Here is a 57671-nt window from a genome sequence, read left to right on the forward strand (position 1 = left end):
TCATCTGCGCTGCCGGGATTTCCTCTCCTGTCCTTCCCTTCGATATGTGCCGCGATTATAAAAAGGTTCAGCCTCTTGGCTTCAGCGATCATTTTGTTCAACCTCGCAATTTCCTCTTCGATAGTTATACCGGATGCACCAAGACCCTTTGCAGATGAGCCGATTATAACGAAAAGCATTTTATAATCACGTGCGGTGAGATCGTTGGGATTGTCTCTCAAAGGTTCGGCGTTGTAATCGAAATCCGTTTCTTGAATAGCCTTCGACTGCCAGATGAGAAGTCTTGCCATCTTTCCACCAGGCCCCTGTCCGGCGTTCGTGAGAAGGAACGGGAGCTGTCCCTTAACCACAGGATCACCACTGATAAGTGCGAAAACCATTGTTGTTGAAAGAACAAAAATAGCAATCAAAACAACTAGGGTTTTTTTCATGCTTTACCTCCTGAAATAATATAGAAGATCGATATCGTGTGTGATTGAAATAACAATACAAATATACTAAACTGAAGGACTTGAACCCTTCAACACGTGGACAAAACAACTCCACCTTCATTTATAGCATAAAACTCCGCCTTGTTTTCTTCTCTTATTTTGTCATGGGAAACGATGAGACATGATGAAACTCGATTATCATAGCTAGAGTCTGTATCTCTCGTTATACTAAATACGTGATCCTTATCAAAACACGCGGAAAAGTTAAGCTGACTATTGTGTACCATTGATCGAGAAAGTGAAAATATCTACACGCGATAATTTTATACCTTTTGTGAGAATAAACAGCTTTGTTTTCTGTGAAATGTTTGTTTACATGCTTTCACAGCTGAAACATTGTAACCCATGATATACCAAGGAAAGGATTTGTCTCATTTCAGTTGGACACACTATCAATAAAGCTTTTTGAACGGGTTTGGATTGCGTCGGCGGTTTTCTCCCATTTGCCAGAAGAGAATCTTCTGAACTTCAGAAAAGTTCTGAATGCCATATCAGACATCATACCTATCCATGCACCTAGAAGGCCCATGTTGAAGTACTTCACCAGTAAGAATCCGACTGGAAGTCTTACGAACCACATGGCCGCAAGGGAGGATTTCATGGGAAAGGATGTATCTCCCATACCACGCAAAGCGCCGGTTACAGCGTAATCTGTTCCCATGACCACCTGAAATAGGCCTATTATTCTCACGGGAAGACGACCGGCTTCTACGATTGAAGTTTCGTTCGTGAAAATTGATATGAAGAGATCTGGAAAAATAGTTATTGTAGTTCCTATTATGGAAGAGATCAGAAGAGCTATCAACCAACCCTGCTTAACCGATCCTATCGCTTTTCTCCGCTCATTGGCTCCGTTATAAATTCCTACCATCGCTGTTATAGCCACACCCATACCCCAGGCAGGCATAAAAGAAAGCGACTCGACCTGAATGCCTATTCTGTGAGCTGCGTAAGCCTGTGGGCCCGCTATGAAAAGAATGTTTGCAAAGACCAGCACACCTGTGGAGAAGCCTAAGTTTTCTATGGAAGTAGGCAGACCGATAGAAAAGATCTCTCCGGTCATCCATCTTGAGAAACCGGACGGTCTTCTACGCATTGAGATTTTCCTGTTTCTGAAGAGCAATAGAAGTATTATCGCCGATCCTATAATCCTTGATAAAACAGTTGCGAGTGCGGCCCCGAAAGCGCCCATTTCCGGAAAACCGAACTTACCGTATATCATGGCGTAGTCCAGAAAAACGTTCAACACATTCGAAACCGCCGCAACTATCATAGGTGACCTAGTGTCACCCGCTCCCCTCAATGTAGCCCCGAGAACTATCATGATACTCATGGCAGGAAAACCAGCCATTATAGTTCCAAGATACTGGCTTCCGTTACTCTGCATGAAGGCATCGCTCGATGGAAAGAAAAGCCCTAGCAATTGTCCTGAGAAGAATGATCCCAACGAAAGTACGACACCTGCCACAACGCTTAGATAAACGGCATGCCAGGCTATTGAATTCACTCTCTCCTTGTTGCCTGCACCTATACTGTTGGATATTAGAACCATGGCCCCTGTAGAAAGGGCCACGAGAACTGCCTGAAATATGAACACCACCTGATTGGCAGTTCCAACTGCCGTCATAATTCTCCAGTCGTAGTGACCTAGAAAGGCAGTGTCCGATATTCCAAGGAGCATCTGTAATACATTTTCTCCTATCGCTGGAAGAGCCATCGTAAAAAGGGTCTTTCGAATTTCTCTGGCTTCAGCCGGCTGCAGGTATGACTTGAAAAGACTGTAGTGCATTCTTTCCTCCACGGTAAGGATCACGTACTATATTTAGTTTACCACGTACTACTTGTCTTTGAAAGTACCATGTAGCCTTTGTTTTTTGACTTGAAAACTTCAATCTGAATTTTATAAATTAATCAACACTCCAATACTACCCACGTTGTTTATGTTGTGCAATCTCCATGGAAGTTAGCAAATCATGTATAAACTTATTGAAAATCTGATCAAATTAAGTGAAATACTTTCAATCAATGCTTTTTAACAGTGAACTTATCCAGATAAAACATCTTTCTTGGTAATTATTATTATGGATATCTAATAATTATTCAATCATTATGACTGTATTGGTTGACAATTATGATTTCATGTGTTATGTTATTTATAGTGAAAGAGATAAAAATCAAACTGAAGTTGAAGAAATTCTGCACGATAAAAGCGAGTTGACATAAATGAACCCCTTGTTTAGAGATGTGGATTAAAGTGGTGCGAAAGCACCACCCTTTTTTGATTTCAGCCAGAAGCATGGAAACGATTCTATGGGAGGCATGGTAAGCGCAGGGAGAAACTCACGCAAACAATTAATCAGCGAAAATTATGGATTTGTATCAACTTTGTTCGAATTCCGATCTCAAAATGCCCATGATGACTTCGTCATGATATTTTCCATCTCGGTAAACTCTCTGCCTCAACCTTCCTTCAACTTTAAAACCACACTTGACATACGATGATATGGCACGTTCGTTGAAAGAGTAAACGTTGAGATTGACTTTGTTTATGTTCATCTGCTCAAAGATGAACCTCAAAAGTATCCTCATGGCGTCGCTCCCAAATCCTTTGTTCCAGAAAGGTTTCCCCAGGAAGATGCCAACAACCGCGACACTGTTCTTCCAGTCGACTTCGTTGATTCCGCAGCCACCCAGATATTCGCCACTCTCCAGAGATTCTATCGCAAAATTGTAAGTATCTTTAAAAGCGCTCTGACTATCGTACCACTTTTCCTCTTCTTCCAGCCTCATGGGAAATGGAATGCCAGGAACAAGCAACCTTTTCACCTCGAAATCGTTTATATACTTGTGTGCAAGAACTACATCTTCCTTTCTGTATTCTCTTAGCCTGACCTGTTTACCTTCCAGCAAAGTTTTCACCTCCTAATTTCCGAATAGTATATCAAAAAAGACGCCCTTTAGGGCGTCTTTATAATAATTACGAAATTCACATCATTCTTCTGGAGCTTTTGTAAGCATGAAAATAGCATTCAGAATCAGTCCAACCAGAGCTGCAAGTCCTATTCCCTGGAATTTTACGTTTCCAATCCCGATCGATGCACCGCCTATACCGATCACGAGCATCACGGCAATTATTGTCAAATTCTTGCCATCGACTTTAACTCTGTTTTCTATGAGAGTTCTCATTCCAACCGCTGATATCATACCGAACAGAAGTATTTCAATACCACCCATAACGGAAGTGGGTATCGACTGTATCAACACGCCGACTTTTGGAACAAATGAGAGAATTATCGCGAATACAGCCGCTATCCTCATTACCACTGGGTTGAAGACTTTCGTTATGGCAAGAACACCGGTGTTTTCGCTGTAGGTGGTGTTCGCTGGTCCTCCAAGCAGTCCCGCCACAGCTGTCGCTATACCATCACCGGCAAGAGTTCTGTGTACTCCGGGATCTTCGAAATATTTCTTACCCGCTATGGCAGAAACGGCGAAGATATCTCCAAAATGCTCTATCGTCGGAGCAAGAGCTACCGGAACCAGAACCGAAAGAGCATAAAGGGAAAACTTCGGCAGAACGAATCCGGGAACACCTATCCACCCTGCTTCTGAAACCGCTGCGAAACTGACGTTCCCAGTAACCGCTGCAACAATGTACCCGACTATAATTCCACACATAACCGGGATCAACCTCGTAAAACCTTTCATGTAGAGCCTGACAACAACGGCCGTTCCAAGAGCTACTAGCGCTATCCACCAGTTGGAGCTGGCCATGTCTATAGCCACAGGAGCAAGGTTTAGACCTATGACTGCGATTATTGTGCCGGCAACCGTTGGCGGGAAGAGCTTTTCAAATTTCTCGACACCAATGAATTTGATCAGTATCGCGATACCTACCTGGACCAAACCGGCGATCATGATCCCTCCTGTAGCATAAGCGATCATCTCCGGTGTTATCGAAACTCCTGCAGCCATCGCTTCCGGTACGGATTGGAATTTGTCCGAGACATTGGCGTGATAAAGTATGACTGCGTTTATCGGAGCTATATAGGCGAAGCTTGAGCCGAGGAATATCGGAACCTTCCATTTAGTGAGAAGGTGGAAAATCAGTGTTCCGATTCCTGCGGTGAAAAGAGCGACATTGACTGGAACACCGGTAAGGTACGGCACCAGTACAGTTGCGCCAAACATGGTGAAAGCGTGTTGAAGGCCAAGAACAAGCAACGCCCATTTGCTCAAACCTTTGCTTCTGTCTTCCTGATCTTGAATCTGTTGGTAAGATGAATTTTCTTTGCTCACAAGATCCCTCCTCCTGGATGATGGGTTTATATTAAGAGTTGTTCCGGTGTAAAAAAAACCTCACGGGAAATCCGTGAGGTCATTCATCTACTGTTTCTTTGATCGACACCGCTTCCATAAAAGTGTCGATTTCGAATACTTGCCTGTTGGGGTTGATCACCCCATCCATTATGAATCTATTATGGACATCGATGAAAATCGGTGTAAGAGCTAGATTTTCGACGATAATAGGATCTGGTTTCATCTGAGCAACTCCTTAAGAGATTTATCAAGGGAGATTCTATCAAATCCAGTGACATAAAATCAAGTGATCGATATGCATCACAAAAAATCTACTTGAAAAGGGTAACGATGCATCAAAAATGAAACTACTCGAAAGGTAAGGGTAAAGGGGATAATCTTCGCGAATGACAAGTTGAAAGAGGTTGACGCGAAGATGAAGAGAATAGACATGACTGGACTGATCGAGAAATACTCAAAGAAGTACAGAAAGTCTGGAAAGAAGGAGAAGAGTAGAATTCTTAACGAGTTTACTGAGGTAACTGAGTACAACCGGAGCTATGCATCATTAATACTTAGGAGGGGTTATTCTAAGAAGAACAAGAGAAGCAAATTCACAAAGAGGCGCGGGAGAAAGAAGAAATATGATTTGGAAGTATTGAGAAAACTTGTTGAGATATGGGAGATCCTGGACTTTCCTTGCGGCAAGAGATTCAAAGCGATTATTGAAGAGGCGATAGACAATCTGAACAAGAATGGTCATTTGTCTTTGAGGGAAGAAGTTGAGCAGAAGCTTTTGGAAATAAGTTCCTCCACAATGGATAGACTTCTTCGAAGTGAAAGGAAGAAGATGGAACTGAAGGGTAGGTCACATACAAAACCCGGTACTCTCTTGAAGAAACACATAAGGATAAAGACTCATCACGAATGGGATGACACAAAACCAGGTTTTGTTGAGGTGGATCTTGTCGGTCACGAAGGAGGTGATAGTTCGGGAGAATTCTGTTATAGCCTGAATATGGTGGATGTTGCCAGTGGTTGGAGTGTCGTTGCACCAATAAAGAACAAAGCTCAAAGATGGACCCTCGAAGCTATAATCGCATTGAGAGCTTTACTTCCTTTCCCTCTTTTGGGAATTCATTCCGACAATGGTTCGGAGTTTATTAATGCTCATTTGTATAAGTATTGCTTGGATGAAAGATTGGTCTTTACCAGAACCCGGAGTTACAACAAGAACGATAATCCCCATGTGGAACAGAAGAATTGGTCTTTGGTCAGAAGGGCCGTTGGTTATTACAGATACGACACTTTGGAGGAACTGACTATCTTGAAGGAGCTATATGCAAGCTTGAATCTCTACAACAACCATTTCCAGCCTACTCATAAGATGATCCAAAAGACCAGAGATGGTACAAGGATAGTGAAAAAGTACGACAAGTTCGCTACTCCCTACGAAAGAGTTCTTAACTCTCCCTGGATTGACTCCACAAAAAAAGATGAGCTTCGCAAGGTTCACGAAGCCCTAGATTTATATATACTCAAGAGTAATATAGCACATTTTCAAGAATCACTGGTTGATATACAGATAATGAAGTCTAAATCTAACTCAAAGGGAGGTGTTCTCAATCTCCTTCTATTCGATTTTGAATAGATTCTATTTTGATGCATTAACTCTCTCTTGAGTAGATTTAATTTTGATGCATTACGGTGATAGTACGGCAATTAAAAGAAAAGTCTCTCCATAAATTACTAAAAGAGAGACCAGATAAAGGTTTCAGAGGTTTGTTAAGTTATTTTTTAGGGACTAATTCTAAATTGAACGAAAGACAACAAGCAATTTCGGTCTTAAACCGTACCGTAGAGTTTCACGAGATCTATCAGGTGCCTTTTCTCCTCAGCGATGATCTTCTTGAGGCTCTCGCTGTTTGGTATGAAAGCTTCTAGATCGCCGTAGAAAATTATGCTCTCTTTCTCGACTTCCATGGCTGCACTTATAGCCTTGTTGAGGTTCTGTGGCACCTCTTCGGATTCGATTTTCGGGAAGATCGAAATCTCCGCATAAGACTTGAGATAGCCTACATTGTCTTCCCACTCGGCCGTTACCGGTAAGTTTTCGATGTCATTGAGCATCTCTCTGAACCTGCTGGCGTGGTCCCTTTCCTGGTCAGCCAGATGAGAGAAGAGCTCCTTAATTTTCCCAGTCGTTTTTTCTGCGAGTTTCGAGTAGTAAGAATAACCGGCCCCTTCGATCTTTAGAGCAATTGAAAGCATATCGTTTACGGTAAGCATCGTAATCCTCCTTTTTAAAGTTCTCATTGACTATTCTAGCATTTTGAAATCGTTAAAAAATGAAGAAAAGAGATCTCTCGATCTCTTTTCAGTATTTGTGGTATCGTACGTTACTCTTCTTCTTTTCCTGAGATGATCTTTATTGTGATTCCCGTCCGCATTTCTTCGCCAATCTGTATTTCCACAAAACCGGGAACCATATACACTTTCGTTCCCTGCTCTCTGAGGAATCTTGAGGCGATGGCCACAGCTTTAACAGCCTGGTTCACAGCACCAGCGCCAATGGCCTGAAGCTCCACCTGTTCATTTTTAGAGATTACTCCGGCGATGGCACCTGCTACCTTGTTGGGGTTTGATTTGGAACTGACCTTCAGGATCTCCATTAAGATTTCCTCCTTCTCCGGGTTTTTCGCTGTTATTCTACCACAGAGGCCGCCCATTTTGCAAAAGTTTTAACATTCTATTTATTATGCAGAAGGAGTCTAGAAAAGAAACATGTCTATCAAAGATCCATTATTTCAGATTTCACCCTTGATATCGAATCCAGTATTTCCTGGGGTGTGATGAGCTCTCCATCTACTTTTCCCAAATGCTCAAGCTTTACTCCCCGTTTATTCAATCTCGACACTTCGAATAGTATTTGACCGAGATTCATCTCGGCAACGATCACTGCACTGACTTTTTTGAGGAGCTGTCTCAATCTCGTGCTCGGGAAAGGCCAGATCGTGACGGGTTTGAAAAGTCCCACGTTTATCTTGTCTTCGCGAGCCATCTTAACAGCCTTAATTGCGCTTCTCGCCACAGATCCATATGCCAGAACCAGAATCTCGGCGTCTTCGGTCATGAATTCATCGTAAATAACTATCTCGTCACTGTGCAAACGGATCTTGTTATCAAGACGTCTGAGGAGTCTTGAAACATCCGATGGTGTTCCCACCGGGAAACCTGACTCATCGTGTACCAGCCCCGAAACGTGAAATTTCGACTTTCCCATTTTCACAAGGGGAGTAACCATCATCTGATCGTCGCCTTCGAAGGGATGGAAGATATCATCTTCTGCCAGCCCTGTTTCACCTGTTCTCGGTACTACCATTATTTCCGATTCGTATGGGAGATAAACGCTCTCCCTCATGTGACCTAATATCTCGTCCATCAGGAAGATCACTGGAGTTCTGTAAAGTTCCGCATAGTTGAAAGCGGTAATGATGTACTTATAAACCTCTTCGACGTTGGAAGGATAAATCGCAATAATCTGGTGGTCTCCATGAGTGCCCCATCTCGCCTGCATCACATCTCCCTGGGCCGTCTTGGTAGGCATTCCTGTGGAAGGGCCCCCACGTTGGACATTTACTATAACGGTAGGAGTTTCGGTCATCGCGGCGTAGCCGATAGCTTCCTGCATCAATGAAAACCCTGGCCCGCTGGTGGCCGTCATAGACTTTTCTCCTGAAAGCGAGGCACCTATAATGGCGGCAGCACTGGCGATTTCGTCTTCCATTTGTATGAAGGTACCGCCGACTTTTGGAAGTTCCTTCGCCATTGTTTCCGCTATCTCGGTAGCGGGTGTGATAGGATATCCGGCGAAAAACCTACAACCGGCTTTGATGGCTCCGAGTGCGCAGGCTTCATCACCCTGGAGCAAGACGAACTCACGCATTTTCAATCACCGCCTCTACTTCCTGAATGTCTATGGCAAAATCCGGACAGGAGTTCTCGCACATCGAACAGCCTATACAGGTTGTGTGATCTAGCACCTGGGGCTTACCGAGTTCTCCCTTCGTTATCGTCTTGGTCGGACAGATCCAGTAACAGATACCGCATCTTTTGCAGAAGTTGTGGTTGATATTCACTCGAAATTGCCGTTTCCCTGCCATTAAAATTCCTCCCGCTCTACTTTATGATAGAAAGAAAAACTCCGGCGGCTACCGCAGAACCTATGACGCCAGCAATATTAGGTCCCATGGCATGCATCAGTATGAAATTCGTACCGTCCTCTTCGGATGCGACCTTTTGAGCGACTCTGGCGGCCGTGGGAACGGCCGATACTCCGGCGGCTCCTATCAACGGGTTTACCTTGTTAGTCGAGAAGAGGTTCATCAGCTTGGCGAAAAGTACCCCAGAAGCCGTGGCGACTATGAAAGCTGCACATCCGAGAACCATTACCATTATACTCTCCACTGACAAGAATATCTTTCCATCAGCTTTTGCTCCGACCGAAACACACAGGAGTATTATAACCGTATCTGATATATACTTGCCGGAAGCCTCTACAAGACGTTTAGTTCTGCCGTTCTCTCTAAGCAGATTCCCCAGCATCAACATTCCAATTAAGGGAAGCGACTGTGGGACGATTATTGAAATGGCTATAGTGGATACAACTGGAAATACGATTCTTTCTAGCTTCGATACTTTTCTCAGTTGTTTTCCCATGACTATCCTGCGTTCTTTCTTCGTGGTTAGCAATTTCATAACTGGTGGTTGAATTATGGGGACCAATGCTATATATGAATAGGATGCTATAGCTATCACCGGCAGGTACTGGGACTTGAGAATACTCGCCACGTAGATGGATGTTGGTCCGTCCGCTCCACCGATTATCGAAATTGCCGCCGCATCCAGTAGTGAAAAGCCAAGAAGATTCGCTGCGATGAATGTCACAAAGATGCCTATCTGCGCCGCTGCTCCCAGGAAGAGAGTCTTGGGGTTTGCAAGAACGAATGAAAAGTCCGTTACGGCTCCGATTCCAAGAAAAATAAGAGGGGGATAGATTCCCAGAACCAGACCCTGCTGGAGGATCCACATGAAACCCGTTCCCGGCTCGAAGACGCCAGTCACCTGAGGAGGAATGTTGGCAATGATCATCCCGAAAGCTATCGGAATAAGCAACAAAGGCTCCGCGTCTTTCGCTACAGCAAGGTACAGTAGAAGCGAAGCTATCGCGAACATGACTACATTTTCCCAGCTCAGGGTCGCGAAACCGGACTGAGCGAAATACCCCGAGATCAACTCTGCCATGATAGGCTAACCTCCAGAATAATAATGAAAACCGTGACCCCGCCCGGAGGTCACGGTGGATAGTTATTATCTGTTTTTAATTACTGCCTGTGCGGCTGCCAGTCTTGCTATTGGTACGCGGTAGGGTGAACAGCTCACGTAGTTGAGACCAACTAAGTGACAGAATTCGACGGAAGAAGGTTCTCCACCGTGTTCGCCGCAGATCCCAACTTTTAAGTCAGGTCTGGTTGAACGGCCCTTCTCAGTACCCATTTTAACCAGTTGTCCCACGCCCACTCTATCGAGCTTCTGGAAGGGGTCGGTGGGAAGAATACCCTTTTCAAGGTAATGACCTACGAACTTTCCGTAGTCGTCTCTGCTGAACCCGAATGTCATCTGGGTCAAGTCATTGGTGCCGAAACTGAAGAACTCCGCTTCGCGAGCAATTTCATCGGCTGTGAGAGCTGCCCTCGGAACTTCGATCATTGTTCCGACTTTGTAAACGAGATCGACACCGGCTTCCCTTATCATTTCATCTGCTGCCTTGACGATGATAGCTTTGACATACTTGAGTTCTTCCAGCTCGATTATGAGGGGTATCATTATTTCTGGGATTACGTTCATACCCTCCTTAACGAGCTTGATTGCGGCTCCTATGATAGCTCTTGTCTGCATTTCGGCTATCTCAGGGTAAACCACCGCCAGTCTGCAGCCTCTGAATCCCATCATTGGGTTGAATTCATGAAGCTCTTCAATTGTTGCCTTCAGCTCATCGTATCCCATTCCCATTTCTTTAGCGAGGTCTCTAATATCTTCATCTTCTTTAGGAAGAAACTCATGTAGAGGTGGATCGAGAAGTCTTATGGTGACGGGATAGCCTTCCATAGCTTTAAAGATCCCGTAAAAATCATCTTCTTGCATTGGAAGCAGTTTTGAAAGAGCTTTTTTGCGTTGTTCCAAAGTGCTAGAAGTTATCATCTGCCGCATTGCAAATATCCTGTCCTCCTGGAAGAACATGTGTTCTGTCCTGGTCAGGCCGATTCCTTCCGCACCGAAACCTCTTGCAATCGAAGCGTCTTTTGGTGTATCGGCGTTGGTTCTGACTCCTAGCCTTCTGATTTCGTCGGCCCAGCCAAGTACTTCGGCCAGAGGTCCCTCAAGTCCTTGCGGTTTCACGGAATCGAGTTTTCCCATGAAGACTTCGCCTGTAGTACCGTCTATACTCAGCCAGTCTCCCTCTTTGAGTATCTTTCCGTTGACCTTCATCTCCTTGGCATGTTCGTCGACTTCGACAGCTTCGCATCCGACTATACAGGTCTTACCCATTCCCCTTGCTACAACGGCAGCGTGGGATGTCTTGCCACCGGTAGAGGTAAGAATGCCCTGCGCGGCTGCCATTCCAGCGATATCTTCTGGAGAGGTCTCCGGTCTTACGAGAATAACCATCTTTCCCTCGTCTCTAACCATTCTCTCAGCCGTCTCGGGGTCGAAGGCGATAACTCCGGAAGCCGCTCCAGGGGAAGCTGCGATCCCTTTGGCGAGTTTTTCTGCGCTTTCGAGGGTTTCTTTTGTGAAGTAAGGATGGAGAAGAGTCTCGATATGATCGGGAGTGACTCTCATCACTGCCTCTTCTTTGGTTATAAGTCCCTCTTTTGCAAGATCAACGGCGATCTTCACACTGGCGTAAGGTGTTCTCTTTCCATTTCTTGTCTGAAGTAGGTAAAGCGTTCCATGTTCAACCGTGAACTCGATATCTTGCATGTCCCTGTAGTGCTTTTCAAGTTTTTCGAAGATGTCTAGTAACTGATCATAAACAGCTGGATTGATCTCATGAAGTTTCGTCATCGGGTAAGGAGTTCTGATACCTGCAACGACGTCCTCACCTTGAGCGTTCGGCAGGTACTCACCGTATAATTTTTTTTCACCCGTGTTGGGGTCTCTGGTGAAAGCAACTCCAGTGCCACTGTCGTCTCCTGTATTTCCGAAAACCATGGTGCACACGTTCACGGCCGTTCCGAGTAGATCGCCCTCCTTCACTCCGTTGAGAGCTCTGTATTTGATGGCTCTTTCATTCATCCAGCTTCCAAAAACAGCGTTAGTGGCCATCCAAAGCTGCTCCCAGGGATCCTGAGGGAATTCTTTGCCAGCTTTTTTGTAGACCTCCAGGTATCTTTTAACCACTTCTTCCATATCCGTGGCATCCAGTTCGGTATCGAGTTTTACACCCTTCTCTTTTTTGACGCTGGAAAGAGCCTTTTCAAATTCGGAATGCTCTATCTTTAGAACCACGTCTCCGAACATCTGAAGGAACCTTCTGTAAGCATCGTAGCAGAATCTGGGATTTCCCGATTCGTTTATGAGCCCTTTGACTGTCTCGTTGTTCAGACCAAGATTAAGAATCGTGTCCATCATTCCTGGCATTGAAATGGCTGCTCCCGATCTCACAGATACTAGAAGTGGTCTTTCGGCAGAACCAAAGCCTTTGCCGGTTTCTTTCTCTAGCATTTCCATTGCAGCTTTTACCTCACCCACGAGCTCTTCGGGGTATTTTTCGCCGTGATCATAGTAGTACTTACAGACTTCGGTGGAAATCGTGAAGCCCGGAGGCACTGGGAATCCTAGTCTGACCATTTCGGCCAGGTTGGCTCCTTTGCCACCCAGAAGATTCTTCATCTTCGCATCGCCTTCGGCCTTCGTTTTGCCAAAATAGTACACATATTTCTTTGACACTTTGTTTCCTCCCTTCCTGAAAACTATTCGAGGTGATTATAACACAGCCTTTCAGAAGTGATGTTTAGAATGGAATCACTGCCATGTCAGAGATGAATTTGATTTACGAGTTGCTTTTTACTTTTCCTATGAAGTGAATTTGATCGATGAATATCATCGAAATGAGTATAAGCGACATGACACCCACACTTTTCAAATCGGGCCACACCTGAAGAAAATACCCTCCTATTAACGGGCCAACGCCAAAGATTATACCGACCATGGATTCGTGTACTCCTCCCTGTTTACCGTGGTCGTTGTCCTGTGAGTTGAGACCATAAAAGATCGCGAAAATATAGGGAACCGCATAAGTGACGCCACAAAGAAAAGTAACAGCGAAGAACACAGGAGCTGTTTGAGGCATGAAGAATGACAGAACGGTTGCGGAGAAGATTACCAGCATTATCATCAAGGTTTTACCTGGATTGCCAATCCAGAAATTAAACCTACTCATGAAAAGAAAAGAGAGAAAGACACCGACGTTAGCACCAACGGTCAAAAAGCCTATTTTCTCCAGTGGCAGACCTGAAGCCGAAATCAACTTTGGAAAGAGAGCCATCCCGCTTGTGTATATTATCCCCGCCAGCAGGAAGGCCAGCCTGTAAGATCTGCGGTACTCTTTTATTCTTGGAAAATCGGCCTGCGGCATCGGCCTTTTAAGTCTTTCGCTGTAAGGTCCGGGAAGCGATTCATTGCATCTTTTCGCGCTTATGAAAATCATTACCGAACTCGTAACAGATAGAAGGATTCCATATATGAAGACGACCTGCGGCATCTTTTGAATGAGATAGGGACCGAGTGCCATACCGACAATATTGCCGGCGCTCCAGGATAGGACGAAACGTATCACCGTCATCAAAGGGTCTATACCTTCTCTCCTCTCTCCCTTGGAGATCAAGCCCTCAAGAGATGGAAAGAAAAAGCCGAAGAAGAGGTTCATCCCGAAAGCGAAGAGAGTTATATCCGCGACCCCTTTCCAGAAAAAACCCAGATTCAGAAAAACTGCCATAGCGATCATTCCGATGGCCAGACTCTTTTTGAAGCCGATTCTGTCTCCTATCCTTCCAAGAGTGCTGGCTACAGATACATAGAAGATACTTCCACCGAAGTTGATCAACCCTATTTCTACGTATGAAAGTCCCCATTCTGCTCCCTTAACATTTATAGATGAGGACAGTAAATACAGAAGTACCGAAAAGGAAAAAGCGTAGAAATTGAAGGAATGAAAATACTTTTTCACTGATCCTTACCTCGTCAATTAAACAATAAAAAAGGGAGGCGACTGCCTCCCCCAAATTTTACTACACTTTTTATTGATTGGCTATAATTCTTAGTAGCTCCTGTTCTGCCCAGGCTAGACCTTCATCGACCGTTCTCTTCTGGTTGATGACATCGCCCACCATAGTTCCTAGTACGTTTCTCACATCATCCCAAAGAGCAACGTTTGGATCGACGGAACCGAAGGGAATCTGACTTATCGGTACGGCAACTGTCGGATTCTGCTGCTCATATGCCTTCCACTGGGGAGTATCGAGGGCAAGCTGCGTAACGGGCATATAGCCAGTCTTCACCGACCAGTAAGCCTGGATCTCCGGACTTACCAGATACTTCATGAATTTCCATGCGGCAGCCTTCTGTTCGGCGTTGATACCGGTAAACATCACTACATCTGTTCCAGCGAACGGTGGTGCCTGAACTTCCCACATTGGAACTGGTGCCCATGCCCATCCGTGCTTTCCTCTGGAACCGCTGTCAACATAAGAGGCCGATGCAATAGTTTCGATGAACATAGCGATTTTGCCGTCACCGAACGGAGCGTCGAGATAACCGCCCTGGAAAAGAGCGACCCCGTAGGTATGGGCCATGTCGTACATCAGTTGTAAAGCCTCTTTTGCTTGCGGAGAGTTGATTATAACCTTGATCGAGCCGTCGTTTAATATCTCGATGGCTTCACCTTTGTTGGCCCTGAGGAAGGTCATGAAATGATCTATGGTCGTTCTGAAACCAAATCCATATTGATCGATAGTCCCGTCTTTGTTCTTATCCTCGGTAAGCATCATTGCTGCGAAGAGTAAGTCTTCCATCGTCTTTGGAACTTCAAGACCGTACTGCTCGAATAGGTCGGTGTTGTAGTAGAGAACATATGTACTCTTGTTGAATGGCAGGGCGTAGATCGTACTTCCCCATGTCACCATTTTCTTGAAAGGCGACCAGATGGCTGCCCATTCTTCGTCGGTCAGACCGACTTCGGGATCGGCGATAAGAGTATTCAGTTCCTGCACGACACCCCTGGGGATCAATCTGGCCGTCCAATTTCCGTAAGCCTGAGAAAGGGCCGGAAGTGTGTTGCTTTCAGCACTTACAAGGAGCTTCTGCTGCAATGCACTGTAATTGCCCACATAGATGGCCTTGACTACAATTTCCGGATTGGCTTCGTTGAACGAATTAACGATCTCTGTAACGGTCGTTCCCTGTGCGCCACCCATTGCATGCCAGAACTCGATTTCCGTCTTCGCCATTACGAAGACCGCGAGAATCGCAAACATCACCACGAGAAGAACTCTTTTGCGCATATCTTTACCTCCTTATTCAAAGTGTTTCAAGCGTCGAAATAATTATAGCATTATGCCCCATTCAAAAAGAACCTCTTCCACTTTTCGCAAAGTAGCGGCGGCATCTCCAGATGTATCAACAATGGCGTCGGCAGAGTCTCTTAAACTGTCAAGATGTTGCTGGGACTGCAATATCAGTCTGGCTTTGTATTCGGTCATTCCACGTAGCGCAAGACGTCGCACAGTTTCTTCAGGTGAACATTCTATCCATAAGATTTTATCGCAAAATTCCGAGAGACCAATTTGGTGAAGCAATGCGCCATCAATTACGTAAAGCTTGGTATCGTCGATCATCTTTGCAAGTGCCACAGAACGAATCACTGGATGAACTATACGGTTCAATCTTTCCAAAAGCTTTGGACTGTTGAAGACAACATCCCCCAGCTTCTTTCTATCGACAGAGTCTCCGGTCATTATACACTCTCCGAACTCTCTGCGAATTTCCTCTTTCATCGAATCGAGAGCTTGGTGGCCAATTTCATCTAGCGATACCCGAATCGCGCCGGATTTTTCAAGGGCAGATGCAATCGTGGATTTGCCCGAACCGGCCTTGCCTACTATGCCCAGCACTATCAAATCAGTCTCTCGCCTTTCTCCATGACGTTTATGACTACTTTTGAGATCTCACTGGGTGAAAACTTCAGGGCCTCTTTCTCATCTGGAGTGAGAGTTATGATATCGGCTTCTATCTCTTCCATTTCACCGATCTTCTTCAGCAACGATTCTGATTGTACCGAGACTATGATATAGGTTGGAATGGTCTCCTCTAGAAAGTAAAGTTCGGTAACATCGAATTCTTCTATGAGTTTGAGCAAATCTTCTTTCATAGTTCAAACCTCCAGGAGGTCTTCTCCTCGTATCTATCTCTAATTTCCTCGTAACCTCTGCGACCCATAAAGGCATAAGTAAGTTTCTTTCCAAGTTCAACTCCGGGCTGATCGTAAGGGTTTATTCGAAGTAGAGTTCCCGCAATCGCTGTCTGTATTTCGTAAGAGACAATAAACTCCCCGACGTGGAAAGCATCGATCTGTGGGAAGGTGATTGTCAAGTTAGGGATTCCGTTGGATGCGAGTGCTATTGAGGTTCCTCTGAGTTCCGCGTTCAACAGCTCGGCCAGTTCCACGCCGTTCAGGTAAGAGAGAGCTTCGACATCTGAATGGATGAAAGGAACAGTGAGCTGATTTCCAAAGTCTTCAAGCTTTATAAAAGTTATCACTTTATCCTTAGGGCCTTCGTTGTAAAGTTGAACCTGCGAATGCTGATCAATCGCTCCAAGAGCTTTTATCGGAGTCTGGCCGGTGTGTACTATTCTGCCATTGAGGTCAAACTTCTTACCCAGAGACTCGGCCCAGAGTTGTCTGTACCAATCGGCGAGTGTATAAAGCCTGTTCGAGTAAGGCATCATAACCGATATATTGTAGCCCTTTTTCATGTATGCGTAATGGATTAACGCATTTACGAGAGCCGGGTTGGACTTAACATTGTCCCGAAGATATCTTTCACGGCCGAATCTGGCTCCTTCGTAGAGGCCATAGATATCTATACCTTCCGCGAGGGCAGAGAGAAGCCCGACCGGTGTTAAAACACTGAAACGTCCGCCAACATCGTCGGGAATCGTTAAAGTTCTTATTTTTTCGCGATCGGCTATCTCTCGCAGTACACCCTTTTCGCTATCGGTTGTGAAGATGAAGTGTTCGCTTGCCGGAAGACCCAATTTGTCGAGAAGGCCCCTTGCGATAAGGTAGTTGGACATGCATTCCGCTGTCATGCCGGATTTCGAGATTACGTTGAAAACCGTAGTCTTTAAGTCCAATTCACCTAGAATAGAGGAAACCATGTCGGGATCTACGTTGTCCAGTACGAATATCCTTGCCTTTTTCATACGTTTCTCCCTGCTCAGATTGTTCCAGTTGAGAGGGTTCAACGATGAGTGAAGAGCCTGGTTCCCCAACGCGGAACCACCGATGCCTATAACCACGAAATTTTCAAAGTTTTCCAGCCAGTCTTCCAGGGTCTTCACTTCGTCCAGAATGGAGTCGTTGCTCAGTATTCTCAGAAAACCAGGTTCGGGTGAATTGATCCTTTCTAGTATAGTAGAAGTGTTTTTGCCCATTTCGAGAAGTTCATCGAAAGACAAACCACTTTCAAGTGTCTCTTTGAAGGCAAAAGAAAAATCGTACTTCAGCATTACTAACCTCCATCAGTAAGAGATTAAAGTGCGCACATCGTAGCGAGCAAGTTTCTCTCTCGGTCTCAGAAAATTCAATTCGGCCAGGCATAGTATTGAGATCACTTCACCGCCGCATTTCTCGATCATTTCGGCTATTGCTTTCATCGTTCCGCCCGTCGCAAGTATATCATCCACTATCAATACTTTCGCGCCTTTGTGAATTGCATCAATATGCATCTGGAGCGTTGCTTTACCGTACTCGAGTTCGTAGTCTATTTCCAGTGTTTCGTAGGGAAGTTTACCAGGCTTCCTCACAGGAACCAGAGCTTTTCGGGTATGAAAGGCTATCGGAGCGGCAAATATGAAGCCTCTGGCTTCCGGTGCCACTATGGTGTCGAAGTCAAGTCCTTCAACCAGAGAACTCATCTGTAAAATGCATTCCCTGAAAGCATCGGGATCTTTCAGCATAGGTGTTACATCTTTAAAAACCACACCAGGTTTTGGAAAGTCAGGAATATCCCGCACAAAGACTCCAAGATCCATCGAATCTCCTCCTTAATTAGGCTCCTTGAACACCGGTAATTTTAACATTTAATGGACGATAAGTCTTGTATCTACGGAATTTCTAGCAGGTCTTTTTGTGAATTGGAAATGAAAGTAAAGCCTCTACAGACAGATGGTGCTGACCGATCTCTGAAAAGGTCTGGCGAAGATCCCTTGTTTTCCAACTGTTGTGGGCATCTTAACAGATGAAACTGCCCATTTTTCCAGGCTCATGTTATAATCCATGTGTGAAATAAATAACATTCTTGGCTTAAAGGGAGGTGCAAGGGTTGTCTGTGGTTAAATGCCCGGATTGCGAGAATCTTTTTGCCGAACTGGACCGGTATATCGATTCCGTGAAAGACAACACGGGTGTCTTAATTAACGTTCTTCACAAAGCTCAAGAAATCTTCGGCTATCTTTCTGAAGAAGTCCAGCAGCACGTTTCGGAGAAACTCAACGTTCCGCTCAGTCAAGTTTATGGTGTAGTCACTTTTTACAACTTCTTCACTATGAAACCAAAGGGAAAGCATCAAATCAGAGTCTGCCTGGGCACAGCCTGTTATGTGAAAGGCGCTGACAAAATTATGGAGAGACTACAGGATGAACTGGGAGTACCCATGAATCAACCAACTGCCGATGGAAAGTTTTCTATCCACGCAGTAAGGTGTCTGGGAGCGTGCAGTATGGCACCGGTTGTTCTCATCGGTGAAGATGACTATTACGGAAGGGTCACTCCGGATGAAGTGTCTAAGATTCTTGACAAATACAGGAGGGCTGAATAATGGCAAAGATAAAGAGTCTTGAAGAACTCATGAAAATCAAGGAAAATGCGATGAAAGGACTTAAAATGCGAGATTCTGGCAAAAAGGGCAAGATAATCGTTGCCATGGGAACCTGTGGAATTGCGGCAGGTGCTAAAGACACTTTGAGAGCCATTGTTGATTCTCTTGACGAAAAGGGCATTGAAGATGTGGCCGTAGTTCAATCGGGTTGCTTCGGTCTGTGCGATGTAGAGCCTACCATCGAAGTTCATCTGGAAGGGGCCGATCCGATAATCTATGGACACGTAACCCCTGCGCAGGCGAAGAGAATAATCGATCAGCACATTGTCGAGGGGAAAGTAGTTGGAGATCTCATTGTCAAAAAGGGAGAACTATAACGAAGAGGTGATTAGCGGTGCCCGCTGTTGAAAATACGGTGCTTATCTGTGCCGGTGGAGCCTGTATATCGGCAGGTGAGAAAAGTGTCAAAGAAGTTTTCGAGGATACATTAAAAAAGTATTCTCTGGAGACGGTTGTAAGGGTTGTAGAAACTGGCTGTATGGGGGCGTGCGATCTTGGACCGATCCTGGTAATTTATCCCGAGGGGGTTTTCTATCAGAAGGTCAACGCCGAAAATGCAGCCCAAATAGTTGAAGAGCATATACTGAAAGGGAGAGTTGTGGAAAAGCTTCTCTATAAAGGCGATACGGGCGAACTCAAGACAAAACCCCAGGAAGAACTTCCCTTCTTTACCGAACAGGTTAAGATAGCTACAAGAAATCTCGGTGTGATAGACCCTCTATCCATCGATGAGTACATCGCAAGGGACGGTTACTTCGCCCTTCATAAAGTTCTTTTCGAAATGGGACCTGATAAAGTAATTGAAACGTTAAAGAAGAGCGAATTGAAAGGCAGGGGCGGTGCCGGTTTTCCGACGTGGATGAAATGGGATTTCGCCAAAAAGGCCCAGGGTAATCCAAAGTACATAATCTGTAACGCCGATGAAGGAGACCCTGGAGCTTTCATGGATAGAGCCGTCCTGGAGGGTGATCCTCACACGATAGTGGAAGCAATGACTATAGCTGCTTATACAGTCGGTGCACAGAAAGGTTTCGTTTATGTTCGTGCCGAGTATCCCCTGGCGATTGAGAGACTGTCTTTCGCGATGGAAAAAGCCAGAGAGTACGGTTTCCTCGGTGACAAAATACTGGGTACAGATTTCTCTTTCGACCTCGAAATAAGGATTGGCGCAGGAGCCTTCGTCTGTGGTGAGGAGACCGCGCTTATCAATTCGATTGAGGGCAAAAGGGGAATTCCCAGGGTGAAGCCGCCCTTCCCCGCTAACAAGGGTCTGTGGGGTAAGCCGACCCTCCTGAACAACGTAGAGACTTATGCCAACATTCCTCCGATAATTATAAACGGTGGCGAATGGTTCAGCCAGTACGGCGTGGAAGGATCAAAAGGCACAAAAGTCTTCGCTTTGGCCGGAAACGTGAAAAACACCGGCCTTGTAGAAGTACCCATGGGAATTACCGTGAGAAAGCTCATCTATGATATAGGCGGAGGAATTCCCCGAGGAAAGAGACTTAAGGCTGTTCAAACCGGTGGGCCTAGTGGTGGGTGTATCCCGCTGGAACATCTGGACACCCCGATTACCTACGATAACCTTAAAAAGCTCGGAACAATAGTTGGTTCTGGCGGAATGATCGTCATGGACGAAGACAGCTGTATGGTTGACGTGGCCAAATACTTTCTTGAATTCACCGTTGAAGAGTCGTGTGGACAGTGCACACCCTGCCGTGACGGCACCAGGAGAATGCTCGAGATCCTCGAGAGAATTACCGAAGGCGAAGGAACCATGGAAGATCTCGAGCTTCTCAAAGAACTGGGTGAAAATATAATGGCGACATCTCTCTGTGGACTTGGCCAGACGGCACCTCAACCGGTTCTTTCTACGATGAGGTACTTCTGGCACGAATACGAAGCGCACGTTTTGGAAAAGAAATGCCCCGCAAAGAGATGCAAGCCTCTCATGAGAGTCGTAATAGATAAGGATAAGTGTGTCGGCTGCACGGCCTGCGCCAGAGTCTGTCCCGTGAACGCAATTTCCGGCGCAGTCAGAAAGCCCCACGAGATAGATCCCGAAATCTGCACTCGCTGCGGTAGTTGTCTTGCGGTATGCAGATTTAACGCAATCAGCAAAGTCTCTCCGTGAGATATTTGAGAACCCCCTTCCGAGGGGGTTCTTCTGCATTGTCAATTTGGGTTGAAGGGAGGAATTAACATGTCTGTTGACAGTATCCGCGAGACGGTTACGAAGATTTACGAAGATATAAATAGTCAGAGTCTCGAAAAGGGCGACGTACTGATAAACGCTTTACACGCTATTCAGGATCACTATGGCAATTTCATTCCAATCGAAGCGGCCGAGGTTTTGAAAGAACTAACCGGTACACCGCTGTCGAAAATATACGAAGTCTTGACTTTCTACACCATGTTCTCCACTCACAAACGTGGCAAGTATGTAATAAGGATCTGCAAAAGCCTTCCCTGTCATGTAACCGGTGGACAGGAAATCGTTGATGCCCTTAAGAACAGACTTGAAATCGGTTTCGGCGAGACAACCGTCGACGGTCTGTTTACTCTCGAAGAGACCAGCTGCCTGGGACTTTGCGGTGTCTCTCCCGTAATGATGATAAACGACGAAGCTTACGGGAACCTCAACAAAGAGAGAGTTTCGGAGATTATCGATTCAATCGTTTCCAGAGAGAGGTGAGTGATGATGAGCAAGCCTATTACCGTTCTGGTATCTATCGATTCGAACAGCCTTCTTCTCGGTGCGCGCCATTATAAAAACTATCTCGCCTCCCTAGTGGAAAAATATAACCTGGGATCGATCGTAGATGTTCTTGAAACGGGTTCTTTAGGAGATTACGGAAAAGGTGTGCTTTTTCTGGTTCTTCCAGAGAACACTGTTTATTCGGTCAAATCCGAGGCTGATGTCGAAAAAATCGTTCTCGAGCATCTTCTCAAGGGGAGGATCGCGCGGGAACTGGTCGTCGAGGATCTCAGCGTAGAAGGGTCGGTAGAAGCGAAAAGTACTACAATCGAGGAACGTGTGGTTCTGCGCAACGCAGGTTCAATCGATCCAAGGAATATAGAAGAGTACATAGCTCTTAACGGCTACCAGGGACTGGCCAAAGCCTTCAGAATGGAGCCCCGGGTTGTTATTGAAGAGATCAAGAAGAGTGGGCTTCGTGGCCGAGGTGGCGCAGGTTTCCCGACCGGTCTGAAATGGGAATTCACCCAGAAAGTAGATTCTCCCGATAAGTACGTAATTTGCAACGCCGACGAAGGTGAACCCGGTACCTTCAAAGACCGCCTGATAATGGAAGGAGATCCCCATTCGGTTATTGAAGGTATGATCATAGCAGGTTACGCCGTTGGTGCCAGCAAGGGGTACATATACATAAGAGGTGAATACTTCGAGTCCGTTGCCAGTCTCAGAAGAGCGATCAGCCAGGCATACGAGTACGGCCTTCTTGGGGCTTCCATATTGGGGACCGATTTTTCTTTCGATCTCTCCGTGAGATTGGGAGCTGGAGCTTACGTCTGTGGAGAAGAAACAGCGTTGATAGAATCGATCGAGGGCAAATCGGGTCGTCCAAGATTGAAGCCACCTTATCCACCAGTCAGTGGTTTGTACAACAAGCCTACGGTGGTAAACAACGTCGAAACCTTCGCCTGTGTTCCCCCGATAATTGACAAAGGTGCGAACTGGTTCAAAGCAATAGGTACGAATTCTTCGGCGGGTACGAAAGTGTACTCTCTTTGCGGCAATCTGGTTAAGAGGGGTATAGTTGAGGTTCCAATGGGTACAACGGTGGCTGACCTTGTTTACAAATTCGGCGGTGGTATTCCCGATGGGAGAGCCGTGAAGATGGTACAGACTGGTGGTGCTGCCGGTACTTTCATAAAACCAGAAGAACTGGGTGCACCACTTGATTTCGATTCCTTCAAAAATTTCGGTGCGGCGCTCGGTTCGGGAGTGATTCTGGCAATCGACGAAACTCACTGTGCGGTCGATATAGCGAAGAACCTGATGGAATTCTTTGCCCATGAATCCTGTGGCAAGTGTTCACCCTGTCGCGAAGGCACACATATAATTGTCCATATATTAAACGAATTCTCCAAGGGTAGAGGAACCAGGGAGCTCTTCGATCAACTTTACGATGTTGCCGACACGATGGAAGACTCTTCTTTCTGTGGATTGGGTCAGGCTGTTCCTATACCGCTGAGATCGATCCTCGACCGGTTCAAGGATGAATTTCTAGCGCATGTTGATGCGCCACAGTGTCCAATCGGTGTCTGTAAGTTCGATAAAAAGAAAAAGAGATAATTGACGATTACAAGATAAGTGGAGCCGGGGCAACCCGGCTTTTCTCTGATATAATAACCCAGAGGTGGAAAATGGATAAAGGAAAGAGATTGGATCTGATAGTCCTTCTAGTGTTGTTGACTTCAATCGTTGTTATATCAGGTCTGCTGGTTGGTTTTGGAAACCGGTTGAGCCCGAAAAAGGTGGCCTCTCTGGCGATTCTTTACAATGCCGGTCTGGGCGCTAACAGGGAGGACTTTCTCAACAACCCTTCCTACACTTACGACGACAGAGTGGTATCGGTTTACGAATATTTTGCCGGTAAGAGCGATTCAAAACCAGTTCTGAGTTCTGCGATAAAGATGCATAATGTGGATGATACAGAGCTTTTTTCTACCAACCCTGCCGTAGACAGACTGATCTCCTCCAAAACCCCCCGGGAGAATATCTCACTCAAGAACAAACTGCTGAGTCTTATCAAGTCTAACAAGCAACTGGATTCGAAAGGCGATGGGTTCAAAATCAAACTAGGAGAAGCCATTTACAGGGCGATCATGGATTTCACAGGTGTGAAAGTTAATATAATAGTAGGCGGGAAAGTGAAGACACTCGATCTCTCCAAACTGGATCCTTCGATAGTCGTCTCGATTATGATTGTGGAGTCCTCTCTCAATCCTTATGCGCTGATGGAAGAGAAAAGTCTCAACCCTTCCTTCTCTCAGTACGTTTACTCTCGTGGATTGATGCAGATCTACGAAATAACTCTCTGGACGCTGAATTCATGGCTAAAAGAGTCTCAGATAAATATTAAGCCCGAAGGGCTCTGGTCGATCAGGGATAATATCTTTCTTGGGATGGTTTATCTTTCGTATGCGAACGAAATGCTGGAGGAATGATCTATGGACGACTGGCAGAAGGACGCAATTATATACCAGATCTTCCCCGAGAGGTTCAATATAGGAATGGCACAGGACGTTTTCAAAAAGAGAGAGAAGGGTCACTACAGACTTCCCGAACAGCGTGTTCGTGCCTGGAATGAAAGGCCTCATGCCTCCCATGATGGTGGTCACCAGTACGATTTTTGGGGAGGAGACCTGAGGGGCATTATAGAGAAACTCGATTACATAAAGGATCTTGGGGTGAATACGATCTACATGACACCGGTATTCTGGGGCCACACCAATCACAAATACGATACTCTCGATTATTTCACGATCGATCCCGACTTCGGTACTGAAGAAGACATGAAAGATCTCTTGAAGTTGGCTCATGCTAAAGGATTGAGAGTAATTCTGGATGGTGTATTCAACCATGCCGGAATGGCCGGTAAATGGTTCAACGGGCTTAGCATTTTCGATTATTTAGGTGCGTTTCAGGGCAACAGTGAAAAGGAAAGCTTTTTTGTGCGGGCCAACGGGCAGTACAGAGGCTGGATGGATTCAAGAAATTTACTAGAACTCAATCTCGAAAACCCTGAGCTGGCCGAGATTATCTATAAATCAGAAGAATCAGTCATGAAACACTGGCTTAGGTTGGGTATAGATGGCTGGCGGCTGGATGTTGCTTACGATATCGGCCCGGAGATTCTCTCCCAGATGTCGGAAAGTGTGAAGAGCGTTAACCCACAGGCCTGTATCATTGGAGAGATCTGGAACTATCCTAAAGGCTGGAGAGAGAAGGCGAAGCTCGACGGTTTGATGAACTATTACTACAGATCTTTGATCTGGGACTCTCTTCGAGGTTCGCTGAAAGGCGAGACAGCGGCCATGATTCTTGGCGATTGTATCAACGATTGCGGGCTCGATTATATGTCGAGATCGTGGAACATTTTATCCTCTCACGACGTACCGAGACTAAAGAATGAATTCAGCTCGTTTGATGAAATCAAAGCGGCACTCGTCATGCAGTACACATTACCAGGCATTCCGATTATATACTATGGCGAAGAAATCGAAATGGACGGCGGTCACGATCCGGAAAACAGGAGCCCCATGGAGTGGGAGAAGGTTTCCAATCCCCCCCGTACATATCATCTCTATAGAAAACTGAACGAAATAAGGAAAAGCAAAAACGCGCTTCGGAGGGGTGAATTCGCCGTTCTGAGGGCCGGTGATCCTTCTCTTATAACTTTCAAGAGACACACCGAAAGTATAGACGAATTGATCGTTTCCGTCATCAACACGACGGAACGTAACGTCGGTACCAGAATCTATTTGCAGGAAGGCTTCCTGATGAACGGGACGGTTATGAGGGATATGCTGACCGGAAAGACGTTTTCAACTTCTTTCGGTTCGCTCGAAGCGAACATGAAACCGGGAGAAGCCTTGATACTCGAACCTGTAATAGACAGGAACATAAACCGGTACTCACCTTATAAGAGAATATGAAAACTTCAAAGGAGAAAGGTCTCGGGCTGATCGTTCTGGCGATCACTTCGATGATGTGGGGTATTTCATATATCTTCACGAAGGTTGCGGTGGAAAGTCTGCCGCCGATGTTTCTGGCAGTTCTGCGTTTTTCTCTCGCTGTTGCCGTTCTCTTTCCAATTGTAGGGAGGCGAAGGGGCTCGTTCGGGAGAGTAAGACATAGATTCGCTGCACTGGCAGGTCTTTTGGGAATAACCACATACTTCCTTTTCGAGAACTATGGTCTCACTCTCACCAATGCTTCCGATGCCTCGCTGATAGTCTCTACGGCTCCGATCCTGACGATAATACTTTATGACGTTCTGCGCAGAAGATTCGACTACTTCGAATACATTGGTGGCGGTATAGCTTTCGTAGGCCTGGGGCTGATAATTTATTCGGGAAGCTTCTCCAATGGTTCGAGCGTTGCCGGAAATTTGCTCTCTTTCGGAGCGGCCCTTTCTTGGGCCGGATACACGTACTTTTACGAAAGGATAAGAAACAGCTCGATTTGGACCACCATGGAGATAATGTTATGGGGACTGGTCTTTTCCTTGCCGTTGGCTCTTGTAGAGGTTTTCCTTCTCGGAAAGCCCGTCTCTTTTTCCACAGGAGCGGTAGCCGGCGTTATTTATCTGGGGCTATTTGCTTCCGCGTTGGGTTATATCCTCTGGAATATGGGAATAAACCTCTGGGGAGGCAAGGCGGCGACGCTCTGGGTCTATACAATTCCGATCTTCACTGTTGTGGCAGATGTGCTGTTTCTTAAAAATGTCCCGTCATGGCTGTTTTTCTTTGGATCGGCTTTAGTTGGGATCGGCATGGTAACAGTTATCACCAGAGAGTTCAGATCGATACTCTCTGAAAACGGGGAAAAATCTGCTAACCGGTGATCGACTCCACCGATTGCAGCTCGACCGGTATAACTCTAGAGAGACCGTCGGTCATCGTTACACCGTGCAACACGTTGGCCACTTCCATGACTAGCTTGTTGTGCGTGACAACCAGAAATTGTGTATCGAAGGCGTGCTTTTTCAGAAGCACCCTGAACCTCTCGGCATTGAAATCGTCGAGTGGTGCATCTACTTCGTCGAGCACGTAAAAGGGGCTTGGCTTTATGCTCAGCAACGAAAAAATCAACGCGATTCCCACAAGCGCTTTTTCTCCTCCCGAGAGGAGCTGCAATTTTTGGATCTTTCTTCCAGGGCGCCGCACGGTGATCTCGAGTCCCGTTTCGAGAAGATCGTCGCCTGGGATTATCTTGATATCACCTTCTCCCCCCTCGAAAATCTCGTCTATATAAGACGCGAAATTCTTGTTTATCCTGTCAAAGGTTTCCATGAAAATCGTCTTTGCCTTCGTATCGGTCTTTTCGATCAGTTCTATAAGCTTTTGTCTGGCGTCTTCTAGATCTGCCTTTTGATTGTTGAGCTCCTGGTACTCCCTGTCAACCACTCCGTATTCTTCTATAGCATCTAGGTCGACGCTACCCAGAAACTTCAACTTGTTTTCGTAATCGTCCAGCTCCACCTTGACCTCTCGTAGTTTGTCTTCCGAAAGAACCGGAATGTCGGCCGTATTTTCTCCGGAGTTCTCAATCTCTTCTCTTATTCTTGTCAGTTTCATCTGGCTTTCCTGTATCAACATCTCAAGCTGGTGGGAGCGGTCTCTCTTCTTTTCGCGTTTCTCCTTCAATTCGTTGATCATATCTTCGGCTTCCTGAAGAGCATTCAGTCTCTGCTCCTTACCCTCTCTCTGGTATCTTATGCTTGAGAAGAGATCTTCGGTCTCTCTCTTAACCGATGTGATCTCCCTCTCTTGATCGGCTACCTGCCTTCTTAACCGCTCGGTCTCCTCTTCTACCTCCTGCATCTCTCTTGAAAGAAGGTTTACGTTTTCCTGATCAAAGCGTTTCTTCTCCAGTATAGAGGCGTGTTCCTTCGAATACTGCTCCTGCTTTTCATATAAAGTCGAGAGTCTGAGTTTCGAATCCACGATACTATCCTGAAGCTCTTCGAGAACTTTTTTTTGCCTTTTCAATTCCTCAGACTCAGCCTCAACGCTCTCTTCCAGTTTCGCTTTTTCGATTTTCAGGGCAGATTGCTCGTTGACCAGGGATTCCTTCTTGAGATAACTTTCCTGTAACCTACGGGAGTACTCGGTTTCCAGCTTAACCAGTTCTACTATTTCATCCTCGACTTCCTGCGCTGATTTCAGAAGTTCGTGAATCATTCGATTTATTGCTGCCCCTTTCGAGGCCAGTTCGTTGAGCTCTTCCTGGAGAACTTTGTAATAGCCTCTCACTTCGGTTATATCGTCTTTCAGGCGCAGTATTTCTTTCTCTCTCAAAGCGATGTTCTTTTCCAGTTCGACTTCTCTTTCGGAAAGTTCGGCGATCCTTCTCTTTCTAGAAAGGAGATCCGTTCTGGCTTCATCATCGATGAAGCCGCCGGTGATCGAGCCGCCCCCGCTAACGAGCTGACCGTCGATCGAAACCATACGTCCTGAGAAGCCAAACTCCCTTCTCATCTCGATCGCGTCGTCAAGGCTCCTCGTAACTACGGAATTTCCAAAAAGATACGACGGCAACTTCTCGAAACCTTCCGGCACTTCGATCAATTTAGCCGCGTAGCCTATGAAGCCGGGATGCTTCTCTATCTTTGAGTAACGGCTAAAACTGCCCTCGATCATGTCGATTGGCAGAAGAGTGGCCCTACCGATTTTGTAGGTTTTCAGGAACTCCACTATCCTTTTGGCCGTAACTGCATCGTCAACAACGATGTCCTGCATCCTCGAACCAAGCAGGATCGTTACGGCGGTCTCGAAAGGTTGTGGAACATCGACGATATTGGCTACAACGTCCCTCAACCCGTTGAAACTGTCCCGCCTGTTGAAAACTTCCCTCACGGTTTTGGAGAAGCCCTGGTACTCATGCTGTTGCTTCTCCAGAAGAGTCCTCTCCATTTGCGAACGCTTGAGTTCATTCTGTTCCTGGGTCAGAGACTCTCTGGCCTTCTCAAGCGACGTGTCCAGCTCGGTTATTCTGTCTTTGGCTGCCCTTATGTTGGCTTCGACTTCCTTTTGCCTATCCGAACTCTCCTTTCCTTGTTTGGCAAGGCTTTCGATTTCCTCTTTTAGAGTTTCAAATCGCTCTCTCTTTGATTGAAGTTGTGTCTGGATCAATCTGAGACGCTTTGAAGTATCTTCGCGATTATTTTCAAGCCGCTCCAGCTCGTTCTCGATCTTCGACAGTCTTTTCTGAGTTGAATCGAAGCTCTCCTGCAACTTCAACCACTCTCGCTCGCGTGAGCTGTAGTTCCTAACAAGCGAGTCGCGTTTCTCCTCAAGTGATGTAAGCAATTTCTCCTCTTCATAAACCTGTTGGTTCAAACTGTCTATGATCAGCTTTATCTCGTCTTTTCTCTTCTCCAGTTCGTCGATTTCGTTTTTAAGGGAATCGATTCTGGTTGATACTTCTATCAGACGGTTTTCCCTCTCCCCGAGCCTTCTGGCATATATTTCTTTCAACTCCAGCAGGTCGTTCTGGCGTTTTTTGTACTCCTCCAGAAGTTGTGTGAAGCCTTCGATCTCTTTATCCACTTCGGAGAACTCGCTCCTGAGAGTTGACCAGTTGGATTCAGCTTCCACCAGCTTTTTTTGAAGTTCCTTCAACTCTTCTCTGATTCTCTCGAACTCACCTTGGTGAGTGAAAAGCGTTTCTTCTTCGATTCTGGCGATATTCCCGAAAAAGAGACCCTTCAACTCCTTCGTTTTCTGTGTGTATTCCAGGTATTTTTCGGCTCTCTTTGCCTTCAAATATAGAGACTTTCTCTGTTTGCCCAGTTCGAAGATGATATCTTCAAGTCTGTTAAGATTCTCCTCGGTTGAGGCGAGCTTCCCGAGGGCTTCTTTCTTTCTTTCCTTGTAGATAGCCGTTCCAGCTGCCTCTTCGATCAAAGCTCTCAACTCGTAAGGCGAGGCGCTTACAACCTTGTCCACCTGACCTTGACCAACTATGGAGTAAATATCCATCCCGACTCCCGTTCCCTGGAAGAGTTCCTTTATGTCCTTCAACCTCCCGGGTCTGTCGTTCAATCTGTACTGTGAAAGTCCATCCCTAGAAACCTCGCGGGCTATGGAGAAACTACCTTCTTGTGATTCGAAGGTTAGTCTCACTTCAGCCGAATTGGAAGGCGGAAATTTCTCAGAGCCATTGAAGATAACATCCTCTCTGTTGTCGGCTCTGATGTTCTTCATTGACTGCTCGCCAAAAAGCCAGCGTATCGCGTCAACAACATTGGATTTCCCACTTCCGTTGGGACCTACTACCGCTGTTATTCCAGCAGACACATCGAACTTCGTGGGCATCGCGAAACTTTTGAATCCCTTTATATAGATGGAGCTAAGTTTTAGCATACATCACCCCTAGAAGCCTCTCTCTGATTGAACTCAGGTAGCTCTCAACATCAAGGCGGAGACCGTTTTTCCGGAACTGAACTATTATACCCTCGTTTAAGGCCTTATCGACAACGTATCTCCCGTGCCCTGTGAAATCGCCCTTGTGAGAATTGTCCAAGACGATATGATCGCTCCCGCTGAGTCTATGATGTTCACGGAGCACTTCGAGCATAAGCCTGTTTCTGACCAGTTCGCCCAGAGCCGGGTGGTAAGGACCGGCCACTACATTTTTAACTTCATTTCCATAGAGGCACACACCTATCCTGTTGACGATAATCCCCGCTCCAGTGATAATCAGGTACATCTTCCAGAGAATCTCTAGCGACTCTTCCAGATTGGGTGGCGAGAAAAGTCCCATGTCGAAATCCTGTGCAAGCGGGGAGGCTTTTAGAATAACCAGTGGATGGATTCTCGCGCTGATCGCACCTGAGCGGACAACCTCAAGAGAGGAGAACAGATCTTTGTCGTGATTGTCTCCTGGCAGGCCAGTCATGAGGTGAAGGCCAAAGGGAATGGAGAGATCTTTTAGAATTCTCATCGCCGAATAGATCTCTTCAACTCCGTGATCACGGTTGCTCATTTTCAGGACCAGTGGATCGAAAGACTGCACTCCCAATTCGACCAGACTGATCGGATAATTTAGCAGAAGAAGAGCTTTTTCTCGGTTAAACTGTCCCGGTGAGGTAGAAAAGCGTATCCCCTTTATCACCTTTCTTTCAAAAAGCTCCAATCCTATATCCAAATATATCTTCTGCCTTTTGGAACCGGTGAACGTCCCGCCGTAGAAAGCTAGCTCCACGTTGTTCTTGTCGGCAAAATACGAGAGATACCTCTGTACGGTCGAAAGGATATCTTCTCTAGAAGGTAGTCTCTTAAGGCCGGTGACCGAATATTCATTGCAAAAGGTACAGTGGCTTTTGCAGCCCTCGTGGGGCAGAAAAACTGGAATAATGTTCATATTCATATATGTATTATAACCGACTCTGAAAGTTGGAGGCAAGAAAACGCTTCAACAAATCTTAATGAAAAGGCTTTCTATGTTACCTGCCGGATGGTAGAATCTCTTAAACACGGAGGTACTTGCATGGGTAGGATCATAATGAAGTTTAAGAAGTCCATACTCAATAATAATAACTGGCCGGGATCGGTCGGTTAATCTCTGCACACTTAGTAATTCAGAAGATTAAAAGGCCGATGGAAATCCATCGGCCTTATTTTTTTAAAAGGGGTTGAAAATATGGAGAGAACGGAAAAACTCAGCGACAGGATAATGGAACACCTCAGAGACCCATTCGTTAGAACAGCTGTCACAATCAAATCTAAAGTCATTGCAGAATCGGGAAATTTCCTGCGGGGAAAGGGATTTGTCGAGCTGCTTCCAACGATAATTTCACCGGTAACCGACCCACTCAACCACGAAGTTCACAACGCCAAATTCCGTTACTACGATCAGGAATATAAATTGATGCAATCGATGATTTTCCACAAGCAACTGGCCTGCACTGCTTTCGACAGGATCTTCATCATTTCACCCAACGTAAGACTCGAAACATCTGAAAAGGCCACTTCGGGCAAACATCTCTTCGAGTTTACACAGATAGACCTCGAAATGCGCGACAGCAGCAGGGAAGATGTTATGGAAGTCATGGAAGAACTAGTCGTTAGCGTCATCACTGCTGTGAAGAGAGATTGCGACCAAGCGCTGGATTATCTGGGATCCGACCCGGCCGTGCCTTCCCGACCCTTTCCAAAGGTGAAGTATCTGGATGCCTACGACCAGTACGGTAAGGATTTCGAAACTATTCTTTCGAAATCCTTTACCGGGCCTTTCTGGTTGATAGACATTCCTATCTGGGAGAGAGAGTTTTATGATCGACTTTCGGATGATGGCAAAACCCTTGTGGATATGGATCTTATTCTCCCACTGGGCTTCGGTGAGGTTCTATCGGGAGGCGAAAGAGAGTGGGAGTACCGGAGAATAGTCAAACGGATGGAGTTCAAGGGGAACGATCCGAAAGAATTGTCATGGTACATGGAGATCGCAGAGGACGGCGGCCTGGTACCAACGGCGGGCTGTGGTTTTGGAGTGGAGAGGTTGACGAGATACATCTGTTCCCTAGATCACGTTGCAAAAACCAGACTATTCCCCAAAGTTCCCGGCCAGAGCTGCATATGAAAAAACTCCCCCGAAATATCGGGGGAGTCCTGGCTCCAGCGGAGGGACTCGAACCCCCAACCGTCCGGTTAACAGCCGGATGCTCTGCCATTGAGCCACGCTGGAACACATTGATTATTGTAACTCGAAACTTTCTTTATTTCAAGTAGGTAGAGCTGTTTTTATTTCTCGTTGCTGCATCCGACCGCTCTGGTGGCAAGCAGTGGTGTACCTTCCCCGTCGATATCTTCGACAACCGTATCGCCGACTGCCACTGGGGCAACTATCGATAGACTCCTTATCTTTTTCATTATTTCCTTAATGCGCGCTCTATCTATCGGTCTCGCGGTCTTCACAGAGACCAGCGGTAGCGTACCGTTTGATACACCGATACTGGTTGTCAGAACTCTTTTAGGCATCATCAGCTCGTTACGGGCATATTCCTCACCGCGTGGGCAGCGGTTGCCTTCAATTGTGAAATGAACCCCATCTTTTCTGACGAATACTTTACATCCTACGGGGCATATAACGCACGTTATGTGGCCCTCCATCATTGCACCTCTACTGTAAGTCTGCCATGATTCATCAATGGTTGTAATTTGTCTCTATTCACTACCAGCTGTATCATCTCGCTGGGTACTCCGTACGAGAATTTCTTTTCGATCTTAAGTTCCCTTAAGACCACTACGCCTTTTTCCATCGGTTTTCTCAACCTTATATAAAGCCTCAAATGCTCTTCCATATCTACGATTCCCGGGACCAGAACACCTATATTCTTTCCCCTGAAGATAGGTACTCTATCACCTGAGGTGTTAACTCCCCTAGAGAAAAGTGCAGCGTGGCGGCCCGCAATCCAGCCTTCGGCAGCCACATAATCTACAAGATCGAAAACTGCGACATTATTTCCGGCCGCAAAGACTCCTTCGACACTGCTTTCACAGGTGTTAGAGACAAGAAAGCCTCTGTTCACCGGATCGACTTCAAGGTCGTCACTGAAATCTTCTACCTGTGGCAGAAGGCCCGCCGAAAGAATAAGAGCGTCAACGTCTATGTTTCTGGAGGTGCCCGGAATCGGTGTAAAGTTTTCGTCAACTTTCGAGACTTCCACACTTCTAAGTCTTCCTTCACCCCTGACTTCCGTTACGGTGGTGGAAAGATGGAGCGGTATATCGAAATCTTCCAGACACTGTACTATATTTCTGGTTAGTCCTCCTGGATAAGACATTCTTTCTAGAACGCCCACTACCTCGACTCCTTCGAGAGTAAGGCGCCTTGCCATTATAAGGCCGATGTCTCCTGAACCAAGAACCACGGCCTTTCTTGCCGGTATTCTATTTTCGAGGTTTACGTATCTCTGTGCAACTCCGGCAGGCATTATACCCGAAGGCCTGTCGCCTGGTATTAAAAGCGATCCAAACGGTCTCTCTCTGGCACCGGTGGAGATAACCAAAGCTCCGGCCTGTATTTCGTAAGCGCCATCTGGAGAAAGTACCTGCGCGACTCTTTTTCGAACATCGATATCACGCACGTACGATTGGTTGATGATTTTTACGTTTTCCATATTCATTTCATCGATCAATCTGGAAGCAAACTCGGGGCCGGTGAGTTCCTGGTGATAGAATTGCAGACCGAACCCATTGTGAATACACTGGTTGAGAACGCCTCCCACACTGGATTCTCTTTCGAGAAGTGTTACATACACACCTTCTTTTGCGGCACTGAGGGCACAGGCCATACCGGCTGCCCCGCCACCGATCACGAGAACATCCGTTTTCTCTCTTTTCAGCATTGTTCTCTCACCTTCCCGTCTGTTATCCAGCTTTCAGGAACGTTCTGGCGTATCTCTGAGAGATCTTTCCCGAGTTCTCTTGAGAGTATCGAGGCGATTTTCCAGCTGCAAAAACCGCCCTGGCAACGGCCAAAGCCGGCTCTGGTCCTAAATTTTACTCCGTCTACCGTTCTTGCTCCATCTCTTATCGATTGAACGATTTCGGCCTCCGAAACTTCGTTGCACTGGCAGATTATTCTTCCATAACGGTGATCGTTTTCGATCAAGCTTGAGACGGTTTCGAAGGGGAGTTCCTTTATTCTGATCCGTTCTTCTATGAAAGGATCGAAGTCTCTCTTCTCTTTGAGAGAAACGCCAATCGAAGGTAGAAGCTCAAGAACGACGTGTTCCGCGATCGCTGGAGCGGCCGTCAAGCCGGGTGATCTAATTGCTCCAACGGTTACGAAGTTATTTATTTCACGGGCGGCCTTTATATAGAAGTCTTTTCCGGAGCTTTCCGGCCTGATACCGGCGAAGGATTTTATATACCATTGAGGTGAGTCTATTCCTGGAATCAGCTCCCTTCCAGATCGCCTGACAGAATCCAGTCCCTCCACAGTTGTTTTCAGCTCTTGCGGAGTGAAATCCTGTAACTCTTCCGAAGTAGGTCCGAGGAGTACACCACCATCGATCGTGGGCACCACCAATCTTCCCTTTCCTGCTGCGCTAGGGAGCGGAAAGACGATTCTTCTGACAAGATCCCTGGCTTTTTTATCCAGGAGAATGTACTCACCCCTCCTCAACTTTACCGGCGGAACCTCAACGTTGAAAAGTCGTGCCACTTTTTCGTAAAAGAGGCCGGCTGCATTTATCACTATATCGACATTCTCTATTTCTCTACCTGAAGCCAGGCTAAGGCATTTTATAGAGTTCTTTTCAATCCTGCCACCAACCACTCCGTCTCCGGTGATTATTTCCGCTCCGTTGCGGGCGGCATTTATCGAGGCCGCTATGGCTACCATCCATGGTTCGGTGATACCGGCGCTTCCACAATAAAGGGCGTAATTAAAAGCACTAGAGATAGCCGGTTCCAGCATTTGTAGTTCTTCTCTCCCCACTATTCTCAGATCACGAACACCGTTGGCCTGCCCGTTTAACAGCAGCTCTTGAAGTTTTTTTAACTCTTCTTCGTTTTTTGCAACAACGATCGAGCCGATTCTGTTGACTGGAACTTTCAACTCTCTGGCCAGTCCATCGTACAATTCGTTGCCTCTTACGCACAGCTTACCCCTAAGGCTTGCCGGTGGATCATCATATCCCCCGTGAATGATGGCCGAATTAGCCTTAGTGATACCCTGGCCCAGATCCTCTCTCTTCTCTATAAGTATGACTTCACCTTCGAATCTGCTTAGTTGCCGGGCGATGAGCGTCCCGATAACTCCCCCTCCTATTACCACCGATCTCATCGAAACACCTCCATAAGAAAAAAACCACGCCATGAAACCATGGCGTGGTTTTCTCATAAGCTCTACCACGTATCTACAAAATTATAGCATATAGGACTTTCTCTTTTTACGCGGCAGGAAAAATTAATCGGAAAACCCCGCCTTTTTTAGATGGTAAAATACTAATGAAGGAGGTAGTCCATGCTCAAAGGTATTATTGCCGCTTTATGGGATAGAAAAACCCGGCCTGAGGAGGTGAATCCGCAGACGGTTTTCTTTCTGAACGGAGGCCTCTTTGAAATTCAAGACCGAATAAATGAATTCAAAGCCGCCGGCAAGTCTGTTTTCGTCGATATAGATTTTATATCAGGTCTTTCGGGTGACGAAGACAGTGTTATCTTTTTGAAGAAGTGTGGAATCGACGGTATTATCACCGCGAAAATAAGGATAAGCAAGCAGGCTATCTCTCTGGGAATGAAAAGCCTCCTGAGATTCTTTGCCTTGGATTCGCGGGCTGTTGACAAGGGGATTCAGCAGATACTCTCCAACGGTGTAAAAAACGTCGAGATTCTACCGGGTCTGGTATCCACCAAGGTTGCGCCCAAAATACGCGCGATGGTGCCGGATGTGAACATAGTGGCAGCCGGTCTTATCGATACCAGTGAGGAGCTAGATCTTCTGAAGAAGTATGTTGACGGTGTGTCGACCAGCTCGACAGCTCTATGGAGGTATAAGTGGTGATCATCTGTTTATCCTGGGATCGAGTATATCCCTCAATCCATCGCCCAAAATATTAAGACTGAGAACTATCAGAGCTATCACCAAACCGGGAAAGAGTACTACCCATGGCGCACTTAAAAGGAAGGCCGTCCCCTGCCCCACCATTCCTCCCAGAGTAGGTTCTGGCGGTGGAACTCCAAGGCCGAGAAAGCCGAGAGAAGCCTCCGTCAGAAGAGCAGTCGACATGTTTGTTGTGAAAGTCACTATGAGAACGGAAGAGATGTTGGGCAGAATATCCGTGAGCATAATGGAAAGACTCTTCTTTCCGAGAGCTTTTGAAGCCTTTACGTAGAGGCTTTCCCTTAGAGAGAGCGCGGCACCTCTCACAGTTCTGGCGAAGATAGGAACATAAACCAGCCCTATGGCGAATATCAGATTTATCATGTTCGACCCGAAGAGAGCGATTATAAAAAGTGCCAATATTAAAGAGGGGAAGGCGAAGAAGCTATCCATTATCCTCATCATAACCAGGTCTGTGACACCGCTGAGAAAGCCTGATATCAGACCCAGCATGGTGCCGATGAGTGCAGATATTGCGATCGCACTGGAAGCGATTATCATACTCTTCTGCAATCCGAACATGGCTCTGGAAAAGACATCTCTTCCGAACTGATCCCCGCCGAAAAAGTGTTTCCACGAAGGAGCGCTCATAAAGGCTTCTACGTCCATCTTGTAGGGATTGTAAGGAGCGAATAGACCGGGAAAGAGTGTTATCAATAGCACAATCGACAACAATAGCAAACTGATAACGTACAGAGGGTTTCTGGCTAGCCTACGTATAATCTTCAACACGTCTCTATCACCTAACGAAGTTCGACTCTTGGGTCGATTACTGTATAAAGAATATCCACAAGGATGTTGAGCAGCACTATCAATAAACCTATGAAAAGAACTATTCCCTGGACCACGGGGTAGTCGCGCTCATTGACTACCTGCAGTAGAAGTCTTCCCATCCCGGGAAGGGCGAACATGTTTTCTATCACGATAGTTCCCCCAAGGAGGTAACCCAGCTGTATGCCCGATAAAGTGACCACCGGGATCAGGGCGTTCTTGAGCACATGTTTCATTATCAAGTTTCTGGAATTTACTCCCTTGGCCCTGGCCGTTCTTACATAATCCTGTGTAAGAATATCTAACATCGAGGTTCTGGTCATTCTAAGGATCTGTGCCGACACCATCAATCCGAGTGTAAGAGAAGGCAGCAGCATAACCTGGAGATTATCGACCAGATTGTTCGACATGCTCACGTAGCCGAAGAGATTGAAATTCTCGAAAACTCCCGAGAAGAGAACTATGAGAATCGCCCCCACCCAGAAGGATGGGGACGAAAGACCAATCAGCCCTATTACCCTTACTACATTGTCTGTAAACGTATTTCTCTTAACCGCCGAGATTATTCCCAGTGGTATCCCGATTACTAGAGCGAAGAAGAGCGAGAAAACGGCCAATTCAAGAGTTACTGGAAATCTTTCACCCAGGAGTTCGGTTACGCTCTTGCCTGTTCTTAGAGAGGTCCCGAGGTTGAAAGTAAAAAGGTTTTTCACCCAGATTCCGTACTGCACAATAAGCGGCTTATCCAAACCATACTCTCTGTAAAGTTCCTCTATCTGGTCTTGGGTCAGATAGTTCTGTGTTCCCAGCATAATATCTACTACATCTCCAGGAACAAGGTGTATGGCCAAAAAGACCATGAAAGTTACAAGTAGCACAGTCGGGATGGCAGACAGTAATCTTCTTACAACGTAGCTGAACTCCATTTGCGCTCCTTATTTCTTGGAAGTCTCTCTAAGAAAGATCAGGCTTTCGTTCGCCAGAGATCTGAACCCTTCTACGTTGTTGTTTGCTGCAAATATAGTATTGGCGGAGTACAGAAAGATAATTGGCGATTCGGCAACTAGGATTTTCTGTAACTGGTTGTATATTTTCTGTCTTTCATTTATATCGGCTTCGCTTCTTCCCCTGTCGAGCAGGGCGTCAACCTCGGGGTTGCTGTATAGGAAAACGTTCGTAGAACCACCTGTGTGGAAAGTTCTGTTGAACTGAATATCGGGATCGATGGAACCACTGTTGAGTGAAATGAACGAGTCGAAGTCGCTCTCTCTCCATTTGCTTATAAATATACCCCACTCCACAAGGTTTATCTTCGCTCTGACACCCACTTCAGCCAGCTGTGCCTGAATGACCTGGGCCACTTTATCGAAACTGTATCTTTGAGAGGTAATTATCTCGAACTCAAAACCGTTAGGATATCCAGCTTCGGTCAGAAGCTCCTTGGCCTTTGCGGGGTTGTACGTATATTCACTGAATTGAGAGGGCTTCATTGCCCAAAACTCCAGCCCGGGATTGAGCGGACCTGTCACAGCACCTTCGTCGAAGGCGACGAGTTTAACGATCATTTCTCTATTGATGGCGTAATTCAGTGCATTTCTCACTTTGGGATTGCTGAGCGGTCCTCTTGTTGTGTTTATTCCCAGGAGGTAATAGCTGAGCACCGCATTCCTGTGGATCTTGAATCTATCTGCCGGTAGTTGATTCAGGCTGAGCGGTTCGTTTATTTTGGCCAGATCAACGTCGCCGTTTTTCAGTGCTGAAACCCTGGTTACCTCTTCGGGCATGATCATCATTTTGATCTCGTCAAGGTAAGGTAGGCCTTCTATGAAATACTCCGTGTTTCTCTTAAGAGTTATGTAATTGCCCGCAACGTAATCGGCAAGTTCGAAGGGGCCTGTACCGTTGGTCGATAGTTGGAGATTGGCTCCCGATTCAACGAACTTCTTGGAGAGGATTGAACTATTAACACCGGCAAAGTTCGGCAAAAGCGAAGCGGCCATCGGAATGGTGAGCTTGAACTCGATCTTGTTATCATCAACTATCTTGATCGAACTGACTTCTTTGTAATAAGTTGCAGCCGGAGCCTTAATATCTGGGTTCATTATCCTTTCGAATGTGAAAATCACATCCTCCGGGGTTAATAAATCACCGCTGTGGAATTTTACGCCATCTCTCAGCTTGAAGACAATCGTATAAGGATCCACCACTTCGAAACTTTCGGCAAGATTTGGTACCAGGTTCATGCTTTCATCGTACCTCAACAAACCGTCATAAACGTTTTCCAGTACCCTGTGCGAAGCGAAAGCCGTGACCAATGTAGGATCGAGGCCAACCGGTTCGGTTTCGATAGCCATCACCAGCTTTCCGCCTGAGCCTGCTAATAGAGTAACAGTGAACAGAGCCAGAACTAAAACCTGAAAGAACCTTTTCATACAGCCACCTCCTTATAGTAGCGCATTCAATTGTATTCATTCAGAAGCACTGGGTTACCTGCCGATAGAACATCGTAAATTAGCAGTCTGTTTCCTGCCCTTATGGCGAGAAGTCTTCCGGAGACCCTTATCTCATCGACCTGCGAAATCTCTATATCCCTCAAAATAACAGGTTGAGACGTACTGGTAACGTCTATTATCGAAACCCCTTTGTCTGTTATGGCGAAGACTATGTTGTTCGATACCAGAAGCTTCAAGACTATGTAGTATTTCCCTAGATTGCTCCTGATGGATCGGGAAAGATCTATCATTTTAAGTCCCCCGTCTATGCCGGCCTCTCCAGAGAAAACCAGGTTCTGAACGACAACGACAGATCTGGCGTAACCGCTGAGAGAGACCGTGAATCTCGAAGAGACATCCACATACGAAGTGCCGCTTCTCTCAAGCACCTTTATTCCTGAGAGCGCATCGGCGAGATAAATCCTCGAAAGATCCTCGCTGACAAACATATCGACCGGTGTTGTCCAGTCCCTGAATACGCTTTCGCTCCTTGTCGGTACTCCTCTATTGTCAAGCGAGATCCTGAGAACCACTGCGGCGCTCTTAGTATCTAGCAGCCAGAGATAACCGCCTGCCAGTACGAGTGTTTCGGGACTGGTTCCCGTGTTCAGACTCGAAACCGTCTCGATGGTGTTTCCGCTTACCCTCAGTGTCACGAGTCTTCCGGTGTCATCAACCATATAGATCAGATCGCCGTTGATTACAGGTGAAACCTTTCCCTGGTACTGGTAGGGGTTCTTTATCACACTGACTATTCCGGATGTATTATCCATAGTGATAACATTCAAAGTGCCATTGACGTACACAGCAACCGTGCTGGTATCGGAAACATGGACAGGCCAGCTCTCGGTGGAGAACTGCCAAACCGGTGATGTGGAAACCAGATTGCTCCCATCCCACAACTCAACCTTCCAGAAGTAGGTGGTTTCCTTCTCCAGTTCACCTGTGTAAGTAAAGGTGCTGGAGCTAGAGGTCCCGACCATCGGCAGGAACGATCTTGAAGTGCCGAGATATATTCTGAACTCGCCACCGGTCGCTCCCTGCATTCGCCAGGAAAGAATTGGTTTGATGCCTATCTCTTCACTCCCGTCCGATGGGGAAGGCGTATCGATCGTCACGACTCTCTGGACCGCTGTGAAACGCCTTATAGGAGAATCGAGCGTTATCCTGCCGTCACTCACCCTGACGTACCAGCTATAGCTGTTGCCCGGTTCAAGATTGGTCACCGTGAAGGAGCTGTTTGTTATTCCCTCACCCATCAGAAGTAAATCGTTGTTTTTCCCAAAATATAAAGAGAAACTCAAACGGTCACCATCTATATCACTGGCCGACCATCTAAGTTCGACGGAGCTCTGATCGACTACTTCTCCGTCTTGCGGTGCGGAAAGAGCTATCACCGGCGGGTTGTTTGTGGCTTCCAATAAAACTTCGAACCTTCTGATCTCGCTCTTGGAAGTATTTCCGCTCACATCTGTGAGCTGTACATACCACTCGTATGACTTTCCTCCACCGAGACTTCCAGTAGTATAGGATCTAGAGTTAGGACCGATGATTATGGGAGTGAGTTTTCCGGCTTCCCCGAAGAAGAGTTCAGTACGTGAGATGTTGTTCAATTCACCCTGAACTTCCCAGCTCAGCGTGACTCCTGAAGTTTCTACTACCGAATTGTTCTGCGGAGACAGCAATGTTACGCTGTTACCTGAGCCTGCGAAAAATCCAACGGGAAAACCTGCATATTCACGATCCCCATCGACAACTGATACGGCCCAGTAGTATAGCTTCCCTGTTTCAAGAGTTATCTCCGGCCTATAATTGACCTCCGTCGTTCTTTCCCTAACCAGTGGGTTGAAATCTCCGTCGTACAATCTGAATATGTAACCGTCACTGGCGCCTGCGTGCGACCATTCGAAGTTCCTATCAACAGAGTAACGGCCGCCACTTGTTGGATAGATATATGTGATCTGCGAGTATCTGCTCTTAAAGGCGATAGAAGCCTTTCCTTCTTTGCCTCCGGGGTCGGTAGCCACGACCGTCAGGGTATAATCCCTACCTTCCTCAATCCGTTCAACTCTGTAGGAGAGCAGGTTGTTTCCACTTACCACAGGTGTTGCAATCTCCATGCCCGTTTCATTGAGGAAAACGGACACGGAAAGATTTTCTCCTTCGGGATCATCGAGCTCCCAGGTGAATTGTAAAGGAGCGGTTACCCCTTCCAAGAGTGTTCCAGACGGTAAGGTGAAAGTTACTGCGGGCGATTGATTGCCTGTTGTGAAGATCCACTCAGGACTCTTATTTTTCTTTCCACCATCGTCGATAATTTCCACCCACCACCTGTATTCGCGGCCGGGTAGCAGTCGATCTACCACCACTGAGTTCGAACTTGTGTTCAGAACTTTCTCTTCGCCGCCATTAATTCGAAAGTGAACGATCGAACCGGCGACAGCGCCATCGATATCGCTGGCATCCCAGACAAGAGTAAGCCTGTCGGTTGAAACATCTACTGCACCATCCACAGGAGACCTGGCTGCCGGGATCTCGGGCGGGTTGTTGAAAGTCTTGAAGGTCCTAACTTCACCCGTTCTAACTTCTTCACCAACCAGTAAATCTACACTCCAGTAATATCGTGTATTGCTCTGAAGCTCCTGGTTGACTTTCAGTGCCTTCTCCTTCACTGTTCTCTGGATGACTATCTCTTCCATTTTCGGATCTTTCGAAAGTGTGAATATATACTGGGCGTTTTCCGGTTCCTGATCTATCTTCCAGGTAAATTCGATGTTTCTTAGGGGTAATTCTGAAGCCTCGTGTTCCGGCAAAAGCAGGTTAACAACTTCGAGGGATTTCTTGCCAGTCTTAAAGACTCTTTCTGGGCTTCTGGCGAATGCTCCCTTTTCATCGCTTGCTATAACGTACCAACTATACTCTCTTTCCTCCTGGAGATCTCTGACAGTGAATCTTTCAATATCTATGTTTTCGAACACCTGCCGCTGTCCCGGCGAATTGATGTGTAACTGGTATGTGAGTTTATCACCGTCGCCATCGCTACCCGACCATTCGAAGGTCACCATCGTAGGCTCGACCGTACCATCGGTACCAGGTCTGGAAAGTACTACGGAAGGGGTACTATTTCCAGGAGTTAGAAGTATCTCCTTTTCTGTCTGGGCACCCCGTCCGTCTTTTGAAACTACCTTGAGCATGTACTGTTTTCCGATGTTTAGACCCGAGAGAAATATGGAGGTCATCTTTCCCGACGCGATTCTCACCGGTGTCTCATTAACTTCTCCGAAGAAGACTTCGCTGGTGATTTCATCGCCATCTCTGTCTATGACGGTCCAGCTAACGGGAACACTGGTCGATGAGGTGGTAAGGTCTGGATACTGTATATCGATTACCGGTGCCCTGTTGGCAGTGGTGAAAGTCCACTGATCGCTTTTCTTTTCCTTTCCGGAGGCGTCTCTTACAACGATGTACCAATTATAGGACGTGTGACCTTTTATTGATGGAACGACCATCTCCGTCTTGTTAGTTGTGCCGACCAGCGATGCTCTTGACTGTCCCTCGGCAATATATACATCGAAGAAGAGTCCGTCCGGGTAGTAGTCGAGAGGGAGAGAAGTTTTCCAGGAGAGCGAAGCAATATCGGCGTTAAAACCCGTCATGCCGTTTACCGGCATGACAGGCGATAGAGCCGGAAGCTCTGCGCGTATCTGGGTCGTGAAAGAGTCGGTCTTGGATACGGACTCGCCACCATAAGGATCCTTTGCGACAACTTTCCAGTAGTACTTTGTCGAGTAATCGAGTTTCTTGAGGGTGGAAATATCTATCTCTGTGTCTTTAGTTCCTTTTAGAAGAAGATCTCTCTCGTCCAGTCTTGGTTCTCGCCCGAAGTAAACATCGTAGGTCAGCTCGTCGTTATCTAAATCGGAGGCCTTCCACTTAAGGACAAGATCCCTCAGAGCTACGTTGGCCGAATTCTGACTCGGCGGAATAAGCTCTGGTTTTTCTGGATATTGATTCATTAGAACGAAAGTCCATACTTCGCTCTCTACGGACTTCCCGTTCTGGTTGTAAACACGAACCTTCCACCAGTACTGGGAGTGTGGTTCTACTGGATAGCGAAAAACGAAGGAAAAGATTCCTTCGGACTGTGAAGTGAGGGTTCCCTCCACATCTTGGGCAAGCTTAACAAGGCTATTACGGTCTTCTCCTACAAACACTTCTGCCATCAAACCCTGTCTAGGTCTCTCATAGACGGCTTCCCATTTCAATTCTATAAACTTCTCAGCCAGGACCCTCTCTCCGTTTCTAGGGATGGGCGAAACGTTCGTGATCAATATTCTCGGTTCTGGAGCTGGCCAAAGAAAAAACACAGCCACGACAGCAGCTACTACGACGAAAAGAACTGTGATTATGACCGGCACAACAGATGAGCCCCTGAAATACACCACTGAATCCCTCCTCAGATACCCGGACCGTTGGACTCATTGGAAGGTCTTTCCAATAAGATTTTATACTTCAAAGAAAGTTCCATTTCTGGATGTCCTTTCAGCAAGGCGAACCGCACTAAGTTTTTTTATATGTTTGGATTGCACAAGAAACTCGTCATCGATCATTTCTATGGTAATATAGCCTAACTCGACTCTTCTGGCAAAACCGTTGTCCGGGTTGTCATCTATTAATTCAACGACTGGCTTCCACGTCCCGGTGTTGGCGTAAAATTTTTCCTCTCCGTTGTTAGATACCATGCGAAGCACGTGTCGATGATTATGACCCATTATTACACCTTTAAGTTCACCTGGAACTATCGCTGGAGCGCCATTGCCATAACCGGCGAAGTAGTCATTGTTCATTGCTTTTCTGAACCCTTTCATACCTTCGGCGCCCAACATTCTTCGGGCCTGTCTGTACAAATTGTCGGTCTTTCTGAATTTGCGTGTTGCCATGACCATCCTGACCATAAAATCGCCCAGCTTCATGCCACCATGACGGTTGATAAAAAGTCCTGCCAGAATCTTCAATACTGGCCAGTTTTTATCAATCCAGACCTTAGCGAAGGGCGTTTTTAGAAGTTTCACGAAGTTTTTAGACCACTCTTCCTGAAGATCAACATTTATATCAAATGTCCTTCTAATAAAATCGAACCACTGAAAAACATCCAACGTCGGATGTATGTTCTGATAGTCCCTGACCGATTGTTCCGGCAGTTCAGCCCTCATCAGCAGAGGATCGAAATTTTCCATCATGAAACGTGCCATGAAATCACCGAACGGTTGCTCCAGCTGGCCGGTTTTCCTGTTTATAAAGAAACGGTTGACAATATCATACTGGTTTCCATGAATGGCAAGCGTTTTGAACTGTCTGTCGAGATAGTAAGGCACGATCTTCACCTTTTCGTTCCCACCGAGGATTTGTCGTACTCTTTCGCGGAGTTCCTCTTTGAACAGAAGGAAAGAGTCGTGATTTCCGATTATGTATATAAGATCTCCAGTCTTGCTGAACTCTCTGAAAACTTTGAAAACATCTCTATGTCGTTCCTCTATCCTGTCGATCAATGAGACGTCTAGACTTTCCAGAAGCTCTTCATAGGAGACCATACCCTTCTCCTTCACTTTTTCAGAAGTTAGAAGCTCCAGTCCATCCCCAACGATGACTATCTCGTTGAAATTTTTTTTGCTTGAACTCTCAATGAGCTCGATAAGGTCTTCGTCAAACTTGAAATCGTCTTTGAGTGTACCGTCGCCAATATGAAGATCACTCAGATATAGCTTTTTCATCGATTCCTCCCCATAATCCATATTACTCTATATTACTGGGGTTTTTTCAATATTCTGTGAAAATGTGGATTCAAATAATGCCTGAAAAGTGAGAGAATAATAGAGATGAACCTCTATTATGTCGTTGACCTTTTTTGTGCTTTGGCGTTCTTTTGGCTCGGACCTTTAGATTTTTTTACAGGACTTGGTTTGAGCCTCTTAATAAGTTTCTCGATGCGCGGTTATGAGGGAATAGTCCTGTCTAACAAGAAAAGACAGAAGGCTTCTACTCTCGGTTCGGCCGCACTGGTCTGTTTTTTTCTTCTCGTGATCCTACTTATCCGTAGGTCATCGATTCTCTCGGTTATGCCGGCAACAGTAACAATTTTTTTCAGACACGCGATACTGTTCAGATTAGGCCATTTCAACTTTGATGAGTCACAACTGATTGATATAGAAGGTCTTTCACTAGAAGAAATTCGGACTTATGACAGACTAAAAAGGCTTCTTGATGTTTTAGTTGGAAGTCTTTTCTTTATTATCTTTTCACCTCTCTTAATTTTAATTGGCTTGATCTCGCTCATTACCGGTGGTCGGCAGGTTTTTATCAGTCAGGACCGGGTCGGAAAAAACGGGTTACTTTTCAAGATGTACAAATTCAGGACTTACGGTACCAGAGACGGTCGAAACGAAATCACAATTCTGGGGCGCGTGTTAAGACCGCTTCGGCTAGATGAACTACCCCAGATAGTGAATATAATCAAAGGTGATATGAGTCTAGTCGGTCCCAGACCTGAACTGCCATCCTTTCACAGACTGGGAATCGACAATATACCAGACTACTCTCTAAGGTTGTTAGTGAGACCGGGATTGACTGGCTGGGCGCAGATCAACTACAAATACACCGTAACGGTCGAGGAATACAGAATCAAAACGGCCTACGATCTTTACTACGTGGCTAGAAGATCTTTCTGTCTCGACTTGAAATGCCTCTTGAAGACTCCCTATGCACTGGCAGTGACTGTTTTCGAAAGAGAAAACGACCAATAAAAAGAGGAGCCTCACCGGCTCCCCTATTATATCGAATAAATCTCTCAACCCTTGGATACTTCTTCCAGTTCCTTCTTTCTCTCTATTACACTCTTCTGGTTATTCTTATAATGAGTATGGAGGAGTTCGTGAGAGAGATGACCTAGAGGTTTGCCAAGATACTCTTCATATATCTTGGTTATGGCGGGGTTTTCGTGAGATTTTCTGATCTTAGAGTCTCTATCGATGTTGTAGATTGCCTCCATCCTCTTCTGAAGATAACCGGGCTTGCTCGACTTTGGCTGGCCACCTCCGCCTATACAACCACCGGGACAGGCCATGACTTCGACAAAGTGGTAGAATTTCTCTCCCGAGCGTATTTTATCCATTAACTGTACGACGTTGCTACCGCCGTGAACTACGGCAACTTTCACTTTTGTACCTTTCATATCGATCTCGGCCTCTTTAACTCCGTCGAAACCTCTGGCAAATTCGAAATCGAGTTTAGGAAGTTCCTCACCGGTGTACAACTCATAAGCCGTTCTAAGGGCAGCCTCCATAACTCCTCCGGTTGTTCCGAAAATCGCGGCGGCTCCTGTGGAGATTCCCAGGGGTATATCATAAGGTTCCTCTTCGAGCGATTCGTAGGGTATCTTGTACATCTTGATCAATTTAGCCAGCTCTCTGGTTACAATAACAGCGTCGGTTGTCTGCATGCCCCTTACCGAAAGAGTTTCTCTACTCTTTTCATCTTTTTTTGCTGTACAGGGCATTATCGAGACCAGATAGATATCTTCGGGTTTCTTCCCGATCTTCTCGGCGAAATATGTCTTAATAAGCGCGCTCATCATTTCCTGAGGTGACTTGGCCGATGAAAGATTCTGGGTAAATTCCGGGTAGAGTTTCTCCATCATGTTGACCCATCCTGGACAGCAGGAGGTGAACATTGGGAATTTACCGCCCTCTTTCACCCTTTCAAGGAGTTCCGAACCCTCTTCAATTATCGTGAGGTCAGCCGTGAAATTTGTATCGAAGACATAATCAAACCCCAATTTTCTCAGTGCGGCGACCATCTTGTCAGTACTTATCGATCCGGGTAGCTCGCCGAACTCTTCCGAAAGTGCGACACGGACCGATGGAGCCGTCTGGGCAACCAGAACCTTGTCGTGTTTGCGAAGAGCGGTGATGACATCTCTGAATTCCATTCTTTCGGTTATCGCACCGACAGGGCAGGCAACGGAACACTGTCCACAATTAATACAATCCGTAGCGGCGATAGGTGCTCCTAGAGCCGGGAGTGGAAGCACGTGGTAGCCCCTGTTGACTGGCGATAGTATCGACAACCCCTGAAGCTCATCGCAAGCCCTGACGCATCTTCCACAATCTATACACTTGTTCATATCCCTGAAGAGTGATGGACTGGAAATGTCGTAAGGAACATTCCTCAAAGTCTTGGGGAATATATCCTTCACATCGTATTGGTATATTAGGTCCTGAAATTCACATCTGCCGTTGACATCACAGGTCATACACTCGTTCGGGTGATTGGAAAGAAGAAGACCAAGATTGAACCTTACAGCTTTGTTCACTCTCTCAGAACTTGTCTTGATTTTCATTCCATCCGACACCTGTGTCGCGCAGGCCGGTGAAAGATTCCTCGCTCCCTCAACTTCAACAACACAGACTCTGCACGAACCTACGACAGATAGGGACGGATGGTAGCAAAGCGTTGGGATGTTAATCCCGGCGTCACGGCAGGCTTCAAGAATACTCTGATTTTCCTTTACTTGGTAATCCTTGCCGTTGATGGTGATAGTAACGGGCACCTATAGCACCTCCTTAGAGAATCTTCAACAGATATATTGAACGTAAAAGATTGTGATTTTTCTATCAAGTTGATTCTAGCACAAGCGGTGCACAATATGCCAGATAAAAGGTTAAAATTATTATATCAAAATAAATGCATGGCCAGTTCGAAGGCCTTGAAAAAAAACAGCCTTGGACTCGATAGATGTTAGTAAATGAACTACTGGTCATAACTGCCAGAACTAGTTGGTCTAGCCAGGCGAACAATCTACGGTCAGTTTGGTGTCATAATAATAGAGACTTCTCTTTGGCAAGATATCGGAGAAGATTATAATGCTATTGTACAGTTTTCTCTTCTATGGAGGTTGTGCGGTATGAGAAAATGGTTCTTCTGGGCTCTTCTGATGATCGTAGTGATGGTGGTCTTCGCTATTAGACTGCTGCCAGATATTCTGAACAAGCCGCCGGTGTTGAATATTCCCGATTTGATAATCGATGAAGGCGCCGTAATAACCATCGATTTGCACGATTATTCGAGTGATGAGAAAAAGAGCTTACTCGTCTTCCAGAAAATCTCTGGACCCGGTGAGATAAAAGGTAATCTATACACGTTTTCTCCAACCTTTCAGCAATCGGGTAAACATTCTGTGAGTATAATTGCCAAGGATCAAAGCGGTCAGATTGCAGAGGAAGTTTTTACTATAGAAGTCAGGGAAATAAACCGTCCGCCTGTCTTTGCCTTGCCATCGTTAACTTTAGGAAAGGGCGAGATGGTTTCCATAAACCTGGATAATTATGCGAAAGATCTAGATCTCGATACTCTGACTTACTCGGTAGAATCGGGTGGTGGTCAGATAATAGGAAGTAGTTATACTTACAGACCGTCCTTTTCAGATTCCAGAGAAGAAACTGTAAGTATAAAGGTGTCCGACGGAAAGGGTGGGGTTGTTACCTCGGTACTCAAGCTTTCTGAAAGGGATTTCATAGCTTCCATCGATCAGCAATCGCAGCGTGCTACCGATACAACGGCTCAGGGAACGGTTTCAACCGTAGCGGATACGCAGATACAAACACCGATAACTTCCAACAATCCACCGGTGATATCTATTCCAGATCAGAGAATGAATCAGGGTGAAACTCTTGCGATAGATCTGAAAGGTTTTATAACCGACAAAGACAACGATGCGATCACGATAAGGAAAATATCGGGACCTGGAATTTTGGAGCGAACGCTTTTCTCATATTCGAGTCCCACAAACGATAGTGGTCAGAAGTTGATAGAAATTGAAGTCTCCGACGGTAAGACTGCTGTGCGATCAAGTTTCAAAATTGATGTGGTGGCTCAGAACAGATCACCCATTGCCATAGATATTCCCCAGAATTCTGTAGTTCAGGGCCAGACTTTTTCAATTACCCTCAACAACTATTTCAGCGACCCCGATGGCGACGCCCTATCATATCAGATCCTGAGTGGACCGGGAAACATTCAAAATGGCCTTTTCACTTTCCAGTCGCAAACCACAGGTTCCTTTTCAACTTCAATCAGAGCTTCCGATGGCAAAGGTGGAACCATTGACAGAACTTTAACAATAAATGTTCAGGCATCCAACAGACCTCCCGTTATTTCGATAACTCCTAGAAGAATCGTCGAGGGAGAAGTCCTGACAATCGACCTGGCGTCCAATTCCTCCGATCCCGACAACGACAGGTTGAGCTATACCCTTGCATCGGGACCGGGAACCGTTCAGGGCAACATCTACACACTTAGGACGGACTTCAACTCGGCTGGTAACTATACGGTTGTCATCAGAGCCGACGATGGAAAGGGAGGCAGTACAAGTGGCTCCTTTGCCGTAGAGGTCAGAGACGTCAACAGACCACCATCACTGGAGCTTTCGGGTATAACCGTTCCGGAAGGTTCTACATACTCTATAGATCTTACAAAAGCCTCTTCGGACCCCGACGGAGATACTCTCACTTACTCGATAATTCAGGGTATCGGGAGGATCGAGAACAACAATTACATTGTGGAACCCAATTACGACGATTATGGTTTCTACACTGTGGTTATAAGTGCCTCAGACGGTAAGGGAGGCCAGGTTTCGTCTAATTTCGATCTTTTGGTAACCGACACTAACAGGGCACCACAATTTACGATACCCGATCAGACGACAATGTCCACCAGAACATTAAGGCTTGATCTGAGGGAGTTCAGCAGCGATCCGGACGGAGATTATCTTAGATACGAACTGATTTATGGACCGGGTCTTCTGACTGGAAGTATCTACTCCTTTATTCCCGAGGGACTCGGCACCAGCACGGTAATGTTGAAAGCCAGTGACCTGAAAGGTGGAGAAACGACTACCACATTTACAATTACGGTCAGGTAATTGAGGATCGAAATGAAACATCTATCAAAAAAAGCGATCGTGCAAATGAAAAACATACCATAACTTCTTCCTGATTAGTAATCTCGAAGGGTGAGCAACTACAAAGCCATAGGAAGCATTAATCGAGTCCCAAGGAGGGAATTCGGCTGTTTACGCCCTCAAAGACTCTATTGTATAATGAGGCTGTGCTTTTAATAATCACTGCTGAGGAGGAATTTTGAATGAAGTTTTCAGGACTAACGATCGGTGTTCCAAAGGAGATTCTGGCGCGCGAGAAGCGTGTCGCAGTCACTCCGGATGTTGCCAAGAAATTCGTGGATAATGGTGCAAAGTTTCTCATCGAAAGCCATGCAGGAGAAGGTGCCTTCTTTTTCGACGAAGATTACGCCGCAGTCGGAGCCGAGGTTGTTTCCAGTGCACGTGAAATCTACTCGAGAGCCAATCTCATTCTCAAAGTTAAGGAACCACAGTTCAATAATGATCTGGGAAAGCATGAAGCCGAACTGATTAAAGAAGGTGGGACGATTGTAGCCTTCCTTCATCCAGCCCACGATGTCAACCATAAGTCTATCAAAATACTTGCCGAAAGAGGTATCACGAGTTTCACTCTCGATAGTATACCGAGAATTTCAAAGGCTCAACCCATGGATGCTCTTACTTCTATGAGTACCATAGCAGGCTACAAATCTGTAATCTTTGGTGCCAATCGCATCAAGAAGTTCATTCCCATGATGCCGACATCGGCCGGTATGATACCACCATCCGAGGTGATCGTCGTCGGTGCAGGAGTTGCCGGTCTTCAGGCTATCGCAACGGCCAAAAGGCTAGGAGCGAAGGTCAAGGCTCTCGATATAAGGCCGGAAGCGGCGGCCCAGGCCAAATCTTTGGGTGTTGAAGTGATACCGTTCGATGTTCCTCAAGATCTTGCAGTTGGCAAGGGGGGCTATGCAAAGAGACTGCCTAAAGAGTGGTATGAAAAGGAGCGTGAAGTTCTCGCCAAACACCTTGCTACATGCGATATCCTAATACTCTCTGCCCTGATACCTGGTGAGGTAGCACCTACGTTGGTTACCAAAGAGATGGTCGATACTATGAAGAAGGGATCCGTCATAGTCGATATAGCAATCGACCAGGGTGGTAACTGTGAGGTTACGCACGAAGGTGAGGAATACGATTACAACTCCGTATGGATAATCGGAATATTGAACATTCCGGCAACACTTTCCATAGATTCGACCAGAATGTTCTCCAGCAATATCTGGTATTTCGTCGATAATCTTGTTAAGGATGGAAAAGTCAATGTCGATATGGACGACCAGATAATACGTGAGACTCTGGTGACTCGCGGAGGTTCAATTGTTCACCACGGAACGCTTCTTTCGATGGGCCTTATAAACGATTAGTCATAAAGTAACAGGAAGGAGGATTTCTATGCTCGTTGCTTTGTTGATTTTTCTACTCGCCTGTGCAATCCTTGGATACAGGATTATATCGTCGGTGCCTTCGCTGTTGCACACACCCCTTATGTCGGGTATGAATGCTCTTTCTGGCATTACGGTTCTGGGTGCCATTGCGGTCTTTGCGACCATTGACTCCGGGATTGTACGTTTCTTGAGTGGTGCAGCTCTTTTTATGGCCATGATAAACGTTGTAGGAGGTTTCTGGGTGACGGACCGGATGTTAAAAATGTTCAACACCAGCGGCAGGAGAAAGGGCGAATGAGTGTAATAATTATTTCCGCAATCATAATAGTCGGGTTCATCATTCAAATAAGATTGATGCAATCTCCTGAAACCGCGCTACTTGGGAACCGCATCGGCGCTATCTTTATGGCCGTGGCAGTATTGTACACGATAATCGCCTACGGCGGCATAGGAAATCCTTCTTTGTGGCTATGGTTGATCGTCGGTGGTGCGGCTGGAGTGTGGCTAGGGCAGGTAGTCAAGATGATACAGATGCCCCAGATGGTAGGTATATTGAACGGTTTCGGAGGTGCAGCCTCCGCTCTGGTGGCCGTAGCGGGAAGCGTTCAGTATCCCGAAAATGCTGTCTGGTATCTCTGGTTAACAGCCTCTTTGGCTTTTACGGTAGGTACGCTGACTTTTACGGGAAGTCTTGTGGCTGCGATGAAGCTACAGGGAATGATATCTGGAAGGCCGGTTCGCGTAGATAAAAATGGTCAATCGCAAAAGGGATTGCTTATTGCCGGAGCGGTAATAATTCTTCTTAGCGTGATTTTCACCGGTATATTTAACCTCTGGATTGTTTTACTGACTATCGTATCGGGTATCTACGGAGTGATAATGGCCTTGAGAGTGGGGGGCGCCGATATGCCGGTCGTTATCTCCCTGCTTAACTCCTTCTCGGGAGTCGCCGCCTCAATCACGGGTTTCGCTGTGGAAGACCCTCTTTTGGTTGGTGTCGGAGCGATTGTCGGGGTCTCAGGACTTATACTCACAAGAATAATGTGCAAAGCCATGAACAGGAGTCTTTCAGCCGTTCTCACGGGAATTACGACGGTAGTGACTTCAAATCGTAGTGGAACCCCCGTACAGCAACAATCTTCCTCAATTGATGTGCCCAAGATCACCGAAAAGAAGACGGGACTCGCTCAGGTAGTAAAAACTGCCAGGAAGGTAATAATAGTTCCCGGTTATGGTATGGCGGTAGCGCAGGCTCAGGACAAAGTAAAGGAGCTCATGGATAAACTCGAGCAATCGGGAAAAGAAGTAAAGATCGGTATTCACCCGGTTGCAGGGCGAATGCCGGGTCATATGAATGTTTTGCTGGCCGAGGTTGGTATCGATTACGATAAACTGTATGATATGGAGACTATAAACCCGGAATTCGAGAAAACCGACCTGACGATCGTTGTGGGCGCCTGCGATGTGGTAAATCCTTCCGCCAACACGGCTGAAGGTACACCGATATATGGAATGCCCATACTGGAGGTTGACAAGTCCAGACACATAATCGTGTGCAATCTCGACGAAAAGCCAGGTTATTCAGGTGTGGAGAACTCTCTATACTCTATGGAAAACGTGACGACTATCTGGGGCAACGCCTCCGAAACCGTTCCCACCTTAACAAAGTTGCTGGAAAAGACTCCAGATGGGGAAGCAAAAATCGAAAAGACCGGGTCAAAAATGCTAGATTCGATTGTAAAAACTGCCAGGAAGGTAATAATAGTTCCCGGTTATGGTATGGCGGTAGCGCAGGCTCAGGACAAAGTAAAGGAGCTCATGGATAAACTCGAGCAATCGGGAAAAGAAGTAAAGATCGGTATTCACCCGGTTGCAGGGCGAATGCCGGGTCATATGAATGTTTTGCTGGCCGAGGTTGGTATCGATTACGATAAACTGTATGATATGGAGACTATAAACCCGGAATTCGAGAAAACCGACCTGACGATCGTTGTGGGCGCCTGCGATGTGGTAAATCCTTCCGCCAACACGGCTGAAGGTACACCGATATATGGAATGCCCATACTGGAGGTTGACAAGTCCAGACACATAATCGTGTGCAATCTCGACGAAAAGCCAGGTTATTCAGGTGTGGAGAACTCTCTATACTCTATGGAAAACGTGACGACTATCTGGGGCAATGCCTCCGAAACCGTTCCCATAATCACACAGGCCTGTAACTGAAGAAGTTATTGTAGAAACAGACGCCGCCAGTGGCGTCTGTTTTTTTGCAACCGACTGTTATTGGGTGATATGATAATATTCTATCCAGGGGGTGGAAAAATGAAGAACGCTGTTTACGCACAATCGGGAGGAGTTACGGCCGTAATCAATGCTTCTGCTTATGGCGCAATCGTAGCTGCGCTTGAGAGCCGCGATATTGGGAGAGTTTTCGCAGGAGTCAACGGGATCAAAGGAATACTGAATGAAGAACTCTTCGACTTGACCGACGAAAAGCGGAGCGAGATAGAAAGAATCCCTTACACTCCTGGCGCGGTCTTTGGTTCTTGTAGGACGAAGCTGGAGAAGGAAGAGGATTTTGAAAGGCTTTTCAAAGTCTTCGACGCTCATTCGGTAGGTTATTTTTTCTACAACGGTGGTAACGATTCTATGGATACGGCTTACAAGATACATAGAAAGGCTTTGGAAATGAACTTTCCGTTGAGAGTTGCGGGTGTACCCAAAACTGTTGACAACGATTTGCTTCTCACCGATCATTGCCCTGGTTACGGTTCGGCAGCCAAGTTCACGGCCATCTCGATACGTGAAGCCACCAGAGACCTGAAATCTATGTACAGCGATTCAACAAAGGTGTTCATAATGGAGTCGATGGGTCGTCATGCAGGATGGTTGACGGCATCGGCCGCTCTGGCCGGCATAGATCAACTTCAGGGACCGCAAATAATCTTGCTCCCTGAGGTGGCCTTTAATCAGGAAACCTTCCTGAGAAGGGTAGAAGAGGTTATCAAAGCCGATGGATACTGCTCCATAGTTGCATCTGAAGCCCTCAAGGGGAGCGATGGAAATTATTTATCCACGGCCGGTTATTATGACGCCTTCGGAAATATTCAGCTCGGCAATATCGGCCAGTATTTGGAGAGGCTAGTGAGAGAAAACTTAAAATGTAAAGTTCATGTCGCTCTTCCCGACTATCTCCAGAGATCTTCCAGACATATAGCCAGTCTCATCGATTGGCAGGAGGCGATTGAAGTTGGAGCTTTCGCCGTTAAGGAAGTGTTGCGTGGAAAGAGTGGTTTCATGGTTTCCATAGATCGGACTTGTGACAGGCCCTATCTCAAAGAACTAAAATGCGTCGATCTTTCTCAAGTAGCCAATGGAACGAAACCTCTTCCGGAAGACTTCATTTCCGAAGATGGTTTCTATGTGAGCGACAGTTTTCTGTCGTATGCGCGTCCATTGATCCAGGGAGAGGCTCCGAACCTCTTCCTTCATGGACTGCCTATCTATGAAAACATGGCCAAGGTCAAAGTCAGAAAGAGATTGTGAGAAAACATCCCCGATCGGCCGCACTGGAAGATCGGGGATAAATCTATACAATAAGGTCCGAAAATAGTTGCAAATACTGGTAGAGATGTCTGGTGCTGAGAAAGTTCCTCCGGACAATTTCGTAACCTTTGTTGCCCATCTCTTCTGCCATTATGGGGTTTTCGAGTATTTTCCCGGTATATTCGATAGTCTCATCGATACTGTTTACTAGATAGCCGTTGACACCGTGATGTATCTGTAGCGGAATACCTCCAACGTTTCCTCCGACGACAGGTGTCCTCTTCCACATCGCTTCGCTCATGGTCAATGCAAAGCCCTCTCTGAGAGATTTTTGAATCACAACATCACTCAATCTCTGAGAAGCGTTGACTTCGATATCCCCGATTCCCTGGAAATTCGACAGAATTTTCACATCGTAGTCCATACCTGTGTACCTGAGGAGGTCTTCGTAAATCTTCCAGCCTTCAGGGTCATCGGAGGCCATAGACCCTATCATGAGTAATTGGAGACCTTCGAATCTCTTTTTCAATCCTCTATAGACATCCACAACTCCCATCGGGTCTTTCCAGGGATCAAACCTGGAGACCTGTGTGATGATGGGTCTGCGTATATCCACACCCAGTTTCTTCACCGCGTTGGTCAATTCAACATTTGAAAGATCTCTGTTTTTATTGCTGAGCGGGTCTATGGAGGGGGCTATTTCGTAAATCTCCCCGATGGAGATCCCCTCTTTTGCGTAACTCTTCAGGGTAAAGATTCCAGCGTTGTATGAAGCAAGAAACGAATTGAGGTATTCCCAGAAGGCCGGGTTGGGAGAGGATGTGTCGATATGGCATCTCCAGACAAGTTTTGAGCTGCCAAAGTTTGCGAAGACAGGAAGTCCAACAGGCTGTGGGTCGTGTATCACTACGACATCGTACTTACTGGCCTCAATGAAACGGGCATTCTCCTTGGTCACACTTTCGAAAAGACTACGATCTTCCTTCGAAAGGACGTCTTCTTTTCCCTGAAGGGCGTTATGCATACGTTTGGTCAGATCGAAAAACTCCGATGGAGCTTCGATAACTTTCCAGTCAACCTCGAGGCCACAATCATTCATGAGAGGGATCAAAGTGTGTAGAATCTCGGCCACACCCCCACCGAAGGCCGTGGCGTTTATGTGTAGTATCCGTGCTCCTTTAAGCTGCTCTGAAAGTCTTTCGATATCTTCCAGGACAGAGCTTTCGCAGAATGAACCGTATTTTCGAAGGTTTTTTTTCACTGTCTGAACTGTTTTCACCGCTTCACCTCTTTAGATTCTTCATAACAAATACTGGCCCCTTCCGGGGCCAGTATCCCGAGCGCAATTGTATCAGAATCCCCAGACTATTTCAAAGCCAGTTATGTCTTGTAGATCCAGTGCCAGCTCTTCAAGGGCGGTCTGGGCATTTGAAGTTCCCGATAGAATACTGTGAACTGCCTTGAAGAATAGGGTGGACACTTCGTTGTATCTGGGAGCCGTTGCCGTAGATGGTCTTGCAACAGCGTTTATAAAGACATCAAAGAGTGATCCAAAGAACGGATTGGCCTTGAGAACTTCATAGTCTGCATAGAGAGCCTGTATGGTCGGGTTCATTGAGCCTTCGACGGCTCTGAGCTTCTGAATTTCGTAACCGGCCATGAATAAAGCCAGATCTGCCGCTTCTTTTGGATTTTTACTGTACTTGCTGACAGAGAGCTGCCAGCCTCCAAGCGTCGCTGCTCCATTTCCACTCTTGCCAGCCGGAAGCGGCGAAACGTCGAACTTACCAGCGACATTGCTATCCGGGCCTTTACTAAGACTGTAGCAATATGGCCAGTTCCTCATGAAGGCTGCATTTCCCGTTTGCCATACTGCCCTCGCATCTTCCTCGGCAAAGGTCAGAACTCCTGATGGTGATATTGTGCCGATCCAGCCGGCGACTTTTTCGAGTATCTCGACGGCGTTTGCATTGGCGATAGTTATCTTCTTATCGGGGCTGATAATTGTGCCTGCGTCGTTGGATGCCAGCCACTCGAGAGCATCACATGTTAGTCCTTCGTAGGCGTTACCCTGCCAGACGAA

Annotated in this window: 47 protein-coding genes and 1 tRNA gene (2 of these 48 cut by a window edge); 17 read left to right on the forward strand and 31 right to left on the reverse strand. The window is 46.4% G+C overall.

From position 1 onward, the window contains the following. The 5 genes from MESINF_RS10220 to MESINF_RS10240 all read right to left on the reverse strand — a co-directional run. A protein-coding gene (locus MESINF_RS10220; protein ID WP_169699722.1) for a DUF6305 family protein crosses the window boundary here: on the reverse strand, positions 1–431 show its 5' portion. It extends 172 nt beyond the left edge of the window; 431 of the gene's 603 nt are visible here — the first part of the coding sequence; its start codon is at positions 429–431; its stop codon lies beyond the left edge, outside the window. Positions 432–867: 436 nt separating this feature from the next. Continuing rightward, entirely contained in the window at positions 868–2280 is a 1413-nt protein-coding gene (locus MESINF_RS10225) for an MATE family efflux transporter (RefSeq protein ID WP_169699723.1), read from the reverse strand. A gap of 590 nt (positions 2281–2870) precedes the next feature. Then, a complete protein-coding gene (locus MESINF_RS10230; protein ID WP_169699724.1) occupies positions 2871–3401 on the reverse strand; it encodes a GNAT family N-acetyltransferase in 531 nt (176 codons plus the stop codon). 81 nt (positions 3402–3482) lie between these two features. Continuing rightward, positions 3483–4790 carry a uracil-xanthine permease family protein gene (locus MESINF_RS10235; protein WP_169699725.1) on the reverse strand — a complete coding sequence of 436 codons (1308 nt, stop codon included), beginning with the start codon at positions 4788–4790 and terminating at the stop codon, positions 3483–3485. A gap of 79 nt (positions 4791–4869) precedes the next feature. Then, complete coding sequence (locus tag MESINF_RS10240) at positions 4870–5034, reverse strand: hypothetical protein (RefSeq protein ID WP_169699726.1); 165 nt, start codon at positions 5032–5034, stop codon at positions 4870–4872. Between the two features lie 207 nt (positions 5035–5241). On the opposite strand from MESINF_RS10240, the gene MESINF_RS10245 reads away from it, so the two are divergent. After that, positions 5242–6441 (forward strand): DDE-type integrase/transposase/recombinase, encoded by a 1200-nt coding sequence (locus MESINF_RS10245; protein WP_169701017.1) that lies wholly within the window; start codon positions 5242–5244, stop codon positions 6439–6441. A 194-nt stretch (positions 6442–6635) separates the two neighbouring features. On the opposite strand, the gene MESINF_RS10250 is transcribed toward MESINF_RS10245, so the two are convergent. The 12 genes from MESINF_RS10250 to MESINF_RS10305 form a co-directional block, all read right to left on the reverse strand. Then, positions 6636–7079 (reverse strand): ferritin-like domain-containing protein, encoded by a 444-nt coding sequence (locus tag MESINF_RS10250; RefSeq protein WP_169699727.1) that lies wholly within the window; start codon positions 7077–7079, stop codon positions 6636–6638. Between the two features lie 110 nt (positions 7080–7189). Then, positions 7190–7462, reverse strand: coding sequence for a stage V sporulation protein S (locus MESINF_RS10255; protein WP_169699728.1), 273 nt, complete (start codon positions 7460–7462; stop codon positions 7190–7192). 119 nt (positions 7463–7581) lie between these two features. Then, positions 7582–8736: a 2-oxoacid:acceptor oxidoreductase subunit alpha gene (locus MESINF_RS10260; protein WP_169699729.1), complete on the reverse strand. Its 1155-nt coding sequence runs from the start codon at positions 8734–8736 to the stop codon at positions 7582–7584. Beyond that, positions 8729–8953: a 4Fe-4S dicluster domain-containing protein gene (locus tag MESINF_RS10265; protein WP_169699730.1), complete on the reverse strand. Its 225-nt coding sequence runs from the start codon at positions 8951–8953 to the stop codon at positions 8729–8731. Before MESINF_RS10265 ends, MESINF_RS10260 begins: the two co-directional genes overlap by 8 nt. 16 nt (positions 8954–8969) lie before the next feature. After that, positions 8970–10094, reverse strand: a complete 1125-nt coding sequence (locus MESINF_RS10270) for a sodium ion-translocating decarboxylase subunit beta (RefSeq protein ID WP_169699731.1) — start codon at positions 10092–10094, stop codon at positions 8970–8972. Positions 10095–10160: 66 nt separating this feature from the next. Continuing rightward, positions 10161–12803: a pyruvate, phosphate dikinase gene (gene ppdK / locus MESINF_RS10275; protein ID WP_169699732.1), complete on the reverse strand. Its 2643-nt coding sequence runs from the start codon at positions 12801–12803 to the stop codon at positions 10161–10163. 103 nt (positions 12804–12906) lie between these two features. Beyond that, positions 12907–14082 (reverse strand): MFS transporter, encoded by a 1176-nt coding sequence (locus tag MESINF_RS10280; RefSeq protein WP_169699733.1) that lies wholly within the window; start codon positions 14080–14082, stop codon positions 12907–12909. Between the two features lie 70 nt (positions 14083–14152). After that, positions 14153–15415, reverse strand: a complete 1263-nt coding sequence (locus MESINF_RS10285; protein WP_169699734.1) for an ABC transporter substrate-binding protein — start codon at positions 15413–15415, stop codon at positions 14153–14155. A 42-nt stretch (positions 15416–15457) separates the two neighbouring features. After that, on the reverse strand, positions 15458–16024 hold the full coding sequence (coaE, locus tag MESINF_RS10290) for a dephospho-CoA kinase (protein ID WP_231936917.1): 567 nt from the start codon (positions 16022–16024) through the stop codon (positions 15458–15460). A gap of 2 nt (positions 16025–16026) precedes the next feature. Continuing rightward, positions 16027–16281, reverse strand: a complete 255-nt coding sequence (locus MESINF_RS10295) for a hypothetical protein (protein ID WP_169699735.1) — start codon at positions 16279–16281, stop codon at positions 16027–16029. Continuing rightward, positions 16278–17642, reverse strand: coding sequence for a glucose-6-phosphate isomerase (locus MESINF_RS10300; RefSeq protein ID WP_169699736.1), 1365 nt, complete (start codon positions 17640–17642; stop codon positions 16278–16280). The genes MESINF_RS10295 and MESINF_RS10300 overlap by 4 nt, the downstream gene beginning before the upstream one ends. Positions 17643–17654: 12 nt before the next feature. After that, a complete protein-coding gene (locus tag MESINF_RS10305; protein ID WP_169699737.1) occupies positions 17655–18167 on the reverse strand; it encodes an adenine phosphoribosyltransferase in 513 nt (170 codons plus the stop codon). 290 nt (positions 18168–18457) lie between these two features. Between MESINF_RS10305 and MESINF_RS10310 the strand changes: the two genes are divergently transcribed. From MESINF_RS10310 to MESINF_RS10345, 8 genes are all read left to right on the forward strand, one after another. Next, positions 18458–18952 carry an NADH-quinone oxidoreductase subunit NuoE family protein gene (locus MESINF_RS10310; RefSeq protein ID WP_169699738.1) on the forward strand — a complete coding sequence of 165 codons (495 nt, stop codon included), beginning with the start codon at positions 18458–18460 and terminating at the stop codon, positions 18950–18952. Further along, positions 18952–19329 (forward strand): (2Fe-2S) ferredoxin domain-containing protein, encoded by a 378-nt coding sequence (locus tag MESINF_RS10315; protein WP_169699739.1) that lies wholly within the window; start codon positions 18952–18954, stop codon positions 19327–19329. Before MESINF_RS10310 ends, MESINF_RS10315 begins: the two co-directional genes overlap by 1 nt. 17 nt (positions 19330–19346) lie before the next feature. Continuing rightward, positions 19347–21146 (forward strand): NADH-quinone oxidoreductase subunit NuoF, encoded by a 1800-nt coding sequence (gene nuoF / locus MESINF_RS10320; protein WP_169699740.1) that lies wholly within the window; start codon positions 19347–19349, stop codon positions 21144–21146. A 69-nt stretch (positions 21147–21215) separates the two neighbouring features. Further along, the gene (locus tag MESINF_RS10325; protein ID WP_169699741.1) at positions 21216–21707 is read left to right on the forward strand and encodes an NADH-quinone oxidoreductase subunit NuoE family protein; all 492 of its coding nucleotides are present in this window, start codon (positions 21216–21218) and stop codon (positions 21705–21707) included. A 6-nt stretch (positions 21708–21713) separates the two neighbouring features. Then, a complete protein-coding gene (nuoF, locus tag MESINF_RS10330) occupies positions 21714–23330 on the forward strand; it encodes an NADH-quinone oxidoreductase subunit NuoF (protein WP_169701021.1) in 1617 nt (538 codons plus the stop codon). 71 nt (positions 23331–23401) lie between these two features. Further along, entirely contained in the window at positions 23402–24205 is an 804-nt protein-coding gene (locus MESINF_RS10335; protein WP_169699742.1) for a transglycosylase SLT domain-containing protein, read from the forward strand. A gap of 3 nt (positions 24206–24208) precedes the next feature. Next, complete coding sequence (gene aglB / locus MESINF_RS10340) at positions 24209–25696, forward strand: cyclomaltodextrinase (RefSeq protein WP_169699743.1); 1488 nt, start codon at positions 24209–24211, stop codon at positions 25694–25696. Next, the gene (locus MESINF_RS10345) at positions 25693–26607 is read left to right on the forward strand and encodes a DMT family transporter (RefSeq protein ID WP_169699744.1); all 915 of its coding nucleotides are present in this window, start codon (positions 25693–25695) and stop codon (positions 26605–26607) included. The genes aglB and MESINF_RS10345 overlap by 4 nt, the downstream gene beginning before the upstream one ends. Here the strand turns inward: MESINF_RS10345 and smc are convergent. Then, positions 26597–30130 (reverse strand): chromosome segregation protein SMC, encoded by a 3534-nt coding sequence (smc, locus tag MESINF_RS10350; protein WP_169699745.1) that lies wholly within the window; start codon positions 30128–30130, stop codon positions 26597–26599. The genes MESINF_RS10345 and smc overlap by 11 nt on opposite strands. Next, positions 30117–31136: a radical SAM protein gene (locus MESINF_RS10355; RefSeq protein WP_231936727.1), complete on the reverse strand. Its 1020-nt coding sequence runs from the start codon at positions 31134–31136 to the stop codon at positions 30117–30119. Before MESINF_RS10355 ends, smc begins: the two co-directional genes overlap by 14 nt. A 273-nt stretch (positions 31137–31409) precedes the next feature. Here MESINF_RS10355 and MESINF_RS10360 point away from each other — a divergent pair, with 273 nt between their 5' ends. Then, positions 31410–32348: an asparagine synthetase A gene (locus tag MESINF_RS10360; RefSeq protein WP_169699746.1), complete on the forward strand. Its 939-nt coding sequence runs from the start codon at positions 31410–31412 to the stop codon at positions 32346–32348. Positions 32349–32378: 30 nt separating this feature from the next. Here MESINF_RS10360 and MESINF_RS10365 read toward each other — a convergent pair. The 4 genes from MESINF_RS10365 to MESINF_RS10380 all read right to left on the reverse strand — a co-directional run bounded on the left by MESINF_RS10365 (position 32379) and on the right by MESINF_RS10380 (position 35561). Further along, positions 32379–32453 (reverse strand) — tRNA-Asn (locus MESINF_RS10365). A 56-nt stretch (positions 32454–32509) separates the two neighbouring features. Continuing rightward, positions 32510–32746, reverse strand: coding sequence for a DUF1667 domain-containing protein (locus MESINF_RS13700; RefSeq protein WP_231936728.1), 237 nt, complete (start codon positions 32744–32746; stop codon positions 32510–32512). A 131-nt stretch (positions 32747–32877) separates the two neighbouring features. Further along, on the reverse strand, positions 32878–34113 hold the full coding sequence (locus tag MESINF_RS10375; protein ID WP_169701023.1) for an NAD(P)/FAD-dependent oxidoreductase: 1236 nt from the start codon (positions 34111–34113) through the stop codon (positions 32878–32880). Beyond that, on the reverse strand, positions 34110–35561 hold the full coding sequence (locus MESINF_RS10380; protein ID WP_169699748.1) for an NAD(P)/FAD-dependent oxidoreductase: 1452 nt from the start codon (positions 35559–35561) through the stop codon (positions 34110–34112). The genes MESINF_RS10375 and MESINF_RS10380 overlap by 4 nt, the downstream gene beginning before the upstream one ends. 180 nt (positions 35562–35741) lie before the next feature. Between MESINF_RS10380 and MESINF_RS10385 the strand changes: the two genes are divergently transcribed. Then, the gene (locus MESINF_RS10385) at positions 35742–36281 is read left to right on the forward strand and encodes a glycerol-3-phosphate responsive antiterminator (RefSeq protein WP_169699749.1); all 540 of its coding nucleotides are present in this window, start codon (positions 35742–35744) and stop codon (positions 36279–36281) included. Here the strand turns inward: MESINF_RS10385 and MESINF_RS10390 are convergent, their stop codons facing one another. From MESINF_RS10390 to MESINF_RS10410, 5 genes are read right to left on the reverse strand one after another with little or no spacing between them, the layout of a single operon-like run. Beyond that, positions 36282–37112: an ABC transporter permease gene (locus MESINF_RS10390; RefSeq protein WP_169699750.1), complete on the reverse strand. Its 831-nt coding sequence runs from the start codon at positions 37110–37112 to the stop codon at positions 36282–36284. Positions 37113–37123: 11 nt separating this feature from the next. Beyond that, positions 37124–38077 (reverse strand): ABC transporter permease, encoded by a 954-nt coding sequence (locus MESINF_RS10395; protein ID WP_169699751.1) that lies wholly within the window; start codon positions 38075–38077, stop codon positions 37124–37126. Between the two features lie 9 nt (positions 38078–38086). Next, positions 38087–39583 carry an ABC transporter substrate-binding protein gene (locus MESINF_RS10400; RefSeq protein ID WP_169699752.1) on the reverse strand — a complete coding sequence of 499 codons (1497 nt, stop codon included), beginning with the start codon at positions 39581–39583 and terminating at the stop codon, positions 38087–38089. A 26-nt stretch (positions 39584–39609) separates the two neighbouring features. Further along, positions 39610–44088, reverse strand: a complete 4479-nt coding sequence (locus tag MESINF_RS10405; RefSeq protein ID WP_169699753.1) for a fibronectin type III domain-containing protein — start codon at positions 44086–44088, stop codon at positions 39610–39612. Between the two features lie 60 nt (positions 44089–44148). Then, a complete protein-coding gene (locus MESINF_RS10410; protein ID WP_169699754.1) occupies positions 44149–45414 on the reverse strand; it encodes a metallophosphoesterase in 1266 nt (421 codons plus the stop codon). Positions 45415–45603: 189 nt separating this feature from the next. Here MESINF_RS10410 and MESINF_RS10415 point away from each other — a divergent pair, with 189 nt between their 5' ends. Continuing rightward, entirely contained in the window at positions 45604–46443 is an 840-nt protein-coding gene (locus tag MESINF_RS10415; protein ID WP_169699755.1) for a sugar transferase, read from the forward strand. Between the two features lie 44 nt (positions 46444–46487). Here MESINF_RS10415 and MESINF_RS10420 read toward each other — a convergent pair whose 3' ends face one another. Next, positions 46488–48248 carry an NADH-dependent [FeFe] hydrogenase, group A6 gene (locus tag MESINF_RS10420; protein ID WP_169699756.1) on the reverse strand — a complete coding sequence of 587 codons (1761 nt, stop codon included), beginning with the start codon at positions 48246–48248 and terminating at the stop codon, positions 46488–46490. Positions 48249–48602: 354 nt separating this feature from the next. Between MESINF_RS10420 and MESINF_RS10425 the strand changes: the two genes are divergently transcribed. The 5 genes from MESINF_RS10425 to MESINF_RS10445 all read left to right on the forward strand — a co-directional run bounded on the left by MESINF_RS10425 (position 48603) and on the right by MESINF_RS10445 (position 55588). After that, entirely contained in the window at positions 48603–50618 is a 2016-nt protein-coding gene (locus tag MESINF_RS10425; RefSeq protein WP_169699757.1) for an Ig-like domain-containing protein, read from the forward strand. 221 nt (positions 50619–50839) lie between these two features. Further along, positions 50840–52021 carry an NAD(P) transhydrogenase subunit alpha gene (locus MESINF_RS10430; RefSeq protein ID WP_169699758.1) on the forward strand — a complete coding sequence of 394 codons (1182 nt, stop codon included), beginning with the start codon at positions 50840–50842 and terminating at the stop codon, positions 52019–52021. 28 nt (positions 52022–52049) lie between these two features. Then, positions 52050–52340 (forward strand): NAD(P) transhydrogenase subunit alpha, encoded by a 291-nt coding sequence (locus tag MESINF_RS10435; RefSeq protein WP_169699759.1) that lies wholly within the window; start codon positions 52050–52052, stop codon positions 52338–52340. Next, the gene (locus tag MESINF_RS10440) at positions 52337–54265 is read left to right on the forward strand and encodes an NAD(P)(+) transhydrogenase (Re/Si-specific) subunit beta (protein ID WP_169699760.1); all 1929 of its coding nucleotides are present in this window, start codon (positions 52337–52339) and stop codon (positions 54263–54265) included. The genes MESINF_RS10435 and MESINF_RS10440 overlap by 4 nt, the downstream gene beginning before the upstream one ends. A gap of 99 nt (positions 54266–54364) precedes the next feature. Continuing rightward, on the forward strand, positions 54365–55588 hold the full coding sequence (locus tag MESINF_RS10445; RefSeq protein WP_169699761.1) for a 6-phosphofructokinase: 1224 nt from the start codon (positions 54365–54367) through the stop codon (positions 55586–55588). 43 nt (positions 55589–55631) lie between these two features. On the opposite strand, the gene MESINF_RS10450 is transcribed toward MESINF_RS10445, so the two are convergent. Beyond that, entirely contained in the window at positions 55632–56867 is a 1236-nt protein-coding gene (locus MESINF_RS10450) for a glycosyltransferase (protein WP_169699762.1), read from the reverse strand. A gap of 72 nt (positions 56868–56939) precedes the next feature. Then, on the reverse strand, positions 56940–57671 hold the 3' portion of the coding sequence (locus tag MESINF_RS10455; protein ID WP_169699763.1) for an ABC transporter substrate-binding protein. 537 nt of this gene lie beyond the right edge of the window; the window shows 732 of its 1269 coding nt (coding positions 538–1269); the start codon falls outside the window, past its right edge; its stop codon occupies positions 56940–56942.

This window comes from Mesotoga infera (assembly GCF_900157305.1).
Taxonomy (GTDB): Bacteria; Thermotogota; Thermotogae; order Petrotogales; family Kosmotogaceae; genus Mesotoga; species Mesotoga infera.

Excerpts from the sequence above, each read along its gene's own strand:
- MESINF_RS10225 (WP_169699723.1), bottom strand. The coding sequence starts at position 2,280 with ATGCACTACAGTCTTTTCAAGTCATACCTGCAGCCGGCTGAAGCCAGA.
- MESINF_RS10240 (WP_169699726.1), bottom strand. The coding sequence starts at position 5,034 with ATGAAACCAGATCCTATTATCGTCGAAAATCTAGCTCTTACACCGATT.
- MESINF_RS10245 (WP_169701017.1), top strand. The coding sequence starts at position 5,242 with ATGACTGGACTGATCGAGAAATACTCAAAGAAGTACAGAAAGTCTGGA.
- MESINF_RS10250 (WP_169699727.1), bottom strand. The coding sequence starts at position 7,079 with ATGCTTACCGTAAACGATATGCTTTCAATTGCTCTAAAGATCGAAGGG.
- MESINF_RS10255 (WP_169699728.1), bottom strand. The coding sequence starts at position 7,462 with ATGGAGATCCTGAAGGTCAGTTCCAAATCAAACCCCAACAAGGTAGCA.
- MESINF_RS10260 (WP_169699729.1), bottom strand. The coding sequence starts at position 8,736 with ATGCGTGAGTTCGTCTTGCTCCAGGGTGATGAAGCCTGCGCACTCGGA.
- MESINF_RS10265 (WP_169699730.1), bottom strand. The coding sequence starts at position 8,953 with ATGGCAGGGAAACGGCAATTTCGAGTGAATATCAACCACAACTTCTGC.
- MESINF_RS10270 (WP_169699731.1), bottom strand. The coding sequence starts at position 10,094 with ATGGCAGAGTTGATCTCGGGGTATTTCGCTCAGTCCGGTTTCGCGACC.
- MESINF_RS10285 (WP_169699734.1), bottom strand. The coding sequence starts at position 15,415 with ATGCGCAAAAGAGTTCTTCTCGTGGTGATGTTTGCGATTCTCGCGGTC.
- MESINF_RS10295 (WP_169699735.1), bottom strand. The coding sequence starts at position 16,281 with ATGAAAGAAGATTTGCTCAAACTCATAGAAGAATTCGATGTTACCGAA.
- MESINF_RS10300 (WP_169699736.1), bottom strand. The coding sequence starts at position 17,642 with ATGCTGAAGTACGATTTTTCTTTTGCCTTCAAAGAGACACTTGAAAGT.
- MESINF_RS10305 (WP_169699737.1), bottom strand. The coding sequence starts at position 18,167 with ATGGATCTTGGAGTCTTTGTGCGGGATATTCCTGACTTTCCAAAACCT.
- MESINF_RS10315 (WP_169699739.1), top strand. The coding sequence starts at position 18,952 with ATGGCAAAGATAAAGAGTCTTGAAGAACTCATGAAAATCAAGGAAAAT.
- MESINF_RS10325 (WP_169699741.1), top strand. The coding sequence starts at position 21,216 with ATGTCTGTTGACAGTATCCGCGAGACGGTTACGAAGATTTACGAAGAT.
- nuoF (WP_169701021.1), top strand. The coding sequence starts at position 21,714 with ATGAGCAAGCCTATTACCGTTCTGGTATCTATCGATTCGAACAGCCTT.
- MESINF_RS10335 (WP_169699742.1), top strand. The coding sequence starts at position 23,402 with ATGGATAAAGGAAAGAGATTGGATCTGATAGTCCTTCTAGTGTTGTTG.
- aglB (WP_169699743.1), top strand. The coding sequence starts at position 24,209 with ATGGACGACTGGCAGAAGGACGCAATTATATACCAGATCTTCCCCGAG.
- MESINF_RS10345 (WP_169699744.1), top strand. The coding sequence starts at position 25,693 with ATGAAAACTTCAAAGGAGAAAGGTCTCGGGCTGATCGTTCTGGCGATC.
- smc (WP_169699745.1), bottom strand. The coding sequence starts at position 30,130 with ATGCTAAAACTTAGCTCCATCTATATAAAGGGATTCAAAAGTTTCGCG.
- MESINF_RS10355 (WP_231936727.1), bottom strand. The coding sequence starts at position 31,136 with ATGAATATGAACATTATTCCAGTTTTTCTGCCCCACGAGGGCTGCAAA.
- MESINF_RS10360 (WP_169699746.1), top strand. The coding sequence starts at position 31,410 with ATGGAGAGAACGGAAAAACTCAGCGACAGGATAATGGAACACCTCAGA.
- MESINF_RS13700 (WP_231936728.1), bottom strand. The coding sequence starts at position 32,746 with ATGCCTAAAAGAGTTCTGACAACCAGTATCGGTGTATCAAACGGTACG.
- MESINF_RS10380 (WP_169699748.1), bottom strand. The coding sequence starts at position 35,561 with ATGAGATCGGTGGTAATAGGAGGGGGAGTTATCGGGACGCTCATCGCC.
- MESINF_RS10385 (WP_169699749.1), top strand. The coding sequence starts at position 35,742 with ATGCTCAAAGGTATTATTGCCGCTTTATGGGATAGAAAAACCCGGCCT.
- MESINF_RS10395 (WP_169699751.1), bottom strand. The coding sequence starts at position 38,077 with ATGGAGTTCAGCTACGTTGTAAGAAGATTACTGTCTGCCATCCCGACT.
- MESINF_RS10400 (WP_169699752.1), bottom strand. The coding sequence starts at position 39,583 with ATGAAAAGGTTCTTTCAGGTTTTAGTTCTGGCTCTGTTCACTGTTACT.
- MESINF_RS10410 (WP_169699754.1), bottom strand. The coding sequence starts at position 45,414 with ATGAAAAAGCTATATCTGAGTGATCTTCATATTGGCGACGGTACACTC.
- MESINF_RS10425 (WP_169699757.1), top strand. The coding sequence starts at position 48,603 with ATGAGAAAATGGTTCTTCTGGGCTCTTCTGATGATCGTAGTGATGGTG.
- MESINF_RS10430 (WP_169699758.1), top strand. The coding sequence starts at position 50,840 with ATGAAGTTTTCAGGACTAACGATCGGTGTTCCAAAGGAGATTCTGGCG.
- MESINF_RS10435 (WP_169699759.1), top strand. The coding sequence starts at position 52,050 with ATGCTCGTTGCTTTGTTGATTTTTCTACTCGCCTGTGCAATCCTTGGA.
- MESINF_RS10440 (WP_169699760.1), top strand. The coding sequence starts at position 52,337 with ATGAGTGTAATAATTATTTCCGCAATCATAATAGTCGGGTTCATCATT.
- MESINF_RS10445 (WP_169699761.1), top strand. The coding sequence starts at position 54,365 with ATGAAGAACGCTGTTTACGCACAATCGGGAGGAGTTACGGCCGTAATC.